This is a genomic window from Myxococcus sp. MISCRS1 (genome assembly GCF_026626605.1).
GTDB classification, from domain to species: domain Bacteria; phylum Myxococcota; class Myxococcia; order Myxococcales; family Myxococcaceae; genus Myxococcus; species Myxococcus fulvus.
Genome location: NZ_JAPNKB010000001.1, coordinates 5256983 through 5314653 on the forward strand (window position 1 = coordinate 5256983; position 57671 = coordinate 5314653).

Sequence of the window (57671 nt, forward strand, 5' to 3'; positions counted from 1 at the left end):
CCGGGTGCCCCCGCGCTGGAGGCCGCCACCGCCATCCTGGAGGCCGGCGCGCCCTACGCGGCCACGCAGAAGATCCACCTGGATGACGCCATCGGCCTGTCCCCCGCCGAGGCCCCCCGCCGCGTGCTGGAGCTGCGCGAGCGCGTGGCCCGGGGCGAGCGCGTGGTCGCCGTCATCGACTCCGTCCTCACCCGCCCCGCGAGCCTCCCCGTGGCGCTCGCCGCCGACGGCGTCCTCCTGTGCGTCACCCTGGGGGAGACGGACTTCGGCTCGGCGCGCAAGACGATGGAGTTCATCGGCCCGGAGCGCTTCGTGGGCAGCGTCACCTTCCCCCGGCAGAAGAAGGGCCGGGGTCTTTTCTCCCGCAAGAAGAAGAAGCCATGACGCCCTCGGACGCCTCCACGCCCCGCCTCAGCGTCGTCGTCGCCACGTACAACCGACTGCCCCTCATCACCCGGCTGCTCGGGCAGCTCGCCCAGCAGACGCTCCCGCCCGAGCGCTACGAGGTCGTCGTCGTCGATGACGGCTCCAAGGAGCCGGTGAAGGCTCCGCTCGACGCGCTCGGCGAGAGCCTCCCCTACGCCCTGCGCGTGGAGGTGCAGGCCAACGCGGGCGCGGCGGCGGCGCGACACCGGGGCGTGCTCGCGGCGCGGGGGGACATCGTCCTCGTCACCGACGACGACATGCAGGTGGAGAAGGACTTCCTGGAGCGGCACCTGGCGCACCACCCGGAGGGCTCGCGGCACGTGGTGCTGGGCCGCATCCGTCCGGACCCGTCCATCGGAGACATGCCGCTGTTCGAGCGCTGGTACGCGTACCTCAACCACCGCATGGCGGAGGAGCTGTCCACCCCCGGCGCGCGCGCGCACGGCAACCACCTGTACACGGGCAACGTGTCCTTCCACCGCGAGGACTACGTGGGCGTGGGCGGCTTCGACAAGTCGCTGGGCCAGTCCGAGGACGTGGAATTGGGCGTGCGGCTGGAGAAGGCGGGCTGCGCGTTCGTGTTCGCCAGCGACGCGCACGTGCTGCACGGCAGCGACCACGTGTCCTTCGAGCGCTGGCTCAAGCGCGCGAACCGCTACGGCATGTTCGACACGCACGTGGCGCGCAAGCACCCGGACGTGCGCGGCGTCAATCCGTGGCGGCTGCTCTTCGAGACCAACCCCCTGGCGCGCCCGCTGCTCGCGGCCACCGTCGTCGCGCCCGAGGCCACGCGCGTGCTGACGGGCGCGGTGATGAGCGCCGCGAAGGCCGCGGACAGGCTGGGCCTGGAGAAGGCCGCGTTCGCGGGCACGTCGGTGGTGTACGGCATGGAGTATCTGCGCGGCGCTCGCAACGAGGCCGGCGGCTGGACGGGTATCGCCCGTGAGGTGGTCCGCTACCTCCAGGGCGGGGGGAACCGATGAACTTCCTGAAGTCGAAGCGCTCGATGATTGGCGCGCTGGTCTCCGATGCGATGGAGCTGGCCCGCGCCGCCAATGGCCACACCGACGCGAAGTCCGTCGCCAAGGTGGTGCTCACCAGCGACTCGTACCGCATCACCGCGCTCAACCGCGCCCGCGAGGCCGCGCTCGACTACCACATCCCCCTGGTCAACCACGTGCTGCGCGTGGCGCAGACGGCGGTGCTGGGCATCGAGATCGGCAAGGACGTGACGCTGGGCAAGGGCGTGTACTTCGTGCACAGCCTGGGCATCGTCATCGGCGGGGACGCGCGCATCGGCGACCGCGTGCGCTTCTACGGCAACAACACCGTGGGCACCGCCAAGGACAACGGCTACCCCGTCATCGAGGATGACGTGTGGATTGGGGCCGGCGCTCGCATCCTGGGGCCGGTGCGCGTCGGCGCGCGCTCGCGCATCGGCGCCAACGCCGTGGTGCTGCAGGACGTGCCGCCGGACAGCGTGGCCGTGGGGATTCCCGCGCGCATCTTCCCGCGCAAGGACACGGACGACGTGGTGCTGTGAGGGCCCCCAGGCCCGGGGGAGTTGAGTCCATGGAGGCAGGTGTGAAGGGTGCGCGGAGCAAGGCGGGCGCCGCCGTGGTGGTCTGCACGCTGGCGGTCGCCGGTGGCTCGGTGGCGCTGGCGCGCGGCGGTGAGCCCTCCGGCGAGGTGAAGCCCGCGGTGGGCGACGCCGCGAAGCCGGGCGAGACGAAGCCCGCGGCCGTCGAGGCGGCGAGCACCGCGCCGGTGGTCCTCTACGACGGCGGCCTCGGTGCCGGGTGGAAGGACATCGGCTGGGCGCCGCGCGAATTGCCCAAGGGCGCTCCGGCGCGGATGCGCCTGTTCAACTACGGCGGCTGGATTCTCTATCAGCCCAAGCTGTCGGGCAGCTTCGGGGCGCTGTCCCTGCGCCTGAGCGCGCCGGAGGCCTACGGCGAGTTCCTGGAGGTGCGGCTGGACACGCCCGGCGCGGTGTCCTTCCCTCGCGTGCCCGTGACGGCGGACCTGCAGGTGCGCAAGGACGGCGAGTGGGCCGACATCGTCATCCCCATGGAGCTGCTCAACCCCAAGGGGGAGGCGTTCGACCGCGTGGTGCTGCGCGCGTCGAAGGACGTGGGGCGCGACTGGGTGCTGCTCGACAAGGTGGCGCTGGTGCCGCTGCCGCCGGACGTGGCCGCCGCGCTGGCCGCCGGTGGAGGCCGCACGGGCAAGGGCAGCGGGCGCGACACGTCGATGACCATCGACTGCACGGCGCCCGGGCATGACATCAGCCCGCTCATCTACGGCATCGCGCTGGACGGCCTTCGCGAGAAGAAGGACCAGCACCAGTACAAGCTGGGCGCGACGACGCGCCGCTGGGGCGGCAACCCCACCTCCCGCTACAACTGGAAGCTGGGCGGCGCGTGGAACACGGCCAACGACTGGTTCTTCCAGAACGTGGACATCGGCCTGAGCTACACGGACTTCCTCGAGTCCAACCGGAAGAACGGGATGAGCTCCGCGCTCACCGTGCCGCTGCTCGGGTGGGTGGCCAAGGACACGCGCTCGGTGGGCTTCCCGGTGGCGACCTTCGGCCCGCAGCGCGGCGAGGACAACGGCTCCGGCAACGGCGTCACGCGCGACGGCACCCCGCTCAAGCCCGGGCCTCCGTCCCAGACGAGCACCGAGGCCTCGCCCGAGTTCGTCGCCGAGTGGGTGCGCGCCATCCGCGAGCGAGATGCGGCTCGCGGCGAGCGCAGCGTGCACATGTACATCCTCGACAACGAGCCCATGCTCTGGAACTCGACGCACCGGGATGTGTTCCCGGAGCCGTTGACGTACGACGGGCTGTTGTCGCGCACGATTGCGTACGGCACCGCGGTGCGGAAGGCGGACCCGGACGCGCTCATCGCGGGCCCCGCCGAGTGGGGCTGGACGAACTACCTCTGGTCCGCGGCGGACTTCGCGCCGGGCAAGGCGCCGCACTCGGACCGTCGCGCGCATGGGGACGTGCCGCTGCTCCCCTGGTACCTGCGGCAGCTGCGCGAGCACGAGAAGAAGACGGGCGTGCGCATCCTGGACGTGGTGGACCTGCACTTCTACCCGCAGACGAACGTGGGCGTGGGGTTGGAGGGGAACACGGACCCGGAGACGAACGCGCGGCGCATCCGCTCCACGCGCGCGTTGTGGGACCCGACGTACAAGGACGAGTCGTGGATTGGCGAGCCGGTGCGGCTGCTCCCGCGCATGAAGGAGTGGATTGCGCAGAACTACCCAGGCCGGCGCATCTCGATTGGTGAGTACAACTTCGGCGCGTTCGGCCACATGAGCGGAGGCCTGGCGCAGGCCGAGGCGTTGGGCCGCTTCGCGCAGGAGAACATCTACTCCGCCTACTTCTGGCAGTACCCGACGAACGGCAGCCCGGTGTTCTGGGCGTTCCGCGCGTTCAGGGACTTCGACGGGCGGGGTGGCCGCTTCCAGGACGTCTGGGTGCCGGCGAAGGCGGAGGAGGGCACGAGCGTGTTCGCCTCGCGCAACAAGGACGGCACCAAGGTGGTGGCGGTGGTGCTGAACTTCGACCCGGACCAGGCGGCGCAGGCGCGGGTGAAGCTGAACGGCTGTGGGACGCTCGAGAACGTGCGCGTGCTGGGGTACTCGGGCGCGCCGGGCGGGTTCCTGCTGCAGCCGGCGGGAAACCATACGGCGGCGGGGCTGACGCAGCGGCTGCCGCCCTACTCGATGACAGTGCTTGATTTGACGGTGAAGAAGCCATGAGTACCGCGACTCCGGACACGAAGCAGACGACGCCGTTCACCACGGGCCGCCCTCGGCTGAGCATCGGCCAGCTGGCCATCGACCAGCTCACCTTCGAGGAGGCGGTGCTGGAGATTGGCCGGCTGGTGGACTCGCGCCAGGGTGGCTACGTGTTCACGGCCAACGTGGACCACGTGGTGCTGGCGGAGGACAACGCGCAGTTCCGCGAGGCGTACTCGCGCGCGGCGATTTCGGTGGTGGATGGGATGCCCATCGTCTGGGCGTCGAAGGCGCTGGACGTGGCGTTGCCCGAGCGCATCGCGGGTTCGGACCTGATTCTGCCGCTGATGAAGCTGGGGGCGGAGCGCAAGTGGCGGGTGTACCTGTTGGGCGCGGGCCCGGGGGTGGCGGAGAAGGTGGCGCGAATCGTGGGGGAGAAGTTCGGGGTGGAGGTGGTGGGGTGGGATTCGCCGATGGTGCGCACGGACGCGGGGGACGCGCAGAACGACCCGATTGTCGCGAGCATCCGGGAGAAGGACCCGCACCTGCTCTTCGTGGCGCTGGGCAGCCCGAAGCAGGAGGTGTGGATTTCGCAGGTGTCGCAGAAGCTGGGCCCCACGGTGGCGATTGGCGTGGGGGCGGGGTTCGACTTCATCGCGGGCACGGCGAAGCGCGCCCCTCCGTGGATTGCCAAGGCGGGCTTCGAGTGGCTGTACCGCCTGGCCAATGAGCCCAAGCGCCTGTGGCGCCGGTACATCCTGAATGACTCTCGCTTCGCCACGATTCTGGCGCGCGAGCTGTGGAAGCGCACGGGCGGGAAGCCGGAGTAGGGCTGGCGAACCCATGGCCACCCTCGGGTGGCCAACACCTGACATTGCGTGGGTAAGGCCTCCCTGTCGGTCTTTGAATGGCCTGACAGTCCCTGGCTACGCTCATGTCAGGCCATGAGTACGAGCGAGAAGACGCGAGGGGAACGAGCGCCACGGGGAAGGGACTCGCTGGTCTCGACGCAGGTCAATGACTTCGTCATCGAGGAGCGCATCGGCGAGGGAGGGATGGGCGTCGTCTATCGCGCCGTCCATCCGCTGATAGGCAAACAGGTCGCCATCAAGGTGCTCCGCGCGGAGAACGTCACCCAGCAGCAGGTGGAACGTCTGCTCATCGAGGCCCGCTCGGTCAATGCCATCCGCCACCCGGGCATCATCGACATCTTCGGCTTCGGCACCCTGCCGGACGGTCGGCCCTACATCATCATGGAGCTGCTCCGGGGCCAGTCCCTCGCGGCGTTGCTCCAGCAGAACACCCGACTCGACCCGAACACCACCGTCTGGATTCTCGACCAGATGCTGTCGGCGCTCGGCGCGGCCCACGAGGCGGGCGTCGTGCACCGAGACCTCAAGCCCGGCAACGTCTTCCTCGCCCAGGGCCTGGATGGCACCCGCACCGTCAAGCTCGTCGACTTTGGCATCGCCAAGTTGATGCGCAGCGCCGACGGGCCCACCACCGTCGATGGCACCATCCTGGGGACGCCCGAGTACATGGCCCCCGAGCAGGTCCGCGGGAACACCGTCAGCTTCGCCACGGACCTCTATGCCACCGGCGTGATGGCCTTCCACATGCTGACGGGTGAGCGCCCCTTCAAGGGCGAACAGCTCCAGGTCCTCTTCGCTCACATCGAGCAGCCTCCACCCCTCCCCTCTTCCCGTGTCCCCGGGCTCCCCGCCGAGTTCGACACGCTCATCCTCCACCTGCTCGCCAAGGACCCCGCGCTCCGGCCCGAGTCCGCCGAGGCCGTGCGACAGGCGTTGAAGCGGATTCCGCCCACCGTCCTCTCGGCCCCCGCCACCGTCCCGCTCCCCGCGCAACTCCCCGTCCCGGAGAGCAGGACGAAGACCACCGCGTCCCAGGTCCGCCCCATGCTGCCCGGAGTACGCTGGAGTCGAGGCTCAACCTGGGCCGTTGGTGGAGCGCTCATCACCAGCGTCGCCCTGGGCAGTTTCTTCCTGGGCTCACGCCAATCCAGCACGACGAGTACGGCGACCGCATCTCAGATTCCGGCTCGAGAGCCCCAAGCCGCCGAGCACCGCCCTCCGCCCTCCGCTCGGACCGAGACGCCCCAGGCAATGCCCGACCCAGCGGGGACAGTCCGAACAGGGGCCCCCCAGGTGGCACGTTCAGAGGCGTCTCCCGAACCACCACCTCCTTCGACCCTCTCGAAGCACGCCCCGGCCACGGAGAAGACAGAGCAAGGCGCTCCGACCGAACAGGCCCGCGTCTCGGCCCTCACGGAGAGCGTGACGACGACGGAGAAGCAGGCCAAGTCCGGCCCTCCCAAGCGAGCCGCGGCGGTTCCCGCGAGTTCGAACAAGCGGCAGGGCGCCGTGCCCGCGGTCATGAGTCGCCACCCCCAGGCATTCCTCGCCCAGAACGCCAAGGCGCCTCTGGACGCGACGCTGCTCCTGCGCGTCTATCAACTCGAGGAGCGCTACCTGAAGCAGACCTCGGGGAGCACGCGCTCCACCGAGTTCGAACAGCAGCTCGAAAGCCTCCATGCGCGCGCACTCAGCGCGAAAACCCGGTCCGAGGTGACGAAGGTGAGCACCGCGCTGTCCGCGCTGAGCAAGGACCTGCCCACATTCCAAGCCGCCGGGTCCGCATCCGACACCACCACGAAACCCAACCTGGACGGCCCACCGCCCCATACCGCCGCACCCTCCCCGACCCCCCAGGCGGCGCTCCGCGCACCAGGGCCCCAATTCCTGGCGATGCTCACCACCCCAGCACTGACTCCGGACGATGAAGGGCTCGCCCGTCGCCTCATCCACCTCAAGGCGGTTTACCTGGAGCGCGCCTCGAAGCGCGAGTATCCCAAGCTCCTCGAGGACCTGTTGGTCCGGATCCACGACCTCTCGATGAAGGCAAAGACCCCCACCACCATCACACAAATCCACGACGCACTGGATGGATGGGAAGAGGTCCTCAACGGGGCCACTCCGAAGTAACCCGCGGCCCTCAAACGGACGAGGTACGAGGTGGCTCCGAGGGCGTGAGCACCGGCGCAGCGTGCACGTGCCCCCGCCCCCCTCACCCACCGCTGGACGCCTCGCCGGCAGGTACCGGGTCGAACCAGGAACGTGCCAGCAGGCTCTCGGAGTGCAGCAGGTCGAAGTCCTTGTCGGTGGTCAGCAGCAACGCGCTGACCGCCGAGGCGGTGGCGGCGATCCACAAGTCGTTCTTGCCGAGCACTCGTCCCTTCGACCCACAGAAGACATCGAAGGTCGCGTACCGCTCGAGCACCGCGTCCAGGTGGATGTCCACCACCACGAGCTGCCGAAGCAGCTCGTGAAGCTTCGAGACCTTCTGCGCTCCCCAGGCTCGCTTCTTCGCGAAGGCCAGCAGCTCGCCCACCGTGACGACGGAGACGAGCGGACGGTGGCCCTTGCTCAGCAAGCCATGGACCTCCGCCACCCGCTTGCCGAGCGAGGAGGCCCTCAACAGGTGCGCCAGGATGTTCGTATCGAGGAGCACCAGCCCGCTCACGAGAACTCCCGCAGGGCGGCGGACAGCTCCTGCTCCGTCTCCTCACCGGGCCATTGGCCGAAAATCGCGCGGAGGCCCGAGCGCTCATCCTGCGATTGCCTCAACGCGCGCGGGTCCATCGGAGTGAACAGCGGCCTTGGGAGCACCGACCAGAGCGCCGCCTGCTGCGCGGACGAGGGCTCGAGGTGCTCCGCCTCGATGCGCAACACCGAGCCGGAGGGACGGAACACGGCCACGCCCGACACGATGACGTTCTGACCAAACGAGGCCGTCACCCTGTCGGACTCCAGACGCTCCCAGACCCCTCGAAGCGCGGCACCGTCCTCCAGAACCAGGGTGAAGAAGCGGTCGCTGTGCCGGATGGCATCCAGCTTTCCCGCGATGCGGATGGCCCGGGGCGGAGGCGTCTGCCGACGCAACCTCACCACACGCTCCACGCCCTCCGCGTCGATGTGGAACGTGTGCCCGTTGACGACCTCGATGCCCTCCACGCCCTGGTCGAGGAGCCTGGAGAACGCACTGAAGGTCTCCACCAGCCCCTCATCGAACCTGTCGCTGTCCGCAACGCCCGCGAGCGCATCCTCGAGCCCCGCCTCGAACAAGTCGACCGCGCTCCCCTCCGCGCCCACGTCGGACAAGGCCTCGCTCGAGCGCAGATGTCCTGGGAGCACCTGCCTCAGGGGCCTCGACTCCACCTTGAAGACACCGGCCTCGGACTGCGGCTCCAGCAGCAGGTCGAACTGCGCGGCGGACCTGAGCCACGAGGGCATGCCTCCGCGAGCGGTGCTGCGTCCCTCAATGCGAAAGCGGAGGGCCCGCTGCGCGCCCTCCACGAAGATGTGCAGCAGGTCCTGGAACAACGGCGCCGAGATTCGCTCCGGATGGACCGCGGCCCCCTTCAGCTTGATTTCATGGAGCAGGCTCATGGCAGGCCTCCAGGATGAAGCCCGTGGAGGACTCGCCGCGAATTCAGGCAAGCAGGCGTCACTTCTGTTTCAAGCATGCATCTCCTCCCTCGCGTGAAGGGAGTCATGCCCGGTGCCACGTCGACCCCGTGTCACTCCTCCCCGCCGCCGGAATGAATCTAGACAGCTCTGGCACCTCGGCCAAAGCGAAGCCGGCGATTGCACGAACGAGGCCCACGGCGTCACACCCGCACGGATGACCGCCCACCCGAGAGGCCGGTGTCCGCACACGAACCTTCCACTGTTTCGAGCAGGCATCCCAGGACGTGGACGCGACATCCCATCCCGGATGAACACGAAACCCGTCAGCGCCGAGAATCCGAGCCTCGGCGTGACGGGCGCATCATCCACATGGCCTCTCGAAGCGGCGCGCCACCCACGCGCCGCCTCGAGCACGTCACGTCACTCCCCCAGGCTGAGCCGCAGGCCGTAGGGGATGGTCTGGTTCTTCGCCCAGCCCGGCTCCACCTTCACCTGGTCGTCGCGCACGAGCGTCGCCGAGTCCGAGCCGTCGAACGACACCGCGTCATCCACGCCGAGCTTCACCAGCGCGTCGCGAATCTCCGAGAGCGTCTTGCCCGGCTTGGAGCCGTCCTCCTGCGCCACCACGTACGTCGTGCCCGTGTCCCGGTCGTAGCCAACGATGACCTTGCCAACCTCCTTGCCCCGCTCCTCCTGCGCACGGAAGCTCTCGTTGTTCCGCTGCGTCAGGTCCCCCGCGAACGCCCCGGGGTCTCCCTTGTCCGGCGCCGCCGCGTCCGTGCCCGGCTTGTACTGATTGCCCACGCCGTACGGCGTGCCGTCGATGATGACCGGCACCGCGCCACCAAACGCCAGGTTCGCGTCCTTCGGCGGATCCCCCTGCCCGAACTTCATGCCCGAGTCCGTCCACGCCGCGTAGAAGCGGTCCGGATCCGAATTTCCAGCAATCACCTCGCCGTTCTTCACCACCTGCCCCACCGGGTTCGTCCCCCACGCGGCGAAGTCGTAGAAGCTCGTGTTGACGATGGTGTCACTGCCCGGCTGCTTCCCCGCCGCCTGCGCCTCCTCGGTGAACGACGGCGAGAGCCCGAGCACGTCCGCCACACTGCCCCCGTTCTCCACCAGCGACGCCTTCGGATTCCTCATCGCGACGACGTGGATGCCCCCGTCCTCGAACTCCACCGGCTGACGCGGGTTCGCCTTCAACGTCTCCGACACCGACACCGCCAACCGCTCGCCCTCCTCGGGCGTCGTCGGCAGCTTCAGCTGCTGCGTGTCGGCCGAGCGCTGCGCCTCGCGCTGGAGCACGTCCACCGTCGCGCCCTTGCGGCTCAGCGTGATGTCACCATTGCCCGGCAACGCGTGCCCGTCCGTCCCCGCGCCCGGCAGCCGCGCGTACGACGCGTCGTCCACCACGTGGATGCCGACGCCGCGCGCGTCCAGGTCCTCCAGCGCCTTCTTGCCCTCGGGCGTCGAGCCCAGCTCCGCGCGCAGCCGCTCCACGGACGCCTTGTTCGCCGCGTCCGCCAGCTCCTTCGTCTTGGCGGCATGGGCCTCGAGGATCTCCTGCCTCAGCCCCATGTTCTGCGGCAAATCCTTGGGCGGCCCCGCCTTCACGTGCGCGTCGTAGCGGTCCCACGCCTGCTGCTCGGCCGGGCTCGCGTCCGCCACCATCATGTTCCGCAGTTCGGGCGACAGCTTCGCCTTCTCCAGCTCCGCGGCGCGCTCGGGCGAGCCGGGCGGCGTGTCGAAGATGCGCTGGGCGTCCGTCGCCGGCACGCTGCCCACCTCCTGGTACTGCGGCTGCGCCTTCTTGTACGCCTCCATGGACTCGTACGACTGGTTCGTCGTCGGGTCCAACACCTGCTCGCCCTGGCGCACCACCACGTGTCCCGTCTGCCCCTCGGCCCCCGGCCGCTGGTCCTGCAGGAACACCATCTCCGAGCGCGCACGCAGCTCCGGCGATGCCTTGTCCACCCAGTCCGCCGCCACATCCAGGCAGTTGACCTTCCCGTCCTTCGCGTCCTCCGTCAGCAGCGTGGAGCCCTCCGCGCTCCCCGTCGGCGAGGGCACGTTGCCCAACAGCTTGTCCATGCCCTCTCTGCGCGGCGCGGCGTCGAACGACGACACGTCCGACGTGGCGGCCCTCGGCTTCACGCCGTTGACGCTCTTGTCGTCGAACGGCTGCGCCAGCCCCTGCTGCGTCGCCAGCACGTTCGCCTGACCCATGGCGCCCTGCGCCTGCCGGGCCGTCCGCGCCGCCTTCTCCTCCGCGGCCCGCAGCGCCTCGTCGGCCTTGGATGCGCGCTGCTCGGCCACCTTCTGGGCCTTGGCCGCCGCCTCGGCCTCCTTGCGAGAAGCCTTCTGCTCCTCGGGCGTCTGACCCGGCTGCTGGGCCTGCTGCTTCGCCTTCGCCGCTTCCGCGCGAGCCTTCTCCTGCGCGAGCCGCGCCGCCTCCGCGGCCCTGCGGGCTGCCTCCGCCGCCTTGCGCGCAGCCTCCGCCGCCTTGCGCGCAGCCTCGGCCCGCTGCCGGGCTTCCTCGGCGCGTCGGGCCGCGTCCGCTCCAGATGCCCCCGATGATGAACCTGTCGAAGAGCCACCACGAATCGACGTCGTGCCGCCCATCAGTCACCCCTTTTCGCGAATCGAGACCGTCTACCGATTCTCGTTCCTACGAATTCCGGAGTTCCTAGGGACGCTCGCCGAGCCCGATTTAGTTGCCCGCGAGACAGGACCTCGCGTCGAACGGTCGTTGCGTATCGTGGCTTTCCACGAGGCGCAGAAGCCCGCGCAGTCCTCGTGCGGGCCTCGAGACCGACGAACGACCCCGCGCGCGGTGCTGGAGACGCTCGGCGCCGTGACGAAGCAGCCCCTCCGGATTGTTTCCGGGATGGAAACAGTGCTCTTCCCGGGAGCCCGTTTTTCGCCCCGGCCCGAATCCGTACTGTTCCTCTCGTCAACGCCGCACACCGCAACGACGCGGTGAACCGAGAGGGAACACGTCATGAGCGCCACCATTCAGCAGACCCAGGGCCAGCCGGATACCATCGTCCTCATCCACGGCATGTGGATGACGCCGCGCAGCTGGCAGGGGTGGATTGCCCGCTACGAGAAGGCCGGCTACCGCGTCATCGCCCCGACGTGGCCGGGGCTGGAGGGCGGAGTCGAGGCGCTGCAGAAGGACCCGACGCCGCTCAACAACCTGGGCGTGAAGGACATCGTCGACCACTACGAGCGCATCATCCGCGCGCTGCCCACCCCGCCCATCCTCATGGGCCACTCGTTCGGCGGCGCCTTCGTGCAGCTGCTGTTGGACCGGGGCGTGGGCGCAGCGGGCGTGGCCATCCACTCGGCGCCCGTGAAGGGCGTCTACACACTGCCCTTCACCACCATCAAGTCGACCGCGTCGACGCTCCTCAACCCCGCCAACGTCAAGCGCCACGCGCCCATGACGCCCGAGCAGTTCCACTACGCCTTCACCAACACGCTGACGCAGGAGGAGTCGGACGAAATCTACCGCACCCAGTACATCCCCGGCTCGGGCCGGGCGCTGTTCCAGGGCGCGCTGGCGAACCTGACGCCGCGCTCGGAAGTCACGGTGAATCTGCGCAACGACGCGCGCGCCCCGCTGCTGTTCCTCTCGGGTGACATGGACGTCATCCTCCCGGCCAGCATCCAGCGCGAGAACGCGAAGCGCTACGCGAAGTCGAAGGCGGTGACGGAGTACGTGGAGGTGCCCGGCCGCTCGCACTACACCGTGGCCCAGCCCGGCTGGGAGGCCATCGCGGACCAGGCCCTGGAATGGGCCGTGGAGCACGCCGCCGCCCGCAACTGAAGGTCCCTGTCGTGAAGAAACCCGGGGAGTGTCCCCACGCGCGTCGCCTGGCGACCCAGGGTCGACGCTCCCCGGAGGATTCGGGAGTTCCTCACGGCGCTCGTCGAGGCAATCATGTGGAGCCCCGTGCGTACCCACCCGGTCATCGCGCGAGTCCCCCAGGAATCCCCATCCATGTCCCGACTTCCGTCTCTCCGCCTCGCCGCCGTGTCCCTCTCGGGCACGCTCGCGCTCGGTCTGCTCACCGGCGCGGCTCCCTCCAAACCCCAGACGCAGTGGCTGTCGCGTCCCGCGGAGGCCGCGCGCGTGGCCCGCGTGGAGGAGGGCCTGCCCGCCATCGCGCTGCCCGGTGAGACGCCGCGGCACCTGTCGCTGCCGCAGTGGATGGAGCTGTACAAGGTCCCCGGTCTGAGCCTCGCCGTGTTCGACCAGGGCAAGCTCGTCTGGGCCAAGGCCTACGGCGTCAAGCAGGCGGGCGGAGATGAGCCCGTCACCGTCGACACCCTCTTCCAGGCCGCGTCCATCAGCAAGCCCGTCACGGCGATGGCCGCCATGCACCACGCCGAGAAGCACAAGTGGTCGCTCGATGAGAACGTCAACGACAAGCTGGTGTCGTGGAAGCTCCCCGACAACGACTTCACGAAGGAGCAGAAGGTCACCCTGCGCCGGCTGCTCTCTCACACCGCGGGCACCACCGTGCATGGCTTCGCGGGCTACGCCGTCGACGCGCCCCTGCCCACGGTGCAGCAGATTCTCGATGGGGAGAAGCCCGCCAATTCGTCGGCCGTGCGCGTGAACACCGTGCCTGGCACGCTCACCCGCTACAGCGGCGGCGGCACCACCGTCGTCCAGCAGTTGCTCGTCGACCAGTTGAAGAAGCCGTTCCCCCAAATCATGAAGGAGACGGTGCTCGCGCCGCTCGGGATGAAGGACAGCACCTTCGAGCAGCCCCTGCCCGCGTCGCTCGCCTCGCGCGCCGCCACCGGCACCACCCCCGACGGCAAGCGCGTCCAGGGAGGCTGGCACGTGTACCCGGAGCTGGCGCCCGCGGGCTTGTGGACGACGCCGTCGGACCTGGCGCGCGCCGCGCTGGAGATGTCCAAGGCCACCAAGGGCCAGTCGAAGCGCGTGGTGTCGCAGGCCATGGCGAAGCAGATGCTCACCCGTCAGCCCGAGTCGAAGTCCTTCGGCATCGGCTTCTTGCGAAACCCGGGGCAGGACTGGTTCGGCCACGGCGGCGCGAACGAGGGCTACCGCGCCCTGCTCGCGGCCTTCGCCGAGTCCGGCAGCGGCATCGTCATCATGACCAACTCGGACAACGGCTCGCGACTGTTCGAGCGCATCATGGCCAGCGCCATCTCCGTGTACGGCTGGAAGGGCTACACCGTCGAGCCCGAGCACCCCTCGGTGACGGTGGACCTGCTGGTGCGCACGAAGAGCGTCGAGGACGCCATCGCGTGGTTCAAGGCGCGCAAGGCGGAAGCGCCCCAGGACGAGAAACTGTCCGCGGACGTTCTCAACGAGCTGGGGTACTCGCTCTTGCGAGAGGGGCAGCAGGCCGACGCGCTGAAGCTGTTCGAGGCCAATGTCGCGCTCTTCCCCCAGGACGCCAACGCGCACGACAGCCTGGGTGAGGGCTACGTGGCCGCGGGTCGCAAGGCCGAGGGCGCCGCGAGCTACCGCAAGTCGCTGGAGCTCAACCCGAAGAACGACAACGCGCGCAAGGTGCTGGAGACCCTCGGCGCCGCGACGACGAAGTAGTCCGCCCGGGGTGTCACCGGGGCGAAGACGGTGCTCTCTTTCCTGGAGCCCGTCCTTCGCCCTGGCGTGCATCGGTATTGTTCCCCTCGTCAACGATGCACACGGTGACGGCGGCCTCCTCGGCCAGCATCCAGCGCGAGCACGTGAGGTCGCGCGGCGGCCGACGAGCGCAATACCGTGCCGCTGGGAGACCCTCGCGGAGCAGGCCGTCGAGAGACGGAGGCTCCTGTCCTGAAGGAACCCCGTCGAGGGCCCCTCAGGCGCGTCACCTTCGGAGTCGACGCGCCGCGGAGGGTGGAGGGCACGTTCGGCTTCGTCACCAACGAGGCTCTCGCGGTGCCGCGCTCCGAGCCGACTCGCCCCCGAGGAGGGCCCGTTCGTCAGTGGCGAGCTTCGTCACCCATGAAGCACTCGCGGTACCTCGCTCCGGACCGCCCGCGCACTGAGTCGCCCTCCATCATCGACCCTGCGCTCCATGCGACGGGTTGGCGCGAGGCCTGACATGGGACTGGGTCGCCCGCGCAGTTTGGCGATGCGCTGCACGTCCGACTACAGGCCCGCGGACTCGCTCAACCGCGCGGCCTGCAGCAGCAGATAGTCGCGCTCCGGCAGGCTCGTGGTGCGCTCGGCGGCCTTGCGGTAATGCACCACCGCCTTCGCGGGCTCACCGGCGCGCTCCAGCAGGTGCGCGCGGACCGCGTCCAGCCGGTGGTTCCCGCCGAGCCGCCCGCTCTTGTCCAGCACGTCCAGCAATGTCAGCCCCGTGCGAGGCCCATGCACCATCGCCGTCGCGATGGAGTGGTTGAGCGCCACCATCGGGTTGTCCGTCAGGCCCATCAACACGCCGTAGAGCGCGAGAATCTGCGGCCAGTCCGTGTCCTCGGCGCGCGCCGCCTCGTCGTGCACCGCCGCGATGGCCGCCTGCACCTGGTACAACCCCAGCGAGCCCTTCGACAGCGTGGCCGAGATGAGCGCCACGCCCTCGGCAATCATCGCCGCGTCCCAGCGTCCCCGGTCCTGCGCGTCGAGCGGAATCAGCTCTCCCGAGGGCCCCGTCCTCGCGGCCCTCCGCGCGTCCGTCAGCAACATCAGCGCGAGCAGCCCCGCCACCTCGCCGTCCTCCGGCAACACCGTGTGCAGCATCCGTGTCAGCCGGATGGCCTCGCCCGACAGGTCCGTGCGCAGCACCTGGGCCCCGGAGGTCGCCGCATACCCCTCGTTGAAGATGAGGTAGAGCACGTGCAACACCGCGCCCAGCCGCTGCGCGGTCTCCTCCGGCGTGGGCTTCTGGAACGGCACCCCGGAGGTGTGGATGCCCTGCTTGGCGCGGCTGATTCGCTGCGCCATCGTCGCCTCGGGGACGAGGAACGCCCTGGCGATCTCCGCCGTCGTCAGGCCGCCCACCGCGCGCAGCGTGAGGGCAATCGCCGAGGTCGTCGTCAGCGCCGGGTGACAGCACATGAAGAGCAGCGCCAGCGTGTCGTCGCGCCCCATGGACTCGTCCCCCATCACGGGCAGGACGAGTTGGAGCTCCGGCGGCACCATGCTCACCACCAGCTCCTCCCGGTGGCGTCGGGCCGCCTCGGCGCGCACCTGGTCGGTGATGCGCCGGGAGGCCACCTGGATCAGCCAGGCGCGCGGGTCCTCCGGCACGCCATCGAGAGGCCATTGCATCGCGGCCGCGAGCAGCGCCTCCTGGACCGCGTCCTCCGAGGCTCCGAAGTCACGGAACCGTCGGAGGATGGCGCCCAGCACCCTGGGCGCGTGCTCGCGCAGCAGGGACTCGATGGGGTGGCCTGCTGGGGACTTCACGTCAGAGGAACTCGGGAGGAGGACCGCTCATCACCTGCCGGACCTCGATGTCCATGTTCATCGGCTTGCCCGCGAGGCCCGGCGCGGCGGACGCCTCGGCGGCGATGGCATAGGCGCGCTCGGGGCTGTCCACCTCCACCAGCCAGTAGCCCACCAGGAACTCCTTCGACTCGGGGAAGACGCCGTCGGTGATGGGCTTGCCGTCCGCCCCCGCCTTCACGCGCTTCGCCTGGTCCGGCCCGGCCAGCCCCTCGGCCGCCAGCAGCTCTCCCGCGGAGGAGAGCTTCTTCGCGAACGACACCATGAACGCGATGTGCGCCCGGATGTCCTCCTTCGGCCAGTTCATCATCGCGTACGGGCCCTGACCGGCGTGGTTCATCATCAGCATGTACTTCATGGGTGGCTCCCTCTTTCCGTGTCGGCCGCGCCCCGGAATCGGGGTGCGTTCACCCCTATGTCGAAGCTGCGGAGAGCTTCTCGACATGCCTCCGAAAATACCCGGCGATTTCCGCAAGCCCTCGTCATTCCAGGGGAGTCCGTGCCCCTGGAAGGGATGAGGCTCAGAGCACCTTGCCCGGATTGAGGATGCCGAGGGGGTCCATCGCGGCCTTGAGGCGGTGGTGCAGGCGCAGGCCCTCCTCGCCGAGCTGCCGCCCCAGGAAGGGCTGCTTCAGCGCCCCCACGCCGTGCTCACCGGTGATGGTGCCGCCCAGGTCCAGCGCGGCCGCGAGGATGTCATCGAACACGCCGCGTGCCCGGATGAGCGCCGCGGGGTCCTGGCGGTCGAAGACGACGGTGGGGTGCATGTTCCCATCGCCCGCGTGGCCGAAGGTCCCCACGAGCACCCCGCGCTCGGCGGCGATGCGCTCCACGGCGGCGAGCAGCTCGGGGATTCGGGACAGGGGCACTCCCACGTCGTCGAGCAGCGTGGCGCCTTGTCGCTCGAGCGCGGGATAGGCGAGGCGGCGCGCGGTGAGCAGCAGCTCGCCCTCCGCTTCATCGGTGGAGTGGGTGACGAAGGTCGCGCCCGCGGCCTCGCAGACGGCCGCCATGGTCTCGATTTCCGCCACGCCCTGGTCGCCGCCCGCGTCCGAGCGCGCCAGCAGGAACGCGGCCGCGTCCACGTCCAGGCCCAGGGGTTTGTACGCCTCCACGGCGCGGCAGGTGGCCTGGTCCATCAGCTCCAGCATGGACGGGCGCGTGCGCGCCATGATGTCCGTGACGGCCGAGCCCGCGCCCGCGAGCGTGGGGAAGGTGGCGACCAGCGTCGTCGCCCTGGGGGGCTTGGGGCGAAGGCGCAGCGTCGCCTCGGTGATGACGCCGAGCGTGCCCTCCGAGCCGACGAACAGCCGCGTCAAATCGTAGCCCGCGACGTTCTTCACGGTGCGCCCGCCGGTGCGCACCACCGAGCCGTCCGCGAGCACGACCTCCAGCCCCAGCACCGCATCCCCGGTGACGCCGTACTTCACGCAGCACAGGCCGCCGGCGTTGGTGGCCAGGTTGCCGCCCAGGCTGGAGAACTCCCAGCTCGCCGGGTCCGGCGCGTACCAGAGCCCGTGCGCCGTCGCGGCCGCCTTCACCTCCGCGTTCAGCACGCCCGGCTGCACGACGGCGAGCATCCCCTTCGCGTCGACCTCCAGCACCCGGTTCATCCGCATCAGCGACAGCACGATGCAGCCCTCCAGCGCGTTGGCGCCGCCAGACAGTCCCGAGCCCGCGCCCCGAGGCACCACCGGGACCTTGTGCGCCGAGGCGACCTTGAGCACCGCGCGCACGTCCTCCGTGCAGGTGGCGCGCACGAGGACGCCAGGGGTGCCCGCGGGGGCCCACTCGGCTTGATCACGCCGGTGCGCCTCCAGCACGTCCGCGTCGGTGACGAGGGCATCAGTGGGGAGCACGGCCGTGAGCTCCCGCACCAGGGCTGCGTTCGTGTCCTTCGTCATGGGGTGCCCTCGCGGCCGCGTAACGATTTTTGAAGCCGAGGCGCCGTTTCTAACGATTTCTACAAAGCCCTAACGATTTCCTGGGCAAAAGCCCTTTCTCTAACGATTTCTAAACCCGGTGCGGAGCACCTGCCGCCGGCTCCCGCGCCCTGAGCCTTCGACGCGCAGACGCCCACGGCCCCTCGCGCGGATTCGGCTAACCTCCGCCTCACGCGCCATGGCCGAGGACGCCTCCACCCCGACGACATCCCCCCGGCTGTCCTTCCCCCGGCTCCTGCTCGTGCGCCTCTGGAGCCTGTGGCTGGACGCGGTGAACCGGGCGGCGGACCTGGCCGTCCTCGTGTGGCGCCCACGACTGCTCGGCCCCGCGCTGTCCCTGTGGCTGCGCGAGCTGCTCGTGTCGCCCTACCGGCCGCGTCGCTCCTTCGAGGTGGTCCGCCTCCTCCAGTCCAGCGGCCAGGGCTTCGACGAGCTGATGTACGGCGAGACGCCCGTGCACACCGCCCTGTCGCTCTTCCAGCGGGCCGGGCTCACCGCCCACGGCCACCTGGTGGACCTGGGCGCCGGACGCGGCCGGGCCCTGCTCGCCGCGCGCTGGCTGGGCGCCCGGGCCACGGGCATCGAACTGCTCGAGGAGCACGTCACCCTCGCCTCCGGCCCCCTGTCCCGGGCCGGCGCCGTGCTGCGCCAGGGCGACGCGGCCCTGGCCGACCTGGGCGAGGCCACCCATGTCCTCGTCAACTGGACGGCCCTGTCCCCCCAGACGCGCACCCGACTCGTCGCCCGCCTGCGCACCTGCCGCCCCGGCACCCGCGTCCTCACGATGACGCGCCCCATCGAGGCCCCGGGCTTCACCGTGCGCTCCCGACACCGCGCCCTCTTCACCTGGGGCCTCGAGCCCGTGTGGATTCACGAAGTCCCGGACTCCACCGCCCAGGTCCCGACTTCCACCGCTTGAGAATCCCCGCCCGTCCGAGGGAGTGGGCGCACCCGACCCTCCAGTGGCTTCCTCTCGTGGGCCTTACTGTCTAGTCTCGCCGGTCCGATACCGGCCGGCAGGACCCGGGCGCGGTGCGTCCCTCTTTCCGTGCCGGATGACCCGGGCCCCGGACCTCCCCCTTCCGGGGCCCCACAGGAGCAGACTCAGATGAAGGCTTGGATGGCCGTGGCGATGCTGGCGGTGGTTCCCCTCGTCGGATGCGGTGGCTCGCGTGAGCTGAACCGCGCGCGCGCCGAGACGAACGTGCTGAAGAAGACCACGGAGGAGCTGCGCTCGGAGAACGAGGCGCTGAAGACCAAGGTGACGGAGCTGGAGGGCGAGGTGGCCAGCGTCACCAAGGAGCGCGATGACCTGAAGGCCGCCGTCGAGCAGGCCGCCGCCGAGGCCGCCGCCGCTGCCCAGTCCGCCGGCAAGAAGCGCAAGAAGTAGTCGGGGGACCCGCCGATGACCGGGGCGCGCACCCAGGCGGTCCATGTCCACGACGGCTGCGACGTGTACGTGGGCCGGGCCTTCCGCGCGTGGGCGAAGCCTGGCCCCACCAACCCCGTGCCCGGTCGCTTCGGCAACCCCTTCAAGCCCGGTGGCGTCGGCACCCCGGGCGCCCTGTGGAAGAAGTACTTCGCCCCCTGGGTCGCCGGGCTGCCGGGCGCGGAGCCACAGCGCATCCACGAGGAGGCCCTCCGCCGCATGGGGCCCAACGTGGATGCCTTCGAGTCCTTCCGCTGGTACCTGGAGCTGCGCTCCCGCCATGACGCCGCCTGGCGCGAGGACGTGCTCGCCCTGCGCGGCAAGCGCCTGGGCTGCTGGTGCAAGCCCGGCCCCTGTCACGCCGACGTGCTGGTGTCCTGGCTGGACTCGCGCGCGAAGCGCTGAGGCCCCACGCGCCCGTGTCGACATGTCGGGCTCGCGCTCCGACGTGTCGGAAGCCGTGTCGACCCGGCTGTCGGAGGCCGTGTCGACGGGGCTCTCCCTCGGAGGACCGGGCTCGGGGCGCGCGGCACACGCGCTGCAGTGAGGGCAGGCACCGGGGGCACACGAGGCCCCTGGCCCATCCCTTCCCATTGGAGTGCGCCATGCCCGAAGTGAGCGTCGAGAAGCCGACCCAGACGAAGCCCGGCCCCGAGTCCACCGAGAGCCTCACCGCCACCATCGTCAACCAGACCTCGGGCGACCTGGTGCTGGTGAAGTCCATCACGAACCAGCAGTGGACGCAGCCGCCCCCGAGCGTCATCCCGTCCGGACAGTCCGGCCGCTTCATCAGCCCCGGTGACTTCAGCAACCCCTCCACCGGCTATGTGGTGTACCAGGCGTCCGCGGTGAACAACGCCACCTTCACGCTCAACTGGGACATCCCCTCGGTGGGCCCCAACAGCTTCAGCTGGCCGACGAGCCCGGGGCTGGTCGCGAACGAGAGCGGCTCGCTGAGCGGCTGGAACATCTCCGCGTCCTGGTTCGTCAGCGCGGGCTGAGGCGTGCGGGCGGGCCCGAGGGCCTCATGCTCCCGACTCGGCTAGCATGAGGCCCCGGCCACCATGTCTCCGACGCTCGCCGATGTGTCCACCGCCGCCATGCCCCAACGCGGTGGAGGTCCGCAGGGGCCTCGCCTCGTGCCCGCGCTGACGCTCGTCTCCCATCCCGTGCCCGCGCGCGTCGGAGAGCGGCTCCGACTGGATGCGCTCGTGGCGGGACGCGAGGTGGCGCTGTCTCGCAACGCGCCGGACTTCACGCGTCCCGGGTCCGCGCTGGGACAGCCGCTGAACGACCCGTTCATCAGTCGCAAGCCGTTGACGTTCGCCCCGGGCTCGAAGCCGGGGAGCGTGCGGCTGACGTGCACGGCCGGTGGCGAGCGCGTGGTCATCGCCGGCTCGGCGCTGGAGGGCACCTGGGAGCTGTCGGAGGCGGAGCTCCTCCAGGGTGTGCCGCTCGAGCTGGGCGGGCGCGTGGTGGTGCTGCTGCACCTCATGGACGCGGCGGAGGACTCGGCCACGGTGGACACGCTCGGCATGGTGGGCGAGAGCACCGGAGTGCGCCGGCTGCGTCGACACATCGAGCGCGTGGCGGACCTGGATGTGCCCGTGCTCATCCGCGGCGAGACGGGGACGGGCAAGGAGCGCGTGGCCCAGGCCATCCATCAGCGCAGCCGACGACGCGACAGCCGCTTCCTCAGCGTCAACCTGGGCGCCATCCCGAAGGAGCTGGCCGCGGCGGAGCTGTTCGGTACGCAGAAGGGCGCGTACACGGGCGCAGCGCAGAGCCGCGAGGGCTTCTTCCGCGCGGCGCATGGGGGCACCCTCTTCCTCGACGAGGTGGGCGAGGCGCCGCCCGAGGTCCAGGTGATGCTGCTGCGCGTGCTGGAGACGGGCGAGCTGTATCCCGTCGGCGGCACCACGCCGGTGGCCGTGGACGTGCGACTGCTCGCCGCCACGGATGCGGACCTGGACGAGCGCATCCGCGATGGTCGCTTCAAGGCGCCGCTGCTGCACCGGCTCGCGGGCTACGAGGTGCATGTGCCTCCGCTGCGCGAGCGGCGCGAAGATTTGGGCCGGCTGTTCTTCCACTTCGCCCGTGAGGAGCTGGCATCGCTGGGCGAGGCGCATCGGCTGGACAACGAGGACGCGTACGCGGCGCCGTGGCTGCCCGCGCCGCTGGCGACGCGGCTGGTGCGCTTCCCGTGGCCGGGAAACATCCGTCAGCTCCGCAACCTCGCGCGGCAGCTCGTCATCGGCAGTCGCGGAGAGCCGACGCTCCAGGCCGAGCCTCGACTGGAGCATGAGCTGGAGGTGGCCGCGGCCTCGACCCCTGGGGCCTCGGTGTCTTCGCCCGAGCCCGCCGCGGAGGCTCGGACTCCGGCGACACCGCGTCGCAAGGCTTCACAGGTGACGGAGCAGGAGCTGCTGGCCGCGCTGCGCGAGCATGCGTGGGACCTGAAGGCCACCGCCGAGGCGCTGGGCATTCCCCGGCCGTCGCTCTACGACCTCATCGACAAGAGCCCGAACCTGCGCACCGCGGGCGACCTTCGCTCGGACGAGATTGCCCAGGCCTACGAGGCACACGGCGGTGACCTGGACGCGATGGCCCGAGCGCTGGAGGTGTCTCGCAAGGCGCTGGGCCGGCGCATGAAGGAGCTGGGCCTGACGCCGCGCGGGGAGTGACACACGCTCGGAGGTTGCAGGACACGAGAGTTCAAGCTCGCAAGGCGCCAGGCCGGCGAGCTCGCAGGAGCTGAGCCTGACGCCTCGCGGTGAGTGGTTCACTCCTGGCGGATGCAGACGGCGCTGTGGCACGAGCGCCCAATCTCTTTCGCGAGGCGCCAGGCCAGCGCGCTCGAAGGATCTGGGCCTGACGCCTCGCGGTGAGTGACATGTTCCCTCTCGGCACGCGTGGCACGAGGCATGCTGTCTCCACGCGCATCGCGACATGTGTCGATGGGAGGGAACGTGAGGAACGGAAGCTGGGTCCTGGGAGTGTTGCTCGTTGCGGGCTGGGCGGCGTGCGCGTCACGGACGCGTGAGACAGTCGGCGCGCCGGAGTCGAACCCACGGCAAGTACAGGAGGACGACCTGCCCCGCTTGCAGCAGACCGATGGAGGCTGCGCGGTGGACCCGTGCCTGGCGGGAGACTCGGGCTGTCTGGACATCGCCGTGGAGACCGGGAGCGTGGGGAAGCGGTTCGACCCGAAGCCCGGCGCGAAGGGCTGGACGCTGTGCTCCGGCCAGGGACTCGAAATCACCTCCGACCTGGACAAGGACCTGTGCATCGACCTGCGCGACGTGCGCTCGACCGCGGATGGGGGCGTCGTCGCCCTGACGAAGCTGCGGAGCAAGGGCTCATGGTCCGACCCCAACCTGCCCTCGGGCGAGTACTGCCTGAGCATCTGTGACGACAAGGACGACCACTGCGCGCAGGGCTGCAAGGACTCCGACTGCGTCACGGATGACCAGACCATCCGCGGCAACCTCGATGTCGTCACCAAGGTACCCGAGCCCACCGGGGAATCCGACTGAAGCGCCCCCTCACCGCGACTCCGCCACGGAGAGCAGCGGACTCCACGCGCGCGTGAGGTGCGGATTGTCGCCGAGCGCGCGGGACAACAGCTCGTGCGCCTCGGAATGGGTGCTCCCCGTCTCCGTCGAGGCCAGGAGCAACCCGGCGCGCAAGGCCCGCGCTCGTGGCCACGTGGGCCTCGCCGCGAGGACCTCCTGCGTGAGCACCCGCCCACGCTCCAGCCGCCTGGCGTCACTCGCACCGGGCCGCTGTCCCCATGACAGACAGAAGCGCGCGAAGGCCAGGCGGTGCTCGGGCTGGGTGGGCTCCAACGCGAGGGCCTGTTCGAACGCATGCTCGACCTGCGTGAGCGACTCCGCGTCTCCCTTCGCGAGCGCCTCGAGGGCCAGCGCCTCGCCCAGCTCCCGCCACGCCTGGGCCTGCTTCGGATTCAGCGTCAGCGCGCGACGCAGGGCCTGGACGGCCTCCGTCAGCACCGGCTCCACCGGCTGTCGCCGCGCGCGCCTCCACTCGGCCTCCGCCAGGAGCGCCGTGCCCAGGTTCATCCACGGCGGGGCCAGGTCCGGCACCTTCTCCAGCGCGTCCTTCAGCGCGACGCGCGCCGCCTTCACCTCGGCCTCGGGAGAGCGCCCCTCCAGCACTCGCATCCGCGCGCGCCACGCGTGGACCTCGCCCACGTTGTTCTGTCCGTAGCCCTGGGCCGGCGCCAGCGCGATGGCCTGCTCGAACGACTTCAGGGCCTCGCGCAGCGACGGCTCCGGGTCGCCCCCGCGCTCCCACGTGTCCTTGGCCTGCTCGAACCCCACCGTGCCCAGGCCGTTGTGCAGCGGAGGCAGCCTCGGGTTGATGGCCACGCCGCGCAGATACGCCTCACGGGCCCGCAGCAACGTCGGCCTCACGTCCGCGCCCGAGTCGCGCTGCCTCGTGGCCCGCGCCAGGTGCACCTCGCCCTCGTAGAACCAGGGCACCACGTGCGCGGGGTTGAGGGTCCGCGCGCGCTCCAGGGCGGAGGCGGCCCTGTCCAGGTCCTCCACGGGGCTCGGCGCCCGGGGATTCGTGGCGCGCGCGAGGTACTCGGTCCCCAGGTTGATCCACGCCTCGGGCCGCTTCGCGTCCAACGCGACCGCGCGCTCGTGCGAGTCGATGGCCCGCTGCCGATAGGGCAGCGAGTCGCCCCCCACGCCGTCCTCGTGGTCCGCCCACACGCGGAACACCTGCCCGTGGTCGGCGTGGAAGTCGTAGTCCCACGTCTCGGGGCTCGCGCGGTCGAAGGCGGCGACGGCCTCGCGCAGGGAGTCCCGAGGGTCCAGCCCTTTCTCCTGCCGCAGCCGGGCCCGCTGCCAGTGCACCAGGGCCAGCTCATGCAAGCCCTGGAGTCGCAGCGGCGACAGCGCCATCGCCCGACGCGCCGAGGTCAGGGCCTTGTCCAGCAGCGGCTCCACCTCACCGCCCCGCCGGGCGTGATGCTCGGCGAGGCGCCGGTGAAAGCCCGCCTCCAGCTCATGGGCCTCCGCGTCGTCCGGCGCGAGCAACAGCGCCTGGGACACCGCCGCCATGCCCCGCTCGTAGTGAGGCGCCACCTCGCCCTGGCCATACAGCGCGAGCAACAGCGCCCAGCCCTCCAGGCGCGCCCGCGCGAGCGCCACGGCGGGCACGCTGCGACCGATGTCCGCCGCGTGCGCATAGGCGCGCCGTGCCTCCTCCAGGTCCGCGAGCGCGCCGTCCCGCTGTCCCGTGTTCCAGCGACTCGCGGCCCGCGTCACCAGGATGTCCCCGCGCAGCAACGGGGCCTCGTGGAACCAGGGCGGTCGCGAGCCCGGCGCCTCCAGCTTCGCCAGCGCCTCGTCGAGGCGGTTCTCCAGGAACGCGAGCAGCGCGGCCACGTACTCCGGAGAGGGGACCTGGGCCCCTTCGCTCCGGCGCAGGAAGTCACGCGCCGTCTCACCGAACCGACGGGTGGCGTCGTGGAGCCGCTTCGCGCGGGTCGTCTCGTCCCGGGTCCGCTCGGCGTCCAGTCGCGCGCGCTGGTACAGGTGGCTCAGGACCAGGGCCAGCGAGTACGCCACGCGCGGCTCGGTGTTGCCCGCCCGCCACGCCGCATCCAGGTGATGGTGCGCGAGCAGGTCGTCCCCGAGCGCGAGGTGTGCGCGCCCCAGCGCATAGTGTCCGGGGCCATCCGCCATGGGCCCCGCCTCGCGCATCGCGGCCTCCAGCTCACGCATGCGCTGGCGCAGGGCCTCGCGGTCCGCGCGCGTGTCGTGCGCGGGAGCGATGCCCGTGTAACGGACCTGGGCCTCGATGCGCTCCACCTGCTCCGTGAACCGGCGGGCCAGGGCCTCTCGCTGGGAGACCTCGCGACGGGCGAGCACCCCCTGCCCCAGCGCGAGCGACACCACGACGAGCGCCCCCGTCCCCAATGCCACGGAGCGACGGTGCCTGCGCAGCCACTTGCGCGCGCGGTAGCCCGGACCGGTGCGCGCGAGCACGGGCGCGCCATCGAGGAAGCGGGACAGGTCCTCCGCCAGCTCACGCGCCGAGCCGTACCGCGCGGAGCGGTCCTTCTCCAGGCACTTGAGGGTGATGGCCTCCAGGTCCACGGGGATGTCCGCGTCCAGGGCCCGCGGAGGACGCGGCTCCACGGTGGCGATGTTGCCGAGCACCTCCAGCCCGTTCTCACCCGGGATGGGCGCGCGCCCCGTCAACAGCGCGTAGAGCGTGGCGCCCAGGCCGTACACGTCCGCGCGGCGGTCCAGCCGGGTGACCTCCCCTCGGGCCTGCTCGGGCGACATGAAGTGCGGCGTGCCGAGCACGGTGCCCGTCGCGGTGGCGCTCTCCTTCCAGTCGCGCGCGAGCCCGAAGTCCATGACGTACACGGACAGCTCGCCGTCGGCGGAGCGCTCGACCAGGAGGTTGGAGGGCTTGAGGTCGCGATGGATGAGCCCGGCGCGATGCGCGGCGTGCACCCCCTCGGCGGCGTCGCGCAGGACGCGGGCCTTCTGCTCGACGCCGAGCGACTCCACCAGCGACTGGAGCGGCAGCCCGTCCACGTAGCGCATCGCGATGTAGACGCGCCCCTGGACCTCGCCGACCTCGTACACCTCGCAGACCCGGGGATGGGAGACGCGCGCCTGCGCACGGGCCTCCGCGACGAACCGACGCGCGAGCTCCGGCTCGTCCCCGCGCACGAACTTCAGCGCCACGTGACGATGCAGCCGCGCGTCCCACGCGAGGAACACGCGGCCCATGCCGCCCTGGCCGAGGAAGCGCACGGGGGAGTAGCGCTCCCAGCCCGGCACCGGGAACGCGGGCACGTCGACGCCGGCGTCGGCGGGCACCCGCCCGGATGGCACCTCCGCGCCGAGCCTGTCCGAGGCACCCGGCGGGCTCCCGCCTGGGAGGCTGAGCGTGTCGTCAGCGGCCGGCGCGCCTCCAGGGCGTACGTGGACGACCTCCGCCGCGACAGCGACAGCGCCCGCCACGGGAGCCCCTGGCGTCAACGGCTCGCGACGCTCGAGCGCGGGAGTCACGGACGCAACCGGGGAGGCCCCTGGGGTCACCGCCGCCTCGCGCCCGTTCATCGCCGAGGGCACACCGTCCGCTCCGGCGCGCCCGAGCCCGGACGTGGCCCGCCCGCCCGGCGCCGCGAGCGCGCCCTCCCGCGACTCCACCGGCTCGCACATCCGCACCAGCGACGCATACGTGTCCTCGGAGAGCCGGCCTCGCGCCCGGAGCAGCTCCAGTGGGCGCTGTCCCAGCCGCGCGGCCTCGGCGCGCAGCACCTCCACCTCGTCGCGAGCGAGGAGTCCCTCGGCGACCGCCTGCCGCAGCTGCGCTTCGTCCTGCTCGCTCACGCTCGCGCGCTCCTCGGGCCCGAGGCCCTCCCCGCGAGCCTACCGAAATGCGCGCACGCCTCGCGCGTCACACCGGGATGTCCATCCACGGCCGGATGGGACGCTCCTCGCGGAACTTCTCGATGACCTCGCTCATCTCCCACGGCGTCCGCGTGTCCGCGAGCGCCTCCAGGTACAGGCACCTGCGCGCCACCGCCGACAAGTCGAACGCCCAGTACATGCTCATCAGCGGGTTGATCCACAGCGTGCTGCCCTGCGTCCGCACCGTGCGGTGCACGTCGCCGTACTCCCCCTCCAGCGCGGACACCACGGAGAGCGAGACGATGCTCGGGGCCCTCGGCATCCGCTCACACACGAACGACACCGCGTCCTTGTACCGCGCCACCTCCGGCATCGACTCCAGCAGCGCGGTGACGCCCAGGTAGCCCCCGTCCTTGCTGAGCGCGGCCACCGACTCCAGGAAGTGCGCGTGGCAGACCCCGTGGTGCCGGTCCACGCCGAAGCCCAGACACACCACCAGCTTCGTCATCTCCGGCAGCGCCTGCACCGCGCCCAGGCTGGAGATGTCCTCCACCGGCGTGCCCAGTCCGACCTCATCCCCGCGCATCAGGATGTCCGTGCCCCCATCCACCAGCACCACCGCGTCGAACCCGAGCCGCGCGTGCAAGGACGCGTACGCCTCCCGCACCGGCGCCACGCCGCCCCGGTCCAGGCAGTGGATGGACACCTCCTCCCCCTGACGCGCGAACCAGCGCGCCAGCCACCCCTCCGGGAAGTAGTGCTCCGGCCCCGCCGTGGTGGCGTCCACGCGGACCACCCCTGGCGCCGTCCACTCCCCCTGGACGGCCTCCAGCCGCGTGAAGCTCATGTTCGCCAGCGACACCGTCTTCCCCTGCGCGCGCAGGCGGAAGTACAGCGGCAGCCCGCTGAACACGTCGAAGCCTCCACCGCCCCCGGCGATGAGCACGTGGCGGGCGGAGGCGAGTCGCTCGAACAGCGGAGAAGTGCACAAGTCCACGACGGGAGCTCCCTTCACCGGGCCCTGGAGCATCACCCACAGGGCGGCGTACCGACACCTCCGGTATATAGCGCCGCCATGTCCACCCTCATCCTCAGCGCGAAAGAGCTGCGCGGTCTCTACACCGTCGAGCTCGGCCTCCAGGCCGTCGAGAAGGCCTTCCGGGCCCACGGCCGTGGCGAGTCGCTCATGCCGCCCAAGGTGTACCTCTCCCTGCCGCAGTACGACGGCGACTTCCGCGCCATGCCCGCGTTCCTCGACGGCGCGGCCGGCGTGAAGTGGGTCAACGCCCATCCCCAGAACCCCAAGAAGCACGGCCTGCCCACCGTGCGCGCCCTCTACATCCTCAGCGACCCGGACACCGCGTCCCCGCTCGCCATCCTCGACGGCACGTGGCTCACCGCGTGGCGCACCGGCTGCGCCGGCGGCGTCGCGTCCAAGTACCTGGCCAAGCCCCAGCCCCGCACGCTCGGGCTCGTCGGCTGCGGCGTGCAGGCCCGCGTCCTCATCGACGCGCACCGCGCCCTGTTCGGGGAGCTGGAGCTGCTGCTCGCCGATGCCTCCGACGCCGCCGCGAAGGCGCTCCAGGCCGAGAAGGGCGGCCGCGTGGTCAGCCTCCAGGAGGCCTCCGGCGCGGACATCGTCTGCACCTCCACGCCCTCGCGCACCCCGGTGGTGAAGCGCGAGTGGCTCAAGCCCGGCGCCCACATCAACGCGATGGGCGCGGACGCCCCCGGCAAGCAGGAGCTGGACCCGCGCATCCTCACCGAGGGCCGCGTCTTCATCGACGACACCGAGCAGGCCCTGCACTCCGGCGAGGTCAACGTCCCCCTGCACGACGGCCTCCTGCGCGCCGAGCAGATTGCCGGCACCCTCGGCGAGGTCGTCGCCGGCAAGAAGCCCGGCCGCTCCGGGGAGGAGCTCAGCATCTTCGACTCCACCGGCCTCGCGCTGCAGGACGTGGCCCTCGCCCGCGCGCTCTACGACGTCGCCCGGGCCCAGGGCGTCGGCCAGACGCTCGACATCGTCGGCGGCTGAGGTCCGGCACTTCCGGTCCCCCCCTCGCGCGAGCAGACCCTCTCGCGCGAGGCCGCTGTCTCCGCTCGAGCGCGCCCTGTGCTCGCGGCCCCGTGACGGGGGCGTCACGGAAGTCCCACTTGCGGGTCCTTTCAGACCACTCCGGGCACGCCGCCCTCCCACGAACGGTGGGTGTCACTTAAAACCCCGTTATCACTGAAACTGTCCGATTTTCGGTGACTGGACAATTTCAACCACTGTGGAGTATTTCACGAATACGCGCTGCCTGTGGGGGGGCCAAACGACATCCTGGAGGAGCTGACCTGGGCAGATGACCTTTAGTCATCCGCCCGGAGAGGCCGGATTGCGTCCAGGCGCCCCGGAGGTGACGCGCCCAGTGCCAATGCCTGGCACCGGCCCTTCGCCTGTCCGGAGACCCATGTTCCACCCCGCCTCGTCGCGGCGTGTCGCGCGTCCGTCGGCCCTCGTCGGCCTCGTGACGCTGCTGCTCGCCTTCCTGTCCACGCCTGCCTCCGCGCAGACGCAGACCAACGCCCAGGCCACCCAACGGGCCATCAACTTCCTCAGCTCGGATGTGGCCACGTGGGTGTCGGCCAACGGCTGCGCGGCATGCCACCGCGTGGGCGCATCGACGTTCGGCCTGGCCGCGGCGCGGGCCAACGGCTACGACATGAGCGTCGTCGTCTCGAACGGGCGGACCAACCAGTACAACCTGGAGTTCCTCGGCCAGCGCATCAAGACGGAGCAGCTGGCGAACGGCTCGTGGATTCACGAGGGCACGTCGTTCCGCAACGAGAAGACGTCCTACTCCACGTTCGGCCTGGCCGGGTACGACCAGTACGTGTCCACGCAGTACAGCGCGGGGCTGGTGGCGGCGGCCAACTGGGCGCTGCTCACGCAGGAGGCCAGCGGCCGGTGGCCGTCGGACCACGCCAACTTCCCGGTGGACCACGGCAGCGTGCCCACCACCGCGCGCATCATGGTGGGCATCGCCCAGGCCAGGCAGCGCGTGGACCCGGCCCGGGCCGCGCAGTACCAGACCGCCCTGGACCGCGCCGCCGCCTACCTGCGCGCCAACCTGGACAACGCGGACCAGTCCGCCACGGGCAACGGCATGCCGTACACCTTCCAGGTGGCCTGGGCCGTGGTGGGCCTGAAGGCCGCGGGCCCTGGCCCCTCCAACGTGAACACCACCGCCATCGACACGCTGGCCAACCGGCTGCTCACCCGCGCCTCGCCCGGCAACCCGGGCTGGGGTGACCTGCCCAACACGGCCGCCAACGACATGTCCACCGGCAGCGCCATCTACGCCCTGTGCCTGGCCGGCCGCGAGCCCGCCACGGACCCGCGCGTGCGCAGCAGCATCGAGTGGCTCAAGACGCGCCAGTCCGCGGACGGCAGCTGGCGCACGGGCTCGGCCACGTTCGACATCCCCACGACGTTCGCGGCGCTGGGCCTGTCCTGCTACGGCGACTTCAGCGTGCACGTCACGGTGGTGGGCGAGGCGCGCAAGGAGCTGGTCATCGGCTCGCAGCAGGGCCAGCAGACGACGTTCACCTTCAACGTGAAGAACCACGGCTACCAGGCGGACACGTACACGCTGAGCACGTCGGGCGGGCTCCCCGGCTGGGCCTCCTTCCCCAACCCCGTCAGCCTCTTCCTGCCCGCGGGCGGCGAAGGCACCGTCACCGTCACCGTCAACGCGCCGGCGAACCTGCTGCCCGCGCTCACGTCCGAGTTCACGCTCACCGCCACGTCCGGCGGCGCCCCGGGGGTGTCCGGCTCCGCGCGCGTCAACGCGTACACGCCGCCCCTGCCGCCCGTCACGGGCCTGGCCACCACGACCACCATCCAGGCGCCCGCGGTCAACGCGCACATCACCATCGGCACGGGCAACGTGCTGTCGGCGCGCGTGCGTGACGCCAACAACAACCCCGTCGTGGGCCCCACCCACGGCGTCGTCACGTTCTACGTGGCCGGCGTCCCGGTGGGCGCGGACGCGGACGTCAACGCGGACGGCCTGTTCACCTTCGACTGGGTGCCGCCTTCCGACGCGTGGACGGTGACGGGCGCGCAGGACTTCCGCGCGGTGTACTCGGGCATCGAGCGTCAGGCGCCGCTGTCCAACCTGCTGGGCAGCACCGACGCGCGCACCGTCATCATCGACCCGTTCCCGCACCTGACGCCGTCGGTCACCATCGGCAACCCGCCCGCCTTCACCCGCGAGACGACCCTGGACATCTGGGGCTACGCCACGCCGCGCGCCCCGGGCGCGGTCGTCACGTACGCGGCCTTCATCATCAACGGCGCCACCGTCATCCCGCTCACGCCGGGCAACGGCGGCCTCATCTACACGACCATCACCCTGCAGGAAGGCCCGAACATCATCCAGCTCACCGCACGCGACAGCTTCGGCGGGGTGACGACGAAGCAGGTCAACCTCACGGTGGACCGCGTGCCGCCCATCCTGACGGTGCAGTCGCCGGTGAACGGCGCGGCGCTGGGCCAGCTCAACGTGACGGTGACGTCGTCGGTGCAGGACCAGACGCCGGTGCGCGTGGAGACGCAGTGGGTGGCGTCGTCCATCCTGGAGTTCGGCAACGGCACGGTGGAGCACACGGTGCCCATGAACTACGGCGACCAGGTCATCCTGGTGCGCGCCACGGACAGCGCCTTCAACGTGACGGAGAAGCTGGTGTTCATCTGGGTGGACCCGGGCACGCCCGTCGTCTCCACCAACCCCGGTGACAACCAGCTCTTCGGCGCGCAGCCCAACCACCAGCTGACGTACACGGTCAACGTGCAGTCACTGTCCGCCACGACGGTGCGCATCAACGGCGGCGCGGCGCTCTCCGTGGCCCGCGGCGGCGGCGCGGTGCAGAGCACGCTGACGCTCAGCCCGGGCGTCAACAACCTCTCCATCGTCACGCTGAGCGAGACGGGCGTGTCCACCACCACCACGCGTCGGGTGAACTACGACGTGCAGGCCCCCACCGCCACGCTGCTGTCGCCCGCCTCGGGCGCCACGGTGGGCGGCACCATCACCCTGCGCGCGCGCGTCACCGACAACTTCGGCCCCATCACCAACGTGGGCTTCAGCCGCGACATGTCCGGCATCCGCCCGGGCACGCAGCAGGCGAACGGTGACTGGACGGCGACGCTCGACACCACCGAGCTGCTGGACGGCTCGCACACCGTCGACGTGTGGATGAGCGACGGCGTGGGCAACTCCACGGTCCAGCGCTTCAACTTCTTCGTCGACAACTGATGCACCCGTAGGCCCGGGGTGGCCTCTTCGCAGGAGGCCACCCCGTTGCTCCGGGTGGGCCCGGCCGCGCGGCCGTCTCAGGCCCGCGGCGCGACGCGGGGTCCGCCAGGCCACCCCGAGCCGTCACGCCCGTGGCCCCACGCCGGACCGCTCAGCCCAGCAGCGCGGCCAGCGTCGCGTGGCCCTTCTGCCGGGCGCGGTCCGCCGCCGTCTCTCCCTCCAGGTTGCGCAGCGACTTGTTCGCGCCCGCGGCGAGCAGCACCTCCACCACGTCCTGCAGCCCGTTGCGCGCCGCCGTGTGCAGGGGCGTGTTCCCATCCAGGTCCGGGATGTCCGGGTTGGCCTTGCGCGCCAGCAGCGCCTGCACGCTGCTCACGAGCCCCATCCACGACGCGAGGAACAGGGGCGTCGCGCCGGACGCGTCGCGCGCGTCGACGTCCTGCGTGGGCCGGTGCTCGAGCACCAGCGCCAGCGCCGCGAAGCGCTTCATCGCCGCGTAGTGCAGCAGGTTCTGCTGGTCCGGCGCCACGGGCTTCGTGGTGTCGAGCCCCGTCTCCAGCATCGCCTTGATGACCGAGGGCGGCTGCCCCAACCCCACCGCCATGGACGCGGGCGTGACGAGCACCTGCTCCGGCGGCGTGCCCAGGTCCACCCACTCGTCCAGCGGCGCGCCCGCGGCGACGAGCGCCAGGACGAACTCCTCGGGCAGCCGGTGCAGGAGCGCCTTCGCCAGCGCCGTCTCACCCTTCTGGTCCTTCGTGCCCGGCTTCGCGCCGTGCGCGAGCAGCAGCTTCACCGCCGCCCCCGCCATGTGCTCGCGCTCGCCCTTCTTGTACCGGTCCCCCTCGCGCTCGCGGTACAGCTGCACCAGCAGGTGCAGCGGCGCCATGCCGGACGGGCCCACCGCGTCCGGGTTGGCCCCTGCCTTCAGCAGCGCCTCCGCGATGCCCAGGTGGTGCGTGCGCAGCGCCAGCTCCAGCGGCGTCACCGACGCCTTGGCGCTCACCCCGTCCGCCTTCGCCCCCCGCGCGAGCAGCACCTCCACCGCGCCCAGCGCCTCCGGCGACGTGCCGCGCACACACGCCTGGTGCAGCGCCGTCCACCCCTCCTCCTCGTCACTGCCCGCGCCCTGCGCCGCGTTCACGTCCGCGCCCGCGTCCAGCAGCACCGTCAGGATGTCCCGCGCCTTCGTGCCCGCGCGCGAGGCCGCCATGCCGAGCGGGGCCCGACCGAACCCGTCGCGGACACTCCAATCCACCGTCGCGACCTGCGTCTTCACGGCGGCGACATCGTCCTGGGAGATGGCTTCGAGCAGCGCTTGAGACATTCGAGGGTCGTCCTTCCTGTCCCCACGCGCGAGAGCGACGAGCACCGGGATGGGCCACGAGATGAGGCGCGAGACAGGCTGTCTTCCTCGCATGTTTCAGCGCGCCCGGTCAGCAGCCAACCGCGATGACACGACGCATCCATCACCGCGAGCAGTGCACACGGACCTCACGCGTCCGGACACACCCTGGAGTCTGACATTGTGAGAGCCCCGTCTCGCGAGCCGCGAGAGCCACAGGGCCCGGCGCCTCGCTCGCCCACCGAGGCGGGGCTCGGGCGCGTTACACAATGACTGTCATTCGGGATTCCATGGACAGGAGGAATCGACTCGCGGATTCCCGAGCAAATCTCCCGTGCTCACCCAGTATGCCGCTCTCGCGGACACCCTCCTCATGACCCGGTGCTGGGTCTGATGACACCTTCTACACCTGCCCTGCGGGCAGGCGCGAAAGTGCGGGCTCCTTTGTTTGTGATTGAGCGCGTGCCGGTCATGATTCGTCCCGGGCGCCGAGTCTCTGGGCGTGCACCGCGCGCGGGCCCGGCTCCATGGGAACACGTCCGATGTCCATCCGCGCGCGCTCGCTTCGTTCCGTCTCGTCCTCGCTCTGGGGGCTCGTGCTCGTCACGCTGCTGTCGGCCACGGCCTCTCGCGCGAACGAGCGCGTGGCGGCGGCCCAGCGCGCGCTCGACTTCGTCAGCGCGGACGCCGTCACGTGGACGAAGGACCAGGGCTGCACCTCATGCCACCGCCACGGCGCCACGCTCTTCGGCCTCACCCAGGCCGGCGCCAACGGCTTCGACCTGGACACCGTCACGACCAACGGGCGCACCAACCGCGAGAACATGGAGCGGATGGCCAGGGACCTGCTCGTGGGCCAGGACGCGAGCGGCTCGTGGTCGCTGGAGGGCGTGCACTACCGCAACGCGTACACCAGCTACGCGGCCTTCGGGCTCGCGGGCTACGACGCGAAGGTGGGCACCCGGCACTCGGAGGCGCTCGCGCGCGCGGCGGACTGGGCCGTGAGCACGCAGGAGCTGAGCGGGCGCTGGGTGGAGGACTATCCGCTCCGGCCCGTGGGCGCCTCCAACATGGGCGTCACCGCGCGGTTGATGACGGCGCTCGCCCAGGCCCGCGTGCACGCCGACCCCGCTCGCGCCGCCCGGTACCAGGACGCGCTCCGCCGCGCCGCCGCGTACCTGCGCGAGCACCTGAACGACCTGTCGGAAGGGCCCTTCGACGACGCCCAGCGCTACACGTACCAGGTGGCGTGGACGGCCGTGGGCCTGAAGGCCGCGGGCCCCGGTGAGCAGGGCGAGAACACGGCCGCGCTGGAGTCCGTGGCCACGCGGCTGCTCGCCACGCGCACGCTCGACGATGCGCCGGGCTGGGGCAGCCTCGACCAGGAGGCCCCGGACGAGACCTCCACCAGCTTCGCCCTGTACGCGCTGTGCCTCGCGGGCCGCACGCCGGAGCAGGAGCCTCGCGTCGCGCGGGCGCTCGAGTGGCTCATCGCACGGCAGGCCGAGGACGGAGGCTGGGGCGTGGGCACCTCGCGCCACCCGGACATCCCCACCACCTTCGCCACGCTCGCGCTGTCCTGCTTCCCCGACAAGGGTGACGGCGTCAGCGTCACCGTGGACGACGCCGCGAGCAAACCCGTGGCCCAGGCCCTGCCCCATCCCCAGCGCGTCACGTACACGCTCTGGGTCCTCCACGAGGGCGCTCGCGCAGACACGTTCACGCTCGAGGCCTCGGGCGGGCTGCCGGGCTGGACGGCGACGCTGGACCGCACCACCGTGACGCTCGCCCCGGGTGAGCGGACCTCCGTGACGCTCTCGGTGGGAACGCCCGTCGAGCTCGCCCCGTCCCTCACCTCGGAGGTCCAGGTGACGGCCACGTCGATGAGCAGGCCGGGCGTTTCGGGCGCGACGTGGGTCACCGCGTACACGAATCCTCCGCCTCCCACCGAGGGCCTGGAGACCACCACCACGGTGCTCGCGGGTGCGCAGCTCACGGTGGGCCGGGACAACCCGCTGTCGGCCCGCGTGACGAGCGCCGATGGCTGGCGCGCGCGGGGCCCGGGACAGGGACAGGTCACATTCCAGGTGGCCGGCGTCACCGTGGGGACGGACCACGACGCGGATGGGGATGGGGTGTACTCGGTGGTGTGGCGGCCGCGAGGGGGCTGGGAGGTGCTGGGCGCCTCGGAGGTGCGCGCGGTGTACTCGGGCGTGACGCTCCAGCCTCGCGAGGCGAACCGCCTGGGCAGCAGCGGGACGCGCGCGGTGGAGATTCTGCCATCGCCGGACCCGCTGCCCTCGGTGACGCTGTGCGGACTGCCCGACTTCATGGGCGAGACGAGCCTGGGCGTGTGCGGCTTCGTGACGGCGCTGGCGCCCGGGGCCACCATCGAGTCCGCCGCGTTCATCCTCCACGGTGAGCAGTACCCGGTGGTGCCCGAGGAAAGCGGCGGCTTCGTGTGGACGGAGCTCCCGCTGCGCGACGGCCTCAACGTCATCCAGCTGGTGGCCACCGACACGTTCGGCGGACGCTCCAGCCAGCAGGCCACGGTGCGCGTGGACGCGGTGGCGCCTGGCATCACCGTGCTGTACCCCGCGGAGGGCTCGATGGTGGGCTCGCTGCTGACGGAGGTCCGCGTGTGGGTGGACGATGCCTCCCCCGTGCGCGTGGAGACCAACTGGGTGCACGTCACGGAGGTGCCCGCGGGCGGAGGACTGGTGGCGCACGAGCTGGCGCTCACCCCCGGGGCCAACGAGGTGCTGATTCGCGCGACGGACGCGGCGGGCCACGTCACGGAGCACGTGCTCACCTTCTGGGTGGACGCCGAGGCGCCGTGGCTCGTGGCGGGCCTTCCGGACGGGTGGCTCGTGGGGCCGCAGCCCGGGGACATGATGGACTACGAGCTGGCCGTGTACTCGGAGTCCGCCACGCGGGTGGAGGTGACGCCCGGCGGGGGCTCGTACGAGGTGCCGCGCGGCGGAGGCGTCTTCGTGGCCCGGCTGCCCCTGGTGCCTGGGGACAACGTCTTCACGATGGTCGCGACGAGCGAGACGGGCCTGAGCACCACCCTCACCCGCACGGTGCGCTACGACGACACGCCCCCGCGCGCCCAGCTGCTCTCACCCGGACCGGACGAGGCCGTCTCCGGCATCGTGGTGCTGGAGGCCCGGGTGACGGACGACGTGAGCGGCGTGAGGAGCGTGGCCTTCACGCGGGACGGCTCGGGCATCCGCGCGGGGACGGACCAGGGTGATGGCGTGTGGACGGCGGAGCTGGACACGCGCGAGCTGCTGGACGGCCCTCACACCGTGGAGGTGTGGATGGAGGACTCCGCGGGGAACTTCATCATCCAGACCTTCCCCTTCGTCACCCGCAACCAGCCGTAGCGCGACGTCAGCGCGGCAGGGGCGTGGCCACGTAGTCCGTCCCCTGGTCCGCGTGGCAGCCGTGGCACGTGTCGTGGCCCCGGCCGTAGTAGTTGTCGTCGTAGTTCGGGCCGAAGCCCTCGTAGAAGACCCAGGTGTCCTTGCCGGTGCCCTCGGCCACCTTGATGTCGAGGGCGTGGCCTCGCGTCGTGCGGCCGTCCGATTCGAACAGCTCCTTCACGGTGATGCTGCCCACGGGGTGGACGCGGTTGCCCTCCGCCATGGAGCGGGCCAGCACGTCGTTGAAGAACACCCGCACCCGGTCGCCATGGGAGCGCACCGAGCGACGGGGCGCCGGCTCCGCGAGCCACTCCCGATAGCGCCCCTCCCGCACGAAGGCGGTGATGCCCGCCTCGGACGTGTCCAGGCCTCCCACCTCCCCCAGGCCCTCGTCGACGGAGGACGAGGGTCCACAGGCGACCAGCGTCAGGAGCACGGTGCACGGCAGGGAGGAGGGACGCACGTGGGGCCTCGTGAGCAGAGGCGCGGACCGGAGCCGGCCCGCGCGGGGACACCCTCGCTACGCCGGGGCGTGCCCGCGGGTTACAGCCCGGGGATTTCCGGGGGTTTCATCCACGGCGTGACAGGACACGACCTGTTCCATCACTGAATGTGGTCCCTCCCTGTTAGGTTCGTTACCCAGGAGGTCGTCACCCAGTGTTCCAACCCTACCCCCGGGTCATGTCGATGATTGCCCCCTTTGCTCCGTGGCCCGTTGCATCCCCCGTCACCCGCATGGCCCACAGCCCCCGAGGCGCCCCATGACGACGGGCCATCCCCTCGCGCTGCGTCCCGGGATGAAGGTGGGCCCGTGGCGCGTCCGTGCCCGGCTGGGCCAGGGCGCCTTCGGCGCGGTGTTCCAGGTGGAGCAGGGCGGGCGCCTGCACGCGCTCAAGTTCGCGCTGCGAGGACCGGGCAGCGAGGACCTGGACCGCACGGACGCGCGCGCCGTCCGGGAGCTCGCGTGTCTGCTGCACGCGGTGCATCCGCATGTCGTGCGCGTCTGGGCGCACGGGCGCTGGCCGGATGTGCGGACGGGGTACCACTACGTGGTGCTCGACTACGTGGAGGGCGCCACCCTGGCCACGTGGGTGAAGCGCGAGGCCCCCTCCGCGCGGCGGGTGGCCCGGCTGTTCTCCCAGCTCGCGTGGACGCTGGGGGAGCTGCACTCGCGCCACGTCTTCCACCGGGACCTCAAGCCCTCCAACATCCTCGTGCGCGCCTCGGACGAGTCGCCCGTGCTGGTGGACTTCGGCAGCGCCAACCACGCGGAGTCGCAGCCCCTCACCGAAGGCCCGCTGCCGCCGGGCACGCCCCAGTACCGAAGCCCGGAGGCCCTGCGCTTCCACCGCGAGCACCACGCCCAGCGCGCCGCGCGCTATGCCTTCCGCGCCACGGATGACCTCTATGCGCTAGGCGTCTCGCTGCACGAGATGCTCACGGGCGCGCCGGCGTTCTCTCTCACACTGCCGCGCGAGGTCCTCTCCGAGCACATCGAGACGCGCATGCCCGCGCCCGCGTCCTCGCTGAACGCGCGCGTCCCGAGTGAGCTGGACGCCATCACCCAGCGGCTGCTGCGCAAGAAGCCCGAGGAGCGCTTCCAGGAGGGAGGCTCGCTGCACGCGGCGCTGGAGGCGGCGCTGCGCTCGGCGACGCCCGAGTGGGACCGGCCGCTGTTCCCACGGACGCCGTCGCCCTCGGCCTCCGAGGCGACACGGAGGAAGGTGTCACCGGACGACGCCTCCGAGAGTCCGTGGCCCGTGCGACTGGCGCGACGGCACCTGCGACATGCGACCTCGTCGGGAGGCTCCCGTGTGGGCCTCGGATCCGAGGACGCCCAGACGCACGAGCACAGCGTGGATCCACGTGAGGGTGCGCATCTCCAGGCGGAGACCTCTTCCGCGGTGGCACACCCGCACGAGCACAGCGTGGATCCACGTGAGGGTGCGCATCTCCAGGCGGAGACCTCTTCCGCGGTGGCACACCCGCACGAGCACAGCGTGGATCCACACGAGGCGGTGCAGCCCCACACGAGGCCCCCTTCGGAGAACGCCCGCCCGCACAAGCGCGGCGAGGAGCCCCATGGGGCGGCACGTCGTCGTGCGAGGCCCCCTTCCGAGGGGACCTTCGGGCACACCGCGGATCCACATGAGGCGGCGCGTCGTCGCGCGAGGACGCCGTCCGAGGGCGCCTACTCGCACCCGCGCCCCTCCTCCGAGGCGAGGCGCGCCCACCCACGCTCCACCCCACCCCGAGGGACCCGCGCGCTCCCCAGGCGCATCACTCCGACAGAAGAGGCCCTTGCCCTCGCGTGGCTGCGCCGGGTGGACCCGGCCCACTGGAGCCGCGCGCGGAAGCTCTGGGTGGCGGGCACGTGGCTCGGCCTGTTGTTCCTGTTCGGGGGCACCTTCGCCGCCCTGCGCTGCACCCTGGAGTCCACCCTGGAGAGCGCCGCGCACCCCGGCGCCTCCCTCCAGTCGCCCCGCCCCGAGCGGATCCGCGACCGGCGCCCGTGACGACCTCCTCGGCGATCCAGGTCGGCAGCCCCCCTCGGCCCCTCCTCCAGCGAACCCACGAGGCTCGCGAGGAGGGCGCCGTCACCCACGGCCCCGTGCACCGGGGCCGCGAGGCGTCACTTCTTCTTCTGCTGCATCGCCGAGGCGACCAGGTTCATCAGCTTCAGCTGCACCGGGGACAGCTTGCGCAGGTTGCGCATCAGCCGCCGCATCTCCGGCGTGTCGTCCTCGCGGGCCTTCGCGCCCGACTTGTCCTTCGCGGGAGGCGGCGCCGCCAGGTCATCTCCCAACCCCAGCAGCTGGTGCGGCGGCACGTTGAGCACCACGCACAGTCGCCGCAGGTTCTGCACGCTGGGGAGCATGTGGCCCCGCTCCAGGCGCCCGTACACCTCCGACGCCATGCCGATGCGCTCCGCCACATCCGCCTGCGTCAGTCCCATCCGCACCCGGGCGGCCCTCGCCGCCGCGCCCAGCATGCTCGCCAGTTCTGTGTCCATGCCTGTGTCAGTCGTCCACGAAAGGAGGGGCCGTGCTCCAGGCACCCCGAAGGCCCCTGGATAACCCTGAAGGTCGGGTACTTTCACCATACCTTCAGCGTTTTTTCAAACACGCGCGACGCCTCGCGTCGCACCCGCCCGCGCCTCTGGTGGCACCCATGCCACGCGCTCTGGTGAGCACCCGCCTCACGGCGCCGACGACGGTGTGCTCTCCGCGATGTCCATCAACGCGCGACGCCGCTCCGCCGCCGTGAAGAGCATCGCCAACGGCAGCCCCAGGAAGACGGCGTGCAACACGATTTGGGCGAACTGCGGCACGTCGAGGAACCACGGGTAGTAGCCACGCGCGACGAACTGGAAGTCCACCAGCCACACGCCGATGCCGAACAGCATCCCCACCGCGGCCTGGAACTCCCAACGCCCGCGTCCATCCGGCGGCAGCATCGCGTCCAGGAACGAGTAGAACAGCCCGACGATGGCGGACACCGTCAGGTGCATCCCCACGCCCAGCATCACCAACGTCCCCAGCGGGTAGTCCTCGCCGAAGGCCCGTGGCCCCAACACCACGCTCGCGGACATGCGCACCGGCCGCCATGGGCTGTCACCCGAGGCCAGGGCCATCACCACCTCCGCGAGCGCCAGCACCACGCCCGCGGCCACTCCGAACAGCAGCCCGTTCGTGGCAGACCAGGGGGTGTACCGCCTCCGTGCCGCCATTTGGCTTCTCCTTGTCCGGGGCCGCTGTCCGCCCCTTGTGTCAACCTGAGCACGTTCGCCATCCACGGGCAGCCAGCGCACGGCGACGGCTCGGGATGTCGCCTCCCCCTCGGGCACGCGGACGGCGCTCCAGGGCGGCCCTGGCGCTCGCCCCGCCCCCGCCTGGACTCGCGAGCCCACGCCCGCTCGCCACCTGTCGTTTCTTCCGTCTCCCAGGGCGTTGTTCGGTAACTCCTTCAGGCTCAAACCACCTCCCCCGCACCCATGCTCCGAGTCCCAGGCGACATCGCGTGGGCACGGCATTGGCATAGGGCCCTGGTCGATGCCCGCGCAGCTTCGCCAGCGTCCGCAAGGACCTCATCGGATCCACTACTCGCCCCAAGCGTGGCGAGAGGTGGGCCGTATGAGCGCGGAGGCCTTCGGCGAGCTCCAGGGCGCGCTGGAGCGGCTGGGGGACGCGTCCGTCAGGGGGCCGTTGCCGGAGGGCGGCGGAGCGGGGCGCCACCGGCTCTCACGCCACGGGCTGGTGCTGGGCTACGCGTGGGAGGACCGCTCGCGCACGCTGACGCTCTTGTCGCTGGAGCGTGAGCCGTGAGCGCGGCCGGGCTCACGCGGCGATGGGCAGCATGCTCCGCACCGCGTCCAGCAGCTCCTCCACGGAGAAGGGCTTTCGCAACAGGCTGTTGGCCCCCGGGGGGATGTCCGTCGTCACCGCGGTGAGCACCATCACCGGCACGTTGCGCAGCCTGGCGATGGCCTTGCGCCGCTCGAGGAACTCGTGTCCGTTCATCTCCGGCATCATCAGGTCGAGCAGGATGAGGCTCGGCACGTAGCGCACGTCCGTCAGCTCCTCCATCGCCTCGCGGCCGTTGCAGGCCACGGTGACGTCGTAGCCCTCGCCCTCGAGGATTTCCGCGATGGCGGCCCGGATGTCGTCCTCGTCCTCCACGACGAGCACGGTGCGGTGCTTCGCAGCACTGGACATGGCACGCAGCATAGGGGCCCCCTCCCCCTCGCGGCGACCGGGGGTCCTGTACGACGCGGGGATAGTGGACAGAACTGCGCGCGGCCCGCGGGGAGGCCAGACGCCCCGCGTGCTCCAGAAACGTACATTCCAGCACGGGGGACTCGGGCCCTGGGGGCCTGGGACTTACCTCCTCGCCCAGGCACTCCCTAGGTTGAGTCCGCCATGTCCCGCACGATGGGCCGCTCGACGACAGCACCGACAGGGGATGGAACGAGGCCGGCGTGGAAGGCGCGCGCGTGGGCGCAGCTGGAGGCCGCGCGCGCGCGGGTGCTGCGCATGCTCGCCGGGCTGCCCGAGCGGGTGTTGATGAACCAGCACTCGCCGCTGATGTCGCCGCTCATCTGGGACGTCGCGCACGTGGCCAACTACGAGGAGCAGTGGCTCTTGCGCGCGCTCGGGGCCCCGGCCCTGACGGACCCGGCCTTCGACACCATCTACGACGCCTTCCGGCATCCCAGGAGCACGCGCTCCACGCTCCCGCTGCTCCCTCCCGAGTCCGCCTTCGCCTACGCCGCGCGCGTGCGCGAGGCCGTGCGCGCGCACCTGTCCGAGCACGTCCCCGAGGACGGCGACACGCCGCTGCTCGCCGGGGGCTACGTCTTCGGCATGGTGGCGCAGCACGAACAGCAGCACGCGGAGACGCTCGCGGCCACGCTCCAGTTGATGACGGAGGTGGAGTACCGCCTGCCGCCGGTGCCCGCGCGCCCCGCGCCCGCGCCTGTCTCGCGACACCCCGTGCTCATCTCCGGCGGCGTCGCGCGGCTGGGCAGCACCCACCCGTGGGCCTTCGACAACGAGCGCCCCGTGCACACCCGCGAGGTGCGCCCCTTCTTGCTGGACGCGCACCCCGTCACCAACGGCGAGTACCAGGCCTTCATCGAGGACGGTGGCTACGCCGAGCCGCGCTGGTGGCACCCGAAGGGCTGGGACTTCGTGCGCGCGGAGGCGCTCGCCCATCCGCAGTTCTGGCTGCCACAACAGGCGGGACGCTGGCTGCGCAGGCGCTTCGGTCAGGTGGAGCCGCTGCCCCCGGACGACCCCGTGCAGCACGTGTGCTGGTACGAAGCGGATGCGTACGCGCGCTGGGCCGGCAAGCGCCTGCCCACGGAGTCCGAGTGGGAGCGCGCCGCGCACGGCGCCTGCGACGTGGCACGCGAGCACCCGTGGGGTGACGCACCTCCCACGGCCGCGCACGCCAACCTGGGCGGAGACACGTGGGGCCCGTTGCCGGTGGGCAGCCACCCCGAGGGCGTGAGCGCCGAGGGGGTCTGGGGCCTGCTGGGCGACGTGTGGGAATGGACGGCGAGCGACTTCCAGCCCTACGCGGGCTTCGGCGCGTTCCCGTATCGCGAGTACTCGGAGGTGTTCTTCGGCGAGGACTACAAGGTGCTGCGAGGAGGAGCGTGGGCGAGCGCACCGGTGGCGGTCCGCAACGGATTCCGCAACTGGGACTACCCCATCCGCCGGCAGATTTTCGCCGGCTTTCGTTGTGCGTCAGAGGCGTGAGGAGAGGCGATGAGCTCGATGGTGGAGGCGGTGGAGACGACGACGCTCGAGGAGAAGCCGAACGGCTTTCCCGGGGTGAAGGTGGAGGTCTACGTGAGGCCGGGGGACGCCCGGCGCGCGCTCAAGCAGGAGGTGCTCGAGGGGCTGTGCAACACGCCCAAGGAGCTGTCGCCGAAGTGGCTCTATGACGAGCGCGGCAGCCAGCTCTTCGACGACATCACCCGCCTGCCGGAGTACTACCCCACGCGGCGCGAGCGCGAAATCCTGCTCGCCCACGCCGGGGACGTGGCGCGGCTGAGCGGCGCGACGACGCTCATCGAGCTGGGCAGCGGCACCAGCGAGAAGACGCGCCTCTTGCTGGACGCGATGGAGGAGGCGGGGCAGCTGTCGCGCTTCGTGCCCTTCGACGTGAGCGAGTCCTTCCTGCGCCGCGCGGCGGGGACGCTGGCGCGCGAGTACCCGGGCATCAGCGTGCACGCGGTGGTGGGCGACTTCGAGCACCACCTCAACCGGCTGCCCCAGGGCGGACGGCGGCTGGTGGCCTTCCTCGGAGGCACCATCGGCAACCTGAAGCCCGCGCAGCGCGCGCGCTTCCTCGCGGAGCTGTCCTCGGGCCTGCGCCCCGGTGACGGCCTCTTGCTGGGCACCGACCTCATCAAGGACCGCGAGCGGCTGTACGCCGCGTACAACGACAGCGCGGGCGTGACGGCGGAGTTCAACCGCAACGTGCTGCGCGTGCTCAACCGCGAGCTGGGCGCGGACTTCGACCCGAACGGGTTCGAGCACTTCGCGCCCTTCGACGAGCACAACCGCTGGGTGGAGATGCGCCTGGTGTCGCGGCGCGAGCAGACCGTGTGGATGCAGTCGCTCAAGCGCCGCGTGGACTTCGCCGCGGGCGAGGTGCTGCGCACGGAGGTCAGCTGCAAGTTCGAACAGCACCGCGTGGAGGCGGAGCTGGACGCGGCCGGGCTGGGACTTGCCGCGTGGTGGACGGACGAGGCGGGTGACTTCGCCCTGTCGCTCGCGCTCAAGCGCGGCTGAGACGTCCGGACTCGGACTCGGGCCTGGGGTCGGGTGTCACCCGGCCCTCGGGCCCGAGGGCTTCAAACACCGGAGCGACTAGCGGCGCGGGTTGCGACGCGAGGAGACGCGCACGGGCACGGGCTGCGCCACGGGGCGCGTCCACGCGTACCAGAGCGCGGCCAGCACGGTGACGGCCAGCCCGCTCGCGGCGAACAGCCGCTCACCCACGGGGCTGAGGTCCACGGTGGCAAGGTGGAGGGGGAGCATTCCGGTGAACGACATGCGGGGACTCCTTGCTGGGCGCTGCGTGGAGGTCCTGGGATGGGTCGGGGTGTTCACCCACCACGGGCCGGGGTAACGACAAGGTTAAGGACTCGCGACGGAATGGGGAAGTCCCCACTCCATCCTTCCATAATGCGTGGGACGCTTGGCGCTCGCGGAATGTTCAGGACCGCGCCACGCCTGCTTGCTTCCGGGCGTCACGCCGGACTCGCCCCGGACAGCTCCCGCTCCTGGGACAGCCGCGCCAGCTCCACCTTCATGCACCGGTCCTGCACCACGCGGATGCCCGCGCGCGCGAGCTTTTCGGCCGCGGCGTCATTGCGGATGCCCAGCTGGAACCACACCGCGTGCGGCTTCTTGGCGAGCAGGTCCGCCACGTGCGCGTCGATGTCCTCCGGGCGACGGAACACCTGCACCAGGTCCACCTGTCCGGGGATGTCCGCGACCGCGCGGTACACGGGCCGCCCGAGGATGGGCTCCGTCTCGCCGTGCACGGGCACGGGCACGATGTCGTAGCCGTGCTTCTGCAGGTACGCGGGCACCGAGTGCGCGGGCTTGTGCGCGTGGCTCTCCGGGCGGATGCCCAGCACCGCCACCCGTCGGGAGCGCGTGAGCACGTCCCGGACGCCCGCGTCGTCCTCGATGAGATTCGCTCTCCAGTCCATGACCACCTCCACCACGAGCCGCCGTGCATCGGAGCCGCTTCCGGGTGGCAACAGCCCACCCGCGAGGTCCCAGTCCCAGCGACAGACGCGCGGACGCGCGCCGCGTTGCGCTCGTGGGGGGTGCGAGTGGAACGGGGCCTTCCTGCCCGCTTGCTCGAAGGGGCGAGCGCAGTCTCCGCCCGCGTCGTGCGGCTCGCACCGAGGGAGATGTTCCACGAGGAGCAGCGGCAGTGCGTCGAAGGGCGCGTCCCGAGGAGCCAGCGTCTCGCGCCCACCCACCGAGGCATGACGCCGCGTGGGCGGAAGACTCGCGGTGATGAGCGGGACATCGCGCCCGGGGGGCCCGGTGCGCCGTGAGGCTCAGCGCGGCTGCGCCGCCTGGACCTCGATTTCGCGGCACGCCTCGGTGGCCAGCCGCACATCCTCCGGCGTGGCCCCCGGCAGCGTCGCGCAGAGGAACAGGTCATTGCCCACGCGGCGCGCGCCGAACAGCGCGGGCGCCGCGGCGCCGACGCCACCGTCACCCTGCTTGGGCGCCAGCGTCACGCGGAGCAGCGCGTAGGTGTCCTTCTCCTCTTCCTGGTCGAGGGACACCTCGAAGTTCTTCGACTCCGCGCGCACCCGGTCGGCCAGGTCCTCCACGGAGGGCATCTCCTCGCCCTTGCCGCGTCGCAGGTCCACCCGGAGCACCGGGCGGCCAGGAGGGCCCGCCTGGAAGCTGTCATCGGGAGCGACCTGCGCGGACCAGCCCTCCGGCAGCGGCACCTTCACGCCCGAGCGCGAGGTCTGCTCCGGGGAGGACGCGTCGGGGGAGTCCTTCCCCCCGTCGCAGCCCTTGCACCCGGACAGCAGCGCCAGCACCACGCCGGACGCGATGTGCCTGGCGCGCCGCACCGGCTACTTCTTCTCGCCGCCAGGAGGAGGAGGACGGGTGTTGCCGCCCAGGTTCTCCATCTTCAGCGAGCCCTCGAAGATGACGCCCCGGTCCATCGACAGGGACGGCGTCTCCAGGTTGCCCTTCACGCGGCCGGGCGTCTTGAGCTCGATGATCTGCGTCGCCTTCACGTTGCCTTCGACCTGTCCGTTGATGATGACGGTGCCGGCCTGGATTTCGGCCTGGACCTTGGCGCCATCACCGATGACGAGCACGTCCTTGGTGATGATCTGCCCCTGGAACTTCCCGTCGATACGGACCTGCCCCTCGAAGGTGAGCTTCCCCTCGAACTCGCTTCCCTTGCCCAGAAGCGTATGGACCTCACCAGAGCGCTGCGACACGGATTCCTCCTCCCGCTTGAACAAGGGCCTGCTGGGTGCTTCGTCTTTCTTCCCGCCAAGGAGCGCCACGCGCTACTCCTTCCTGAGCAGCTTCAACAGCCGGTCCAGGTCATCGTAGGAGAAGAAGTCCACCTCGATGGTGCCCTTTCCCGGGCTTCGTTCGGTCAACCGGACCTTCGTCCCCAATCGACGTTGGAGCTCCTCCACCAGGGACTTCACCTGCGGGCTCTGCTTCGGCGGCGTCTTGCCCGCATCCTTCTTGCCGTTGGAGCGACTCTGCTGGACCAGCCGCTCCGTGTCACGCACGGACAGCTTCTTCTCGGCCACCTGCCTGGCCAGGTTCTGCAGCTCCGGCAGCCGGGGCACGCCCAACAGCGCGCGCGCGTGTCCCATGCTCAGCGAGCCGTCGGCCACCATGCCCTTGACGTCCGCGGGCAGGGCCAACAGGCGCAGGGCGTTGGCCACCGTGGAGCGCTCCTTGCCCACGCGCTGGCTGATCTGCTCCTGCGTCAGCTTGAACTCGTCGGTGAGGCGCTTGTAGCCCTCCGCCTCTTCAATCGGGTTGAGGTCCGCGCGCTGGAGGTTCTCGACCAGGGCCAGCTCGAAGGCCTGGACCTCCGTCACCTCCTTGACGATGGCGGGGACCTCCTTGAGGCCCGCGGCCTGGGACGCGCGCCAGCGGCGCTCACCCGCGATGATGCGGTAGCCGTCCTGGTCCTTGCGCACGAGGATGGGCTGGATGACGCCCTGCACGCGGATGGACTCGGTGAGCTCCTTGAGCTTCTCCTCGTCGAAGTGATGGCGGGGCTGGTCCTTGTCCCGGTGGATGGACTCAATCGGGAGCTTGAGGACGCCCGCCTTGAGCGCGGCCTGCTCGGCGGCCTTGCCGCCACCGGGAGCGGCCTGGGGGATGAGCGCGGAGAGGCCGCGACCGAGAGCGCGTTTCTGCGTGTCTGCTTTCACCAAGACATGACTCCGGCGCCGTGAGTCGACTCACGGCGGGCATGGGCGGCGCGAGCGGACCGGGCGTGACGGTGGCGCACGACGCGCGGCAAGATTTCAGGCCACCCGACGACGAGGCGCCTGACGGGGGGACTTGGGGGTGTCGCGCTTCATCAACTCGCGGCCGAGCGCCAGGTAGCTCTCGCAGCCCTTCGACTTGATGTCATAGAGGATGATGGGCTTGCCGAAGGACGGGCACTCGGACAGGCGCACGTTGCGCGGGACGACGACCTGGAAGACCTGGTCCTTGAAGTAGCCGCGCACCTCTTCCACCACCTGGTGGGCGATGTTGGCGCGCGCGTCGAACATGGTGAGCAGGATGCCCTCCATCTTCAGGTCCGGGTTGAGGCCCTGCTTCACCAGGTCGATGGTGTGCGTCAGCTGGGAGAGGCCCTCGAGCGCGTAGTACTCGCACTGCAGCGGGATGAGGACGGAGTCCGCGGCGGACAGCGCGTTGAGGGTGAGCAGCCCGAGCGAGGGCGGGCAGTCGATGATGATGTAGTCGAACTCGGCGGCGAGCGGACGCAGGGCGTCGCGCAGGCGGAACTCGCGGTTCTCCTGGCCGACGAGCTCCACCTCGGCGCCGGTGAGGTCGGGCGTGGCGGGGACGACCTGGAGGTAGCGCAGCTCGGTGGGGTGGAACAGCTCCTTCATGGGACGACCGTTGAGGAGCGCGTCGTAGATGGTGCCGTGGAGCTTGTCCTGCTTGAGGCCCAGGCCGCTGCCGGCGTTGCCCTGCGGGTCCATGTCCACCAGGAGCGTGCGGCGCTCGGCGGAGGCCAGGCTCGCGGCCAGGTTGATGGCGGTGGTCGTCTTGCCCACGCCGCCCTTCTGATTGGAGATGCAGATGATTCGACCCACGAGCCCCATCCTCTCTCATGCCCGGCGAGAGCCAGGCGCCGTGCGTGATGCGGTGCACGGTTGCACGCTGATCCCGCTGCTAACATGCGCCTCGGTGTCGGATCAAATTCGCGGCGCACGTTGCGCGAACGCTTCATCCGAGGGCCTGCCAGCCTTCCAAACGGCCTGATTCCGAAGACTTGGAAGAGCCGTCTTCATGCTGGAGAACCCGGCGAGCGGTGCCCTGGCATCCTGGGTCCACGGTGCCGCAACGGGCTCGCTCGGATGCCCTCCTTATAAGGAGGCGCGTGCGGCTACCTGAGGCGGGTGCGTTCGCGTTGGAGCTCGGCGCGCAGGCGCGTGATTTCGTCGAGCAGGTGCCGTACGTCGTCCGTGGCCTGGGTCCACAGGTGCAGGGTTCCATCGAGGCCGACGACATCGAGCGCGTCCATCGCGGCGACGTAGGACTCGGACAGCTTGGGGTCGTGGTCGCGGAGCGTGCGAGCTGAGTCCTCCATGTCGGCGAGGACTTCTTCGCGCGACGCGGCGGGGAGTGACCGCCAGCTCTCGATGAGCAGCGCGGACTTCCATCGCTTGGAGATGTCGGACAGCGTCGCGTCGTCGTGGGGCGGCATGGGGTCTTCCTTCCTTCCGGAGCGGGTGGCCGCGCGTGGACGCGGGGACGGGAGGAGTCCGGACACGAGGTTCCGCGTGGAGCGTGGGTGGGTGTTTCCGTCACGCGAACCGGGCGGGCGTTCCACGCGGAACACGATGACCTTTCGGCGCGCACCTCGAGCACCTCCTGAACGAGGGCCTGGCCTCATCACGTGAACAGCGCAGCGTGGCTCTTGAGGGGAGTTCATGTGAGGTTCGACGAAGCCCGCGGCCGGCTTCTCGAGCTGCGTCTCACCGACGCGGCGCCACGAGGATCCGCCTTCGCGACGTCCACCCGCGTTTCAGACCGATGTCGTGACAGGTCGCGCAGACCTCGGTGAGGCCCGTCCCCGCGAAGCTCGGTTCGGCGCATCGACGTGAGCTCACGCCGCTTCGGACCGAGGCCGCGCGATGGACGGCTGAGCCTTGATGCTCCGCATCCGGGCTCCACATGGAGCAGGAGCTGGGTTCCATCGACTTCGTGCGGCTTCGAGTTGCGGTCGCGTCCCGCCTGGTCTGGACCTCAGTGTCGCATCCGAGCTCCACCTGGACCCGAGGCCGACGGGAATCGACTTCTCGCGGCTCCCCACCGAGGCCCGGTCGCGTGTGGCTGGACCTTCCTGTCCCTCATCCAGGTTCTACGAGGACCGACCGCCCATCGCCCTCCCCCTGGTTCGCGCTGATGCCGCATCCGAACCACCGGCCTGCATCACCTCATCCACGTTCACGCGGAACGGGGACCCGCATCTATCGACTCCTCCTCGCCGCCACGCATCGACGCCGTGTCACCGCTGGCGTGGACCGTCATGCGCCCCATCCACGGGAAGCAGGGACTGACCTCTATCGACGTCTCGCGACTTCGCGGCGATGCGGCATCCGAACCCGAGCCCTGCATCGCGAGCATCCGTGCTCCACCTGGCACAGGGACTGGCCTCCGCTGACTTTTCACAGCTTCGCGGTGATGCGCCCCTGAACGCCCAGACATCTGAACGTCCAGACATCTGGACCTGTGCCGCGCGCATCCACGCTTCACCTGGAACCGGGCTGGCCATCCATCGGCCCCCATCACCACTTCGCGCCGATGCCGTTCGGTCACCGCGCGCCTTCATGTCCCGCCTCCACGTTCCACGTGGAACGGCCAGACCACCTGTTGGCGTGTCGTGCCGCGCATCACCGCTGCGACGTCGTCATCCGCTCACCTCGCGGTGCGCATCCGGGTTCCACGAGGCACACGTCCCAGCATCGCCAGCTTCTGGCGTGCTGCTGGTCGGGGCGTGCGCGGACTCATCCCGTGGCGTTCCACGTGGAACATGGTTCGGACTTCCGCTGCTTCGCGAACCACTTCGCGCCGATGCCACACCACGCCCGCGACAGCTTCGCGACGTCCCTGCGTGTTCCACGTGGAACGGTGGAGTCGCATCGGCGCCTTCTCGTCAGCCTCTTCGCCGCGTTCGAGCAGGACATGCCTGGGGGTCTCCGCTCCGCGCTCCGCGTGGACCACGACACGGTCCTCCACGGTCAACCCAGGTGACGGCCTGCGCGTGCACCACCTTGTGACGCTCATCCACGCGGAACACGGCACAACCCTCCACGCGCGAGCCCAACTGGCGGCATGCCTGAGCACGCCTTTTCGATGCCCATGCGCGTTCCACGTGGAACGGTGGAGTCGTCATCGAAGCCTTCATCGATGGGGTGGCTTGCTCGGTCCGACCGGACGGCATCCATCCCGCGTTCCACGTGGAACATGGTTCGACCCTTCATGGCTCGAACCCAGGTGGCACCTGTGCGAGCACCCGCTCGCGATGCGCATCCACGTTCCACGTGGAACACGAACAGGTCCCCACCTGCCGTCCCCATCGCGCCACATCGATGGGTGCCTGAGCGCGCCCATGCTGGCCATCCACGTTCCACCTGGAACACGAACAGGCGTCCACCTGCTTCTCGTGATGAGCGCGCACCCGCCGGCTTGAGCCCATCCACGTTCCACGTGGAACACGAACAGGCGCCCACCTGCTTCTCGTGATGATCGCGCACGTACCCGCTCGCGGGAACTCATCCACGTTCCACGTGGAACACGAACAGGCACCCACCTGCCTCTCGTGATGCTCCACATGATGAGCGTGCACGCACCCGCTGGCTGAAGCTCACCCTCGTTCCACGTGGAACACGAGCCAGCGTCCACCTGCTTCCCGCGCCTCTTCACATCGATACGGGCAGCACCTGCGGAGCCTCTCCACGTTCCACGTGGAACACGAACAAGGCCTCCGCCTGCTTCTCGTGATGACCGCGCGTCCCGCTGGCTGAGCCCATCCTCGTTCCACGTGGAACACGAACCAGCATCGGCCTGCTTCCCAGTACCTCTTCACATCGGTACGGGCGGCACCTGTGGAGCCACGCCACGTTCCACGTGGAACACGTGGGGTCGCCGCATCCGTCTTCGAGCTTCGTGGCGGTGCGACCTCGGACCCGATGCCACCTTCTCCGGCGCATCCACGTTCCACGTGGAACTGGCATCGCCTTCACAGGTCTCCATCCACGTGCACCTTTCGCCGTTCCTCGCGTGGCCGCGCCTCACTCAACCGTGGGCCCGGACGAAACCCCTGCCCTTCTTCCTGGTTCGTGCTGGAGCCTCGGCAGTGACTCGCACCTTCATGGCCTGCCTCCACGTTCCACGTGGAACGGCCAACTCGTCGGCTTCCTTCATCGGGCTTCTGCGCGGTGCTCATCCACGTTCCACGTGGAACACGACATGGCCTGGCGCGGGACCGCTCCACCTCATGGCGACAAGGCGAGAGGAGTGCGCGCGCGCCACATGCGGGTGCGCGTTCCACGTGGAACACGGCATGGCCTTGGTGTGGACCGCTTCCGTTTCATGGCTGCGCGACCAGCGCGACGACGGCACGCGCCGCATGCGGGTGCGCGTTCCACGTGGAACACGGCATCGCCTGGTGCGGACCGCTTCACCTCATGGCTGCGCGACCAGCGCGACGACGGCACGCGCCGCATGCGGGTGTGCGTTCCACGTGGAACACGGCATCGCCTGGTGCGGACCGCTTCACCTCATGGCTGCGCGACCAGCGCGACGACGGCACGCGCCGCATGTGGATGTGCGGTTCGAACTGGAACACGGCGTGGCCTCGATGCGGACGTCTCCACCTTCGTGGCGGTGAGACCCGCGAAGCGCCGGCACACGCCGCATGCAACTGCACGGTTCCACGTGGAGCAGGCCATGGCCCTGGGCGGAACTCTTCACCTCCGTGACAGTGAGGCCCACGAGGCGCCGTCACACGCCACATGCGGATGCACGATTCCACGTGGAACAGGACGTGGCCTCGGGGCTGAGCTCTTCACCTTCGTGGCGGTGACGCCGCTGGCACACGCCACATGTGGATGCACGGTTCCACGTGGAACAGGACGTAGCCCCGCGGCGGAGTTCTTCAACTTCGTGGCGGTGAGACCCGCGAGGCGCCGGCACACGCCACATGTGGATGCACGGTTCCACGTGGAACAGGACATGGGCTCGGTGCGGACGTCTCCACCTTCGTGGCGGTGAGGTCGCTGGCACACGCCACAGGCGATGCGCCGTTCCGCATGGACCACGGCCTCGGCGCGGACCTCTTCACCTTCGCGGCTTCGGGGTCAGCGATGCGCCGGCACACGCCGCATGCGGATGCGCGTTCCATGTGGAACGCCACGCGGTCCCCGGATGCCCATCGGCCTGCGTCACTTCCAGCGTGGTGAAGGCACGAGGACTGACTTCTGCTGCCCGGCCCCTTTCACGAGGAAGTTCGTCGACCTTGTCGCCCATCGAATCGATGGGCATCGCGAAGGTGTCGACCTCCCTCAACCGAGGCCCACCTGCATGGCCGCATCGCGTTCCACGTGGAACGCCTCGTGGTCATCGGCGGACTGCTCGACCTGCTTCGTATCCATCCGGTGGTGGCCTGAGTCTTCGTTGCGGTGTCTACGCCTCCCGCGAAGACGGCCATCCACTCGCCGCACCCTCTTCCGGTTGAGCGCATCGTGATGGTGGGGACAACCACCGGCCACAGGTCGCTGCTGCCCGTTCCGCAGTCGCGGACCGAGTCGAACGCGAACTGGCATCGGCCCACTTCTCGAATCGTCACCGAAGGCACTGACGGCGCGCCTCCGCTTCATGGACCGTGGTCCCGCTCCACGTGCAGAGAGGCCTCGCATCCACCGACCGCAGTCCCGGACCCGACGCATGGGACCCGGCGGTCTCCACACCAGGTCAGCGACTCGGTCCGCATCCGCGTTCCTCACACGTGGCAACCCGCTCTTCGAATCGCTGCACGAAAGCGTGGGTGGCACTGTCCGGAGGCGACTCGGTCCTCATGTTCGGCGACCCGTCATCAGACGGCGCTTCGAACCGCTGCGAGCAAGCAAGGGTGCCGTCGTTCGGGCCCGCAGTACTGCCAGTTGGAGCAGGGCCCGGCTCGCACGGCTGCTCGTCGACTCTCCGCTGCGACATGGCCCCCATGCGACAGACCGAATCCCTCATCGGTTGGCTGAAGGCACGGCCGTATCAGCTCGAAGGGTTGAGGCATCCCGCGCAGCCGAAGCTCGCTCACACGCGTTGCACCTGGCCACAACCCGTCGGCTTCAACCCTGCTCCGGATGCAGTGGTGCAATCGAGCCCTGGGCCGTCTCCACCGAGTCGTCGTGCTCGCTGCGCGCAGTTCCTCCATCCCTCCGCTGCTGACTGCTCCACCCCGCCGGGGAGCATCGACTCATGCATGAGTCAGTGGCCAGCGCGCTCACCTCTGGGGGGACCTCATCGAGTACCTCGCGCGGCGGTGTTCCAGCCACTGTCTCGAAGGGCGCGGATTGGCGGGACCTCACCGCGGCTGCACAGCAAGCACTGGCTGACGAAGTCTTCACCGCCATCTTCGAGGCTTCATCCCAGACCACCTCATCGATAAGGCTCTTGCGACCCTGTCGACCTCTCGGCAACGCGAAGTCAGGCAACGCTCGCATGCTCTCGACGCGTGCCGTTCGACGTCGCACCCGGCGCACCGCACCCCACCGAATCCAACGGAGCGGATGCACGCACGCACCCCGTGTTGGACTCCGAGCAAGGCACTGCCTGGCGCTTCGGAGCACAGGCTGGCGCGTGCGTCGATGCAGCGAACCGTGGGCTCCTCGCATGTGCACCGATTCACTTCGGAGAGCGCTCGTCACCTCGGCTGCCCGGCTTCAACACGCGTTCTCATCCTCACGGAGACGATGCGCGTCCAAGCCGCGCTCACCCGGGTGCGTGGAGCGCACGAATACCTCACGCGGCATCGACTCACGCACGTTCGCGAACACCTGCGCTGGAGCCGCATCCACGCGAGCAGTGACGCCTCACCGAGCCGACGCATGCACCGCACTACCGCGTCCACTCACCTTGATAGAGCACCACGCGGTACCCATCCGGGTCCTCGAAGGTCATCCCATTCACGTCCCAATAGGGATTGTGTGAGCGCACCGGTTCGAAGCCCGCTTGCACCATGCGCTTCACCCTCGCCTTCCACTCGTCCCGCTGTGGCACGTAGAAGACCAACAGGTGTTCCTTCGACGGCGCACGCGGAGCCTCGTGGCCTCGCTCCACCGTGAACTCCAGATGGTAGAGCAGTCCGGGACAACCGAGCATCACGCCGTCGAAGCCCGCATGGTCCTCGAAGCCTCCTCGCAGCTCGAAGCCGAGTCCCTCCCGATAGAACCTCACCACGGGCGCGAGACTCCGCGTCGGGCGCGCCACCCTCATCTTGCCCATGTCCATGCCAGCTCCATCCTCTCGTCGAGGACGGCATCCACCCGAGTGACAGCGGTGATGCGCGCACCACGCGCTCGACGAGGTGCGGTCAGCATGGCGCTGTCCGGCATCTCCAGGTTCCCGAACGGCAATGCGATGGCAGGAATCCACCCCATCGTCAGCGCATCACCCGGAAGAACGGCGAGCGAGCCTGACGCCAGACGCTCGCCGTGCACTCGACCCTGAAGGTCCTACCCACGACTCAGAACTTCGGAGGCACGTGCTCCACGAAGTAGGCCTGCTTGTGTCGAGGCTCCGCGTCGTACGCGGTGGCGAGCTCCCGGGCGCGCGTCTCACTGGAGAACACGGCCACCTCCGCGCGATTGCCGTGCTCATCCTGTCGGACCACGGCCCAACCCTCACGCGGACGCGGCGGAGGAACCGGCGGTGTTCCACGCGCCTCCACCGCGTACCACTGCTTGTGCGCCCGCGCTTCCAACCTGCGCGCCAGGCACTCGGCATGACTTCGCTGGCCCATCACACAGACATCATGGCGATTGCCCGTGTCGTCCTGCCGGTACACCGCCCAGCCGTCCTTGGCGCGAGGCTCGTCGGCATCCAATCGCCACACCACCTCACCCCGCCACCAGTCGAGGTGCGCGAGCGCATGGTCCAGTTCGTCCTCTCGCGCGATGACTTGGAAGAAGTTCTTCACTTCCAGGTATGCGACGACGAACTTGAAGCCACAGTCCGCGCGCCAACCCCAATAACGAGTGGGTCCCCAGCCGTCGCCATCCGCATCCCGCTGATGCGCGGGCCCCCAGCGTCGCTCGAAGTCCGCGAGCGGGACTTCCGCGGCGGCGACAATGAAACGATTCGAGGGCTCGTCATCGCCCCACACCACGGGGCGGTCCGTCGGAAGCGGCTTCATCCAGGACACCTCCACCTCGGACCTAACGTCGACATCCACGGTCTTCACTCACTCCGGCGACGACCGCTGAAACCTCACAACAGTTGCTCGAATGAGCCCTCGGTCCACCCCAATCCATCGCAACTCGATGACCGTTGTCCGAGGCGCCCACTCACGCACACGACTCAGGAGAAGGGCCTCACAACCCCTCCCCTCCCCCACCGTGCTCAGGGGTTCAGCGCCTTCCACTTCCTGGTGGGTTCCACGAGCAACGAGGCCCGGACTCGGTGTCGAGCGCGGGGCCCTCGAGCGCCCGTTGGATGGCGCGCTCGAAGACCTTCATCCGCCGGGAGATATCCATCTTCCAGGACGTCGCAGGTCGAGGAGCGCGGCCCGCATCTTCCGGGACGCATGGTGACAACCCCGCGTCACCGAAGCGACTCCCAGCTCCGCGGGTGGATGGGCAAACTCATCGCTGCCGTCGCGAAGACAGTGTCGACGACATCTCCGTGGCACGCGATGTAACCGGCCAACGTGACGTTCGTCGTGAGCCCCCCTACCGTGTCGAGGACGAGCGGGAAGCGGCTCACTCAAGAGGGAGCCTTCTCCCCTCCCCTGCCCTACCGCCGCGCGAACACCGCGACCTGACGCTCGGCGCCGGAGAACGGCAGCCGGTATGCACGGGCGGACACCACGCGCAGCTCGCGCTCCTCGGCGCGCGCCGCCAGCTCCGCGTCCGTCTGCGCCTTGCCGAGCATCGCCACCACGCGCCCGCCCTCCGCCACATACGCGGGCGCCAATCCCAACCAATCCGGCAGGTCCATGAACGCGCGGGCAATCAGCAGCTCCGCGCGAGGGATGCCCTCCGTCTCCGGCTGTCCCTCCGCGCGCGCATGCAGCCCGCGCACGCCCTGCAACCGCAGGCTCGCCGCCGCCGCCTTGATGAACGCGACCTTCTTGCCCACCGTGTCCACCAGCGTCACGCCGAGCGACGGCAGCGCAATCTTCAACGGCAGTCCCGGGAAGCCCGCACCTGCGCCCAAATCCAACAGCGACGCCGCGCCCGTCACCTCCGGCAGCACCGCCAGCGAGTCCAGGAAGTGCTTCTCCAGCACCTCCTCCGGCGCGGTAATCGCCGTCAGGTTCACCTTGGCGTTCCACTTGAGCAGCTCCGCCATCAGCTGCTGCAACCGGGGCCCCACGTCCTGCCCCACCGACACGCCCAGCGCCTGGCAACCGGATGCCAGCAGATCGTCGAACCGCGTGTTATCCACAGCCCCTCCACAGCCGGCGGAGTCTCAACCCCCCGGAATCATTCAGGGGATTTTCATCCCCAAAGTTTCCCACACGTTATCCACACCCCCAGTCCTGATCACTCCAGGGGGTGTCCGTCCCCGCCGCCCGAGGGCCCCGAGACGCGCTTGAGCGCCACCAGCAGCAGGGACACCGCGGTGGGTGTCAGCCCTGGAATCCTCCGGGCCTGCCCTACCGTCGAGGGCCGGTGCGAGGCCAGCTTCTCCGCCGCCTCCTTGCTGAGCCCCCGCACCTCGCCGAAGCGGAAGCCCTCCGGAATCCGCCACCGGTCCGTGGCCTCCGACTCGCGCGCCGCCGCCCGCGCGGCCTGGGCGATGTAGCCCTCGTACTTCACCTCCACCTCCACCTCCTCGGCCACGTCCTCCCCCACCGAGGGCCAGTCCGCCCTCCCCTCCCCCAGCGCCAGGTACGTCACCTCGGGCCGCTTCAGCCTCGCCGCCAGGCCCGTGCGCTTGAGCCGGGTGACCTCCTCCGTCACCGCGCGCTGCCGCGCCTCGGCCCGCTCCAGCGCCTCGCGCGGCAACAACCCCACGCGGTGCCCGTGACGCGCCAGCCGCAGGTCCGCGTTGCCCTCGCGCAGCTTGAGCCGGTGCTCGGAGCGGCTGGTGAACATGCGGAACGGCTCGTCCACGCCCTTGGTCACCAGGTCATCCACCAGCACCGCGCCGTGCGCCTCGTCGCGGCCGAGCACGAGCGCCGGCTCGCCCTTCACCCG

At 70.3% G+C, this 57671-nt stretch carries 45 protein-coding genes (2 of these 45 running past the window's edge); 21 read left to right on the forward strand and 24 right to left on the reverse strand.

What is annotated here, in order from left to right:
* The 6 genes from OWM54_RS20850 to OWM54_RS20875 all read left to right on the forward strand — a co-directional run.
* Positions 1-384 carry the 3' portion of a hypothetical protein gene (locus OWM54_RS20850; RefSeq protein ID WP_223750948.1) on the forward strand. Its footprint begins 138 nt before the window's first position, so the window shows 384 of its 522 coding nt (coding positions 139-522); its start codon lies beyond the left edge, outside the window; the stop codon is at positions 382-384.
* A complete protein-coding gene (epsD, locus tag OWM54_RS20855) occupies positions 381-1409 on the forward strand; it encodes an exopolysaccharide biosynthesis glycosyltransferase EpsD (protein ID WP_267698601.1) in 1029 nt (342 codons plus the stop codon). Before OWM54_RS20850 ends, epsD begins: the two co-directional genes overlap by 4 nt.
* On the forward strand, positions 1406-1969 hold the full coding sequence (epsC, locus tag OWM54_RS20860) for a serine O-acetyltransferase EpsC (protein WP_223750946.1): 564 nt from the start codon (positions 1406-1408) through the stop codon (positions 1967-1969). Before epsD ends, epsC begins: the two co-directional genes overlap by 4 nt.
* Before the next feature lie 29 nt (positions 1970-1998).
* The gene (epsB, locus tag OWM54_RS20865; protein ID WP_267698602.1) at positions 1999-4200 is read left to right on the forward strand and encodes a GH44 family glycoside hydrolase EpsB; all 2202 of its coding nucleotides are present in this window, start codon (positions 1999-2001) and stop codon (positions 4198-4200) included.
* Positions 4197-5009 carry an exopolysaccharide biosynthesis glycosyltransferase EpsA gene (gene epsA / locus OWM54_RS20870; RefSeq protein WP_267698603.1) on the forward strand — a complete coding sequence of 271 codons (813 nt, stop codon included), beginning with the start codon at positions 4197-4199 and terminating at the stop codon, positions 5007-5009. The genes epsB and epsA overlap by 4 nt, the downstream gene beginning before the upstream one ends.
* Before the next feature lie 114 nt (positions 5010-5123).
* Positions 5124-7181 (forward strand): serine/threonine-protein kinase, encoded by a 2058-nt coding sequence (locus OWM54_RS20875; RefSeq protein ID WP_267698604.1) that lies wholly within the window; start codon positions 5124-5126, stop codon positions 7179-7181.
* Positions 7182-7263: 82 nt separating this feature from the next.
* Here the strand turns inward: OWM54_RS20875 and OWM54_RS20880 are convergent, their stop codons facing one another.
* The 3 genes from OWM54_RS20880 to OWM54_RS20890 form a co-directional block, all read right to left on the reverse strand.
* Positions 7264-7719 (reverse strand): type II toxin-antitoxin system VapC family toxin, encoded by a 456-nt coding sequence (locus OWM54_RS20880; RefSeq protein WP_267698605.1) that lies wholly within the window; start codon positions 7717-7719, stop codon positions 7264-7266.
* Positions 7716-8645 carry a hypothetical protein gene (locus tag OWM54_RS20885; RefSeq protein WP_223784180.1) on the reverse strand — a complete coding sequence of 310 codons (930 nt, stop codon included), beginning with the start codon at positions 8643-8645 and terminating at the stop codon, positions 7716-7718. The genes OWM54_RS20880 and OWM54_RS20885 overlap by 4 nt, the downstream gene beginning before the upstream one ends.
* Before the next feature lie 441 nt (positions 8646-9086).
* Complete coding sequence (locus OWM54_RS20890) at positions 9087-11291, reverse strand: phosphodiester glycosidase family protein (protein ID WP_267698606.1); 2205 nt, start codon at positions 11289-11291, stop codon at positions 9087-9089.
* A gap of 379 nt (positions 11292-11670) precedes the next feature.
* On the opposite strand from OWM54_RS20890, the gene OWM54_RS20895 reads away from it, so the two are divergent.
* Both OWM54_RS20895 and OWM54_RS20900 read left to right on the forward strand, forming a co-directional pair.
* Complete coding sequence (locus tag OWM54_RS20895; protein ID WP_267698607.1) at positions 11671-12501, forward strand: alpha/beta hydrolase; 831 nt, start codon at positions 11671-11673, stop codon at positions 12499-12501.
* 174 nt (positions 12502-12675) lie between these two features.
* A complete protein-coding gene (locus OWM54_RS20900) occupies positions 12676-14262 on the forward strand; it encodes a beta-lactamase family protein (protein WP_267698608.1) in 1587 nt (528 codons plus the stop codon).
* A 549-nt stretch (positions 14263-14811) separates the two neighbouring features.
* Here OWM54_RS20900 and OWM54_RS20905 read toward each other — a convergent pair.
* The 3 genes from OWM54_RS20905 to OWM54_RS20915 all read right to left on the reverse strand — a co-directional run bounded on the left by OWM54_RS20905 (position 14812) and on the right by OWM54_RS20915 (position 18017).
* Positions 14812-16074 carry an RNA polymerase sigma factor gene (locus OWM54_RS20905; protein WP_267698609.1) on the reverse strand — a complete coding sequence of 421 codons (1263 nt, stop codon included), beginning with the start codon at positions 16072-16074 and terminating at the stop codon, positions 14812-14814.
* A 1-nt stretch (position 16075) separates the two neighbouring features.
* Positions 16076-16471: a YciI family protein gene (locus tag OWM54_RS20910; protein ID WP_223750936.1), complete on the reverse strand. Its 396-nt coding sequence runs from the start codon at positions 16469-16471 to the stop codon at positions 16076-16078.
* A gap of 163 nt (positions 16472-16634) precedes the next feature.
* A complete protein-coding gene (locus OWM54_RS20915; protein ID WP_267698610.1) occupies positions 16635-18017 on the reverse strand; it encodes an FAD-binding oxidoreductase in 1383 nt (460 codons plus the stop codon).
* Between the two features lie 217 nt (positions 18018-18234).
* On the opposite strand from OWM54_RS20915, the gene OWM54_RS20920 reads away from it, so the two are divergent.
* From OWM54_RS20920 to OWM54_RS20945, 6 genes are all read left to right on the forward strand, one after another.
* The gene (locus OWM54_RS20920; protein WP_223784186.1) at positions 18235-18975 is read left to right on the forward strand and encodes an SAM-dependent methyltransferase; all 741 of its coding nucleotides are present in this window, start codon (positions 18235-18237) and stop codon (positions 18973-18975) included.
* Positions 18976-19164: 189 nt separating this feature from the next.
* Positions 19165-19446: a hypothetical protein gene (locus tag OWM54_RS20925; protein WP_141325103.1), complete on the forward strand. Its 282-nt coding sequence runs from the start codon at positions 19165-19167 to the stop codon at positions 19444-19446.
* 15 nt (positions 19447-19461) lie between these two features.
* Positions 19462-19890, forward strand: a complete 429-nt coding sequence (locus tag OWM54_RS20930; protein ID WP_223750933.1) for a DUF4326 domain-containing protein — start codon at positions 19462-19464, stop codon at positions 19888-19890.
* Between the two features lie 200 nt (positions 19891-20090).
* Positions 20091-20486: a hypothetical protein gene (locus tag OWM54_RS20935; protein WP_267698611.1), complete on the forward strand. Its 396-nt coding sequence runs from the start codon at positions 20091-20093 to the stop codon at positions 20484-20486.
* Between the two features lie 63 nt (positions 20487-20549).
* Positions 20550-22169, forward strand: a complete 1620-nt coding sequence (locus OWM54_RS20940; RefSeq protein WP_267698612.1) for a sigma 54-interacting transcriptional regulator — start codon at positions 20550-20552, stop codon at positions 22167-22169.
* Positions 22170-22586: 417 nt separating this feature from the next.
* Positions 22587-23021: a hypothetical protein gene (locus tag OWM54_RS20945; RefSeq protein ID WP_267698613.1), complete on the forward strand. Its 435-nt coding sequence runs from the start codon at positions 22587-22589 to the stop codon at positions 23019-23021.
* 9 nt (positions 23022-23030) lie between these two features.
* On the opposite strand, the gene OWM54_RS20950 is transcribed toward OWM54_RS20945, so the two are convergent.
* Both OWM54_RS20950 and OWM54_RS20955 read right to left on the reverse strand, forming a co-directional pair.
* Complete coding sequence (locus OWM54_RS20950) at positions 23031-26873, reverse strand: protein kinase domain-containing protein (RefSeq protein ID WP_267698614.1); 3843 nt, start codon at positions 26871-26873, stop codon at positions 23031-23033.
* Positions 26874-26940: 67 nt separating this feature from the next.
* The gene (locus tag OWM54_RS20955; protein WP_267698615.1) at positions 26941-27891 is read right to left on the reverse strand and encodes a DUF1152 domain-containing protein; all 951 of its coding nucleotides are present in this window, start codon (positions 27889-27891) and stop codon (positions 26941-26943) included.
* Between the two features lie 78 nt (positions 27892-27969).
* Here OWM54_RS20955 and OWM54_RS20960 point away from each other — a divergent pair, with 78 nt between their 5' ends.
* A complete protein-coding gene (locus OWM54_RS20960) occupies positions 27970-28929 on the forward strand; it encodes an ornithine cyclodeaminase family protein (RefSeq protein ID WP_267698616.1) in 960 nt (319 codons plus the stop codon).
* A gap of 418 nt (positions 28930-29347) precedes the next feature.
* A complete protein-coding gene (locus OWM54_RS20965) occupies positions 29348-32197 on the forward strand; it encodes an Ig-like domain-containing protein (RefSeq protein WP_267698617.1) in 2850 nt (949 codons plus the stop codon).
* Between the two features lie 151 nt (positions 32198-32348).
* On the opposite strand, the gene OWM54_RS20970 is transcribed toward OWM54_RS20965, so the two are convergent.
* Entirely contained in the window at positions 32349-33524 is a 1176-nt protein-coding gene (locus OWM54_RS20970) for an ankyrin repeat domain-containing protein (RefSeq protein WP_267698618.1), read from the reverse strand.
* Positions 33525-34084: 560 nt separating this feature from the next.
* Between OWM54_RS20970 and OWM54_RS20975 the strand changes: the two genes are divergently transcribed.
* Positions 34085-36931, forward strand: coding sequence for an Ig-like domain-containing protein (locus tag OWM54_RS20975; protein ID WP_267698619.1), 2847 nt, complete (start codon positions 34085-34087; stop codon positions 36929-36931).
* A gap of 7 nt (positions 36932-36938) precedes the next feature.
* Here OWM54_RS20975 and OWM54_RS20980 read toward each other — a convergent pair whose 3' ends face one another.
* A complete protein-coding gene (locus OWM54_RS20980) occupies positions 36939-37433 on the reverse strand; it encodes a hypothetical protein (protein WP_267698620.1) in 495 nt (164 codons plus the stop codon).
* Between the two features lie 298 nt (positions 37434-37731).
* On the opposite strand from OWM54_RS20980, the gene OWM54_RS20985 reads away from it, so the two are divergent.
* Positions 37732-39486 (forward strand): serine/threonine protein kinase, encoded by a 1755-nt coding sequence (locus OWM54_RS20985; RefSeq protein WP_267698621.1) that lies wholly within the window; start codon positions 37732-37734, stop codon positions 39484-39486.
* 116 nt (positions 39487-39602) lie between these two features.
* Here the strand turns inward: OWM54_RS20985 and OWM54_RS20990 are convergent, their stop codons facing one another.
* Both OWM54_RS20990 and OWM54_RS20995 read right to left on the reverse strand, forming a co-directional pair.
* Positions 39603-39983: a helix-turn-helix domain-containing protein gene (locus OWM54_RS20990; RefSeq protein WP_046717224.1), complete on the reverse strand. Its 381-nt coding sequence runs from the start codon at positions 39981-39983 to the stop codon at positions 39603-39605.
* A 186-nt stretch (positions 39984-40169) separates the two neighbouring features.
* Positions 40170-40700, reverse strand: a complete 531-nt coding sequence (locus OWM54_RS20995) for a hypothetical protein (protein ID WP_223750921.1) — start codon at positions 40698-40700, stop codon at positions 40170-40172.
* Between the two features lie 403 nt (positions 40701-41103).
* Between OWM54_RS20995 and OWM54_RS21000 the strand changes: the two genes are divergently transcribed.
* On the forward strand, positions 41104-41295 hold the full coding sequence (locus OWM54_RS21000; RefSeq protein WP_141325115.1) for a hypothetical protein: 192 nt from the start codon (positions 41104-41106) through the stop codon (positions 41293-41295).
* Between the two features lie 12 nt (positions 41296-41307).
* On the opposite strand, the gene OWM54_RS21005 is transcribed toward OWM54_RS21000, so the two are convergent.
* Entirely contained in the window at positions 41308-41697 is a 390-nt protein-coding gene (locus OWM54_RS21005) for a response regulator (protein WP_223750920.1), read from the reverse strand.
* A 192-nt stretch (positions 41698-41889) separates the two neighbouring features.
* Here OWM54_RS21005 and egtB point away from each other — a divergent pair, with 192 nt between their 5' ends.
* Both egtB and egtD read left to right on the forward strand, forming a co-directional pair.
* Positions 41890-43233 (forward strand): ergothioneine biosynthesis protein EgtB, encoded by a 1344-nt coding sequence (gene egtB, locus OWM54_RS21010; protein ID WP_267698622.1) that lies wholly within the window; start codon positions 41890-41892, stop codon positions 43231-43233.
* Between the two features lie 18 nt (positions 43234-43251).
* Entirely contained in the window at positions 43252-44274 is a 1023-nt protein-coding gene (gene egtD, locus OWM54_RS21015) for an L-histidine N(alpha)-methyltransferase (RefSeq protein WP_223751026.1), read from the forward strand.
* 78 nt (positions 44275-44352) lie between these two features.
* On the opposite strand, the gene OWM54_RS21020 is transcribed toward egtD, so the two are convergent.
* The 11 genes from OWM54_RS21020 to mnmG form a co-directional block, all read right to left on the reverse strand.
* The gene (locus OWM54_RS21020; protein WP_223750918.1) at positions 44353-44538 is read right to left on the reverse strand and encodes a hypothetical protein; all 186 of its coding nucleotides are present in this window, start codon (positions 44536-44538) and stop codon (positions 44353-44355) included.
* A gap of 197 nt (positions 44539-44735) precedes the next feature.
* On the reverse strand, positions 44736-45203 hold the full coding sequence (locus tag OWM54_RS21025) for a CoA-binding protein (protein WP_223750917.1): 468 nt from the start codon (positions 45201-45203) through the stop codon (positions 44736-44738).
* Positions 45204-45563: 360 nt separating this feature from the next.
* A complete protein-coding gene (locus OWM54_RS21030) occupies positions 45564-46097 on the reverse strand; it encodes a hypothetical protein (protein ID WP_223784195.1) in 534 nt (177 codons plus the stop codon).
* Positions 46098-46100: 3 nt separating this feature from the next.
* Positions 46101-46547, reverse strand: coding sequence for a bactofilin BacM (gene bacM / locus OWM54_RS21035; RefSeq protein ID WP_141325120.1), 447 nt, complete (start codon positions 46545-46547; stop codon positions 46101-46103).
* Positions 46548-46550: 3 nt separating this feature from the next.
* Positions 46551-47444, reverse strand: a complete 894-nt coding sequence (locus OWM54_RS21040; protein WP_141325121.1) for a ParB/RepB/Spo0J family partition protein — start codon at positions 47442-47444, stop codon at positions 46551-46553.
* 93 nt (positions 47445-47537) lie between these two features.
* Complete coding sequence (locus OWM54_RS21045) at positions 47538-48341, reverse strand: ParA family protein (protein WP_046718730.1); 804 nt, start codon at positions 48339-48341, stop codon at positions 47538-47540.
* Positions 48342-48634: 293 nt separating this feature from the next.
* Complete coding sequence (locus OWM54_RS21050; RefSeq protein ID WP_223750915.1) at positions 48635-48955, reverse strand: hypothetical protein; 321 nt, start codon at positions 48953-48955, stop codon at positions 48635-48637.
* 5411 nt (positions 48956-54366) lie between these two features.
* Positions 54367-54753, reverse strand: coding sequence for a VOC family protein (locus OWM54_RS21055; RefSeq protein ID WP_267698623.1), 387 nt, complete (start codon positions 54751-54753; stop codon positions 54367-54369).
* A 241-nt stretch (positions 54754-54994) separates the two neighbouring features.
* Positions 54995-55663, reverse strand: a complete 669-nt coding sequence (locus OWM54_RS21060; RefSeq protein WP_267698624.1) for a hypothetical protein — start codon at positions 55661-55663, stop codon at positions 54995-54997.
* 599 nt (positions 55664-56262) lie between these two features.
* Positions 56263-56916, reverse strand: a complete 654-nt coding sequence (gene rsmG, locus OWM54_RS21065; RefSeq protein ID WP_223749518.1) for a 16S rRNA (guanine(527)-N(7))-methyltransferase RsmG — start codon at positions 56914-56916, stop codon at positions 56263-56265.
* A 98-nt stretch (positions 56917-57014) separates the two neighbouring features.
* Positions 57015-57671, reverse strand: partial view of a tRNA uridine-5-carboxymethylaminomethyl(34) synthesis enzyme MnmG gene (gene mnmG / locus OWM54_RS21070; RefSeq protein ID WP_267698625.1) — the final stretch only. 1194 nt of this gene lie beyond the right edge of the window; 657 of the gene's 1851 nt are visible here — the last part of the coding sequence; the start codon falls outside the window, past its right edge — the gene reads right to left on this strand; the stop codon is at positions 57015-57017.

Coding starts and splice junctions, on each gene's coding strand:
- OWM54_RS20965 (WP_267698617.1), top strand. CDS start 29,348: ATGTTCCACCCCGCCTCGTCGCGGCGTGTCGCGCGTCCGTCGGCCCTC.
- OWM54_RS20925 (WP_141325103.1), top strand. CDS start 19,165: ATGAAGGCTTGGATGGCCGTGGCGATGCTGGCGGTGGTTCCCCTCGTC.
- OWM54_RS20885 (WP_223784180.1), bottom strand. CDS start 8,645: ATGAGCCTGCTCCATGAAATCAAGCTGAAGGGGGCCGCGGTCCATCCG.
- OWM54_RS20970 (WP_267698618.1), bottom strand. CDS start 33,524: ATGTCTCAAGCGCTGCTCGAAGCCATCTCCCAGGACGATGTCGCCGCC.
- OWM54_RS21005 (WP_223750920.1), bottom strand. CDS start 41,697: ATGCTGCGTGCCATGTCCAGTGCTGCGAAGCACCGCACCGTGCTCGTC.
- OWM54_RS21050 (WP_223750915.1), bottom strand. CDS start 48,955: ATGCCGCCCCACGACGACGCGACGCTGTCCGACATCTCCAAGCGATGG.
- epsB (WP_267698602.1), top strand. CDS start 1,999: ATGGAGGCAGGTGTGAAGGGTGCGCGGAGCAAGGCGGGCGCCGCCGTG.
- OWM54_RS20875 (WP_267698604.1), top strand. CDS start 5,124: ATGAGTACGAGCGAGAAGACGCGAGGGGAACGAGCGCCACGGGGAAGG.
- egtB (WP_267698622.1), top strand. CDS start 41,890: ATGTCCCGCACGATGGGCCGCTCGACGACAGCACCGACAGGGGATGGA.
- OWM54_RS21025 (WP_223750917.1), bottom strand. CDS start 45,203: ATGGACTGGAGAGCGAATCTCATCGAGGACGACGCGGGCGTCCGGGAC.
- OWM54_RS20900 (WP_267698608.1), top strand. CDS start 12,676: ATGTCCCGACTTCCGTCTCTCCGCCTCGCCGCCGTGTCCCTCTCGGGC.
- OWM54_RS20985 (WP_267698621.1), top strand. CDS start 37,732: ATGACGACGGGCCATCCCCTCGCGCTGCGTCCCGGGATGAAGGTGGGC.
- OWM54_RS20915 (WP_267698610.1), bottom strand. CDS start 18,017: ATGACGAAGGACACGAACGCAGCCCTGGTGCGGGAGCTCACGGCCGTG.
- OWM54_RS20890 (WP_267698606.1), bottom strand. CDS start 11,291: ATGGGCGGCACGACGTCGATTCGTGGTGGCTCTTCGACAGGTTCATCA.
- egtD (WP_223751026.1), top strand. CDS start 43,252: ATGGTGGAGGCGGTGGAGACGACGACGCTCGAGGAGAAGCCGAACGGC.
- OWM54_RS20990 (WP_046717224.1), bottom strand. CDS start 39,983: ATGGACACAGAACTGGCGAGCATGCTGGGCGCGGCGGCGAGGGCCGCC.
- OWM54_RS20940 (WP_267698612.1), top strand. CDS start 20,550: ATGTCTCCGACGCTCGCCGATGTGTCCACCGCCGCCATGCCCCAACGC.
- OWM54_RS20910 (WP_223750936.1), bottom strand. CDS start 16,471: ATGAAGTACATGCTGATGATGAACCACGCCGGTCAGGGCCCGTACGCG.
- OWM54_RS20930 (WP_223750933.1), top strand. CDS start 19,462: ATGACCGGGGCGCGCACCCAGGCGGTCCATGTCCACGACGGCTGCGAC.
- epsA (WP_267698603.1), top strand. CDS start 4,197: ATGAGTACCGCGACTCCGGACACGAAGCAGACGACGCCGTTCACCACG.
- OWM54_RS20895 (WP_267698607.1), top strand. CDS start 11,671: ATGAGCGCCACCATTCAGCAGACCCAGGGCCAGCCGGATACCATCGTC.
- OWM54_RS20935 (WP_267698611.1), top strand. CDS start 20,091: ATGCCCGAAGTGAGCGTCGAGAAGCCGACCCAGACGAAGCCCGGCCCC.
- OWM54_RS20995 (WP_223750921.1), bottom strand. CDS start 40,700: ATGGCGGCACGGAGGCGGTACACCCCCTGGTCTGCCACGAACGGGCTG.
- OWM54_RS21055 (WP_267698623.1), bottom strand. CDS start 54,753: ATGGGCAAGATGAGGGTGGCGCGCCCGACGCGGAGTCTCGCGCCCGTG.
- OWM54_RS21020 (WP_223750918.1), bottom strand. CDS start 44,538: ATGTCGTTCACCGGAATGCTCCCCCTCCACCTTGCCACCGTGGACCTC.
- OWM54_RS20960 (WP_267698616.1), top strand. CDS start 27,970: ATGTCCACCCTCATCCTCAGCGCGAAAGAGCTGCGCGGTCTCTACACC.
- OWM54_RS21060 (WP_267698624.1), bottom strand. CDS start 55,663: ATGAAGCCGCTTCCGACGGACCGCCCCGTGGTGTGGGGCGATGACGAG.
- OWM54_RS20975 (WP_267698619.1), top strand. CDS start 34,085: ATGTCCATCCGCGCGCGCTCGCTTCGTTCCGTCTCGTCCTCGCTCTGG.
- OWM54_RS20920 (WP_223784186.1), top strand. CDS start 18,235: ATGGCCGAGGACGCCTCCACCCCGACGACATCCCCCCGGCTGTCCTTC.
- OWM54_RS21000 (WP_141325115.1), top strand. CDS start 41,104: ATGAGCGCGGAGGCCTTCGGCGAGCTCCAGGGCGCGCTGGAGCGGCTG.
- epsD (WP_267698601.1), top strand. CDS start 381: ATGACGCCCTCGGACGCCTCCACGCCCCGCCTCAGCGTCGTCGTCGCC.
- epsC (WP_223750946.1), top strand. CDS start 1,406: ATGAACTTCCTGAAGTCGAAGCGCTCGATGATTGGCGCGCTGGTCTCC.